This is a genomic window from Mesorhizobium sp. P2_E10 (assembly GCF_056404235.1).
In genome coordinates this window covers 1-57,671 of record NZ_JBFUEK010000018.1, presented here as the reverse complement: position 1 = coordinate 57,671, position 57,671 = coordinate 1, and the positions used below count along the sequence as shown (strand labels likewise).

At 57.9% G+C, this 57,671-nt stretch carries 45 protein-coding genes and 8 pseudogenes (1 of these 53 running past the window's edge); 19 read left to right on the top strand and 34 right to left on the bottom strand.

Annotation, left to right across the window (positions count from 1 at the left end):
• The 5 genes from AC1D0N_RS28115 to pcaF form a co-directional block, all read left to right on the top strand.
• Window positions 1-330, top strand: the end of a protein-coding gene (locus AC1D0N_RS28115; protein ID WP_477249445.1) for a CaiB/BaiF CoA transferase family protein. It extends 909 nt beyond the left edge of the window; the window shows 330 of its 1,239 coding nt (coding positions 910-1,239); its start codon lies beyond the left edge, outside the window; the stop codon is at window positions 328-330.
• Entirely contained in the window at window positions 278-1,459 is a 1,182-nt protein-coding gene (locus AC1D0N_RS28110) for an acyl-CoA dehydrogenase family protein (protein ID WP_477249444.1), read from the top strand. The genes AC1D0N_RS28115 and AC1D0N_RS28110 overlap by 53 nt, the downstream gene beginning before the upstream one ends.
• A 59-nt stretch (window positions 1,460-1,518) precedes the next feature.
• Window positions 1,519-2,487, top strand: coding sequence for an NAD(P)H-dependent flavin oxidoreductase (locus AC1D0N_RS28105; protein ID WP_477249442.1), 969 nt, complete (start codon window positions 1,519-1,521; stop codon window positions 2,485-2,487).
• A 117-nt stretch (window positions 2,488-2,604) separates the two neighbouring features.
• The gene (locus AC1D0N_RS28100; protein ID WP_477249440.1) at window positions 2,605-4,686 is read left to right on the top strand and encodes a 3-hydroxyacyl-CoA dehydrogenase NAD-binding domain-containing protein; all 2,082 of its coding nucleotides are present in this window, start codon (window positions 2,605-2,607) and stop codon (window positions 4,684-4,686) included.
• A 1-nt stretch (window position 4,687) separates the two neighbouring features.
• Window positions 4,688-5,893, top strand: a complete 1,206-nt coding sequence (gene pcaF, locus AC1D0N_RS28095; protein ID WP_477249438.1) for a 3-oxoadipyl-CoA thiolase — start codon at window positions 4,688-4,690, stop codon at window positions 5,891-5,893.
• 669 nt (window positions 5,894-6,562) lie between these two features.
• On the opposite strand, the gene AC1D0N_RS28090 is transcribed toward pcaF, so the two are convergent.
• From AC1D0N_RS28090 to AC1D0N_RS28050, 9 genes are all read right to left on the bottom strand, one after another.
• Entirely contained in the window at window positions 6,563-7,150 is a 588-nt protein-coding gene (locus tag AC1D0N_RS28090; protein ID WP_477249436.1) for a GNAT family N-acetyltransferase, read from the bottom strand.
• A gap of 165 nt (window positions 7,151-7,315) precedes the next feature.
• Entirely contained in the window at window positions 7,316-7,513 is a 198-nt protein-coding gene (locus AC1D0N_RS28085; protein ID WP_477249433.1) for a hypothetical protein, read from the bottom strand.
• Window positions 7,506-8,612, bottom strand: a complete 1,107-nt coding sequence (locus AC1D0N_RS28080; RefSeq protein ID WP_477249432.1) for an amidase family protein — start codon at window positions 8,610-8,612, stop codon at window positions 7,506-7,508. Before AC1D0N_RS28080 ends, AC1D0N_RS28085 begins: the two co-directional genes overlap by 8 nt.
• A 54-nt stretch (window positions 8,613-8,666) precedes the next feature.
• Window positions 8,667-9,065, bottom strand: a complete 399-nt coding sequence (locus tag AC1D0N_RS28075) for a RidA family protein (RefSeq protein ID WP_477249431.1) — start codon at window positions 9,063-9,065, stop codon at window positions 8,667-8,669.
• A 56-nt stretch (window positions 9,066-9,121) separates the two neighbouring features.
• A complete protein-coding gene (locus AC1D0N_RS28070; protein ID WP_477249429.1) occupies window positions 9,122-10,144 on the bottom strand; it encodes a histone deacetylase family protein in 1,023 nt (340 codons plus the stop codon).
• Window positions 10,145-10,150: 6 nt separating this feature from the next.
• A complete protein-coding gene (locus tag AC1D0N_RS28065) occupies window positions 10,151-11,695 on the bottom strand; it encodes a UxaA family hydrolase (RefSeq protein ID WP_477249469.1) in 1,545 nt (514 codons plus the stop codon).
• Between the two features lie 60 nt (window positions 11,696-11,755).
• Window positions 11,756-12,661: a fumarylacetoacetate hydrolase family protein gene (locus AC1D0N_RS28060; protein WP_477249427.1), complete on the bottom strand. Its 906-nt coding sequence runs from the start codon at window positions 12,659-12,661 to the stop codon at window positions 11,756-11,758.
• A 9-nt stretch (window positions 12,662-12,670) separates the two neighbouring features.
• A complete protein-coding gene (locus tag AC1D0N_RS28055) occupies window positions 12,671-13,348 on the bottom strand; it encodes a hypothetical protein (RefSeq protein WP_477249426.1) in 678 nt (225 codons plus the stop codon).
• The gene (locus AC1D0N_RS28050; protein ID WP_477249467.1) at window positions 13,341-14,057 is read right to left on the bottom strand and encodes a fumarylacetoacetate hydrolase family protein; all 717 of its coding nucleotides are present in this window, start codon (window positions 14,055-14,057) and stop codon (window positions 13,341-13,343) included. The genes AC1D0N_RS28055 and AC1D0N_RS28050 overlap by 8 nt, the downstream gene beginning before the upstream one ends.
• Before the next feature lie 195 nt (window positions 14,058-14,252).
• Here AC1D0N_RS28050 and AC1D0N_RS28045 point away from each other — a divergent pair, with 195 nt between their 5' ends.
• Together AC1D0N_RS28045 and AC1D0N_RS28040 are read left to right on the top strand one after the other, a co-directional pair.
• Complete coding sequence (locus AC1D0N_RS28045; protein ID WP_477249425.1) at window positions 14,253-15,743, top strand: FAD-dependent oxidoreductase; 1,491 nt, start codon at window positions 14,253-14,255, stop codon at window positions 15,741-15,743.
• A 65-nt stretch (window positions 15,744-15,808) separates the two neighbouring features.
• Entirely contained in the window at window positions 15,809-16,570 is a 762-nt protein-coding gene (locus AC1D0N_RS28040; RefSeq protein WP_477249465.1) for an IclR family transcriptional regulator, read from the top strand.
• Window positions 16,571-16,674: 104 nt separating this feature from the next.
• Here the strand turns inward: AC1D0N_RS28040 and AC1D0N_RS28035 are convergent, their stop codons facing one another.
• The 16 genes from AC1D0N_RS28035 to AC1D0N_RS27960 form a co-directional block, all read right to left on the bottom strand.
• Window positions 16,675-18,282, bottom strand: a complete 1,608-nt coding sequence (locus AC1D0N_RS28035) for a GMC family oxidoreductase (protein ID WP_477249423.1) — start codon at window positions 18,280-18,282, stop codon at window positions 16,675-16,677.
• 82 nt (window positions 18,283-18,364) lie between these two features.
• Entirely contained in the window at window positions 18,365-19,216 is an 852-nt protein-coding gene (locus AC1D0N_RS28030) for an ABC transporter ATP-binding protein (protein ID WP_477249421.1), read from the bottom strand.
• Window positions 19,213-20,013, bottom strand: coding sequence for an ABC transporter permease (locus AC1D0N_RS28025; RefSeq protein ID WP_477249420.1), 801 nt, complete (start codon window positions 20,011-20,013; stop codon window positions 19,213-19,215). Before AC1D0N_RS28025 ends, AC1D0N_RS28030 begins: the two co-directional genes overlap by 4 nt.
• Window positions 20,014-20,095: 82 nt before the next feature.
• The gene (locus AC1D0N_RS28020) at window positions 20,096-21,103 is read right to left on the bottom strand and encodes an ABC transporter substrate-binding protein (protein ID WP_477249418.1); all 1,008 of its coding nucleotides are present in this window, start codon (window positions 21,101-21,103) and stop codon (window positions 20,096-20,098) included.
• 44 nt (window positions 21,104-21,147) lie between these two features.
• Window positions 21,148-21,900 carry an ABC transporter permease gene (locus tag AC1D0N_RS28015; protein WP_477249416.1) on the bottom strand — a complete coding sequence of 251 codons (753 nt, stop codon included), beginning with the start codon at window positions 21,898-21,900 and terminating at the stop codon, window positions 21,148-21,150.
• A 611-nt stretch (window positions 21,901-22,511) separates the two neighbouring features.
• Complete coding sequence (locus AC1D0N_RS28010; protein WP_477249414.1) at window positions 22,512-23,810, bottom strand: NAD(P)/FAD-dependent oxidoreductase; 1,299 nt, start codon at window positions 23,808-23,810, stop codon at window positions 22,512-22,514.
• Between the two features lie 1,257 nt (window positions 23,811-25,067).
• Window positions 25,068-25,952 carry a formyltetrahydrofolate deformylase gene (gene purU, locus AC1D0N_RS28005; RefSeq protein ID WP_477249412.1) on the bottom strand — a complete coding sequence of 295 codons (885 nt, stop codon included), beginning with the start codon at window positions 25,950-25,952 and terminating at the stop codon, window positions 25,068-25,070.
• Window positions 25,953-26,495: 543 nt separating this feature from the next.
• Window positions 26,496-27,902 (bottom strand): aminotransferase, encoded by a 1,407-nt coding sequence (locus AC1D0N_RS28000; protein WP_477249410.1) that lies wholly within the window; start codon window positions 27,900-27,902, stop codon window positions 26,496-26,498.
• Between the two features lie 165 nt (window positions 27,903-28,067).
• On the bottom strand, window positions 28,068-28,565 hold the full coding sequence (locus AC1D0N_RS27995; protein WP_477249408.1) for an Lrp/AsnC family transcriptional regulator: 498 nt from the start codon (window positions 28,563-28,565) through the stop codon (window positions 28,068-28,070).
• A 210-nt stretch (window positions 28,566-28,775) separates the two neighbouring features.
• A complete protein-coding gene (locus tag AC1D0N_RS27990) occupies window positions 28,776-30,320 on the bottom strand; it encodes a fumarate hydratase (protein ID WP_477249407.1) in 1,545 nt (514 codons plus the stop codon).
• Between the two features lie 6 nt (window positions 30,321-30,326).
• Window positions 30,327-31,754, bottom strand: coding sequence for an NAD-dependent succinate-semialdehyde dehydrogenase (locus AC1D0N_RS27985; RefSeq protein ID WP_477249405.1), 1,428 nt, complete (start codon window positions 31,752-31,754; stop codon window positions 30,327-30,329).
• Window positions 31,755-31,955: 201 nt separating this feature from the next.
• Window positions 31,956-32,882: a LysR family transcriptional regulator gene (locus AC1D0N_RS27980; RefSeq protein ID WP_477249463.1), complete on the bottom strand. Its 927-nt coding sequence runs from the start codon at window positions 32,880-32,882 to the stop codon at window positions 31,956-31,958.
• Between the two features lie 126 nt (window positions 32,883-33,008).
• Entirely contained in the window at window positions 33,009-33,908 is a 900-nt protein-coding gene (locus tag AC1D0N_RS27975) for an HpcH/HpaI aldolase/citrate lyase family protein (protein WP_477249403.1), read from the bottom strand.
• 102 nt (window positions 33,909-34,010) lie between these two features.
• Window positions 34,011-35,162, bottom strand: coding sequence for a CaiB/BaiF CoA transferase family protein (locus tag AC1D0N_RS27970; protein WP_477249401.1), 1,152 nt, complete (start codon window positions 35,160-35,162; stop codon window positions 34,011-34,013).
• A gap of 15 nt (window positions 35,163-35,177) precedes the next feature.
• Window positions 35,178-36,431 carry a methylaspartate ammonia-lyase gene (locus AC1D0N_RS27965; protein WP_477249461.1) on the bottom strand — a complete coding sequence of 418 codons (1,254 nt, stop codon included), beginning with the start codon at window positions 36,429-36,431 and terminating at the stop codon, window positions 35,178-35,180.
• Between the two features lie 77 nt (window positions 36,432-36,508).
• Window positions 36,509-37,504: a peptidase M14 gene (locus AC1D0N_RS27960; RefSeq protein ID WP_477249399.1), complete on the bottom strand. Its 996-nt coding sequence runs from the start codon at window positions 37,502-37,504 to the stop codon at window positions 36,509-36,511.
• Window positions 37,505-37,837: 333 nt separating this feature from the next.
• Between AC1D0N_RS27960 and AC1D0N_RS27955 the strand changes: the two are divergent.
• Window positions 37,838-38,140: pseudogene (locus tag AC1D0N_RS27955) on the top strand (IS110 family transposase); the annotation flags it as partial.
• Between the two features lie 4 nt (window positions 38,141-38,144).
• Window positions 38,145-38,593 (top strand): annotated as a pseudogene (locus AC1D0N_RS27950) (transposase); the annotation flags it as partial.
• Between the two features lie 245 nt (window positions 38,594-38,838).
• Here AC1D0N_RS27950 and AC1D0N_RS27945 read toward each other — a convergent pair.
• Window positions 38,839-40,002: a M24 family metallopeptidase gene (locus AC1D0N_RS27945; protein WP_477249397.1), complete on the bottom strand. Its 1,164-nt coding sequence runs from the start codon at window positions 40,000-40,002 to the stop codon at window positions 38,839-38,841.
• A gap of 393 nt (window positions 40,003-40,395) precedes the next feature.
• On the opposite strand from AC1D0N_RS27945, the pseudogene AC1D0N_RS27940 reads away from it, so the two are divergent.
• Window positions 40,396-41,075, top strand: a pseudogene (locus tag AC1D0N_RS27940) (IS256 family transposase); the annotation flags it as partial.
• An 81-nt stretch (window positions 41,076-41,156) separates the two neighbouring features.
• Here the strand turns inward: AC1D0N_RS27940 and AC1D0N_RS27935 are convergent.
• Window positions 41,157-41,384, bottom strand: a pseudogene (locus AC1D0N_RS27935) (tyrosine-type recombinase/integrase); the annotation flags it as partial.
• 140 nt (window positions 41,385-41,524) lie between these two features.
• Between AC1D0N_RS27935 and AC1D0N_RS27930 the strand changes: the two are divergent.
• From AC1D0N_RS27930 to AC1D0N_RS27915, 4 genes and pseudogenes are all read left to right on the top strand, one after another.
• A pseudogene (locus tag AC1D0N_RS27930) lies at window positions 41,525-42,049 on the top strand (site-specific integrase); the annotation flags it as partial.
• A gap of 256 nt (window positions 42,050-42,305) precedes the next feature.
• The gene (locus AC1D0N_RS27925; protein WP_477249396.1) at window positions 42,306-42,752 is read left to right on the top strand and encodes a tyrosine-type recombinase/integrase; all 447 of its coding nucleotides are present in this window, start codon (window positions 42,306-42,308) and stop codon (window positions 42,750-42,752) included.
• Window positions 42,749-43,693 (top strand): tyrosine-type recombinase/integrase, encoded by a 945-nt coding sequence (locus AC1D0N_RS27920; RefSeq protein WP_477249394.1) that lies wholly within the window; start codon window positions 42,749-42,751, stop codon window positions 43,691-43,693. The genes AC1D0N_RS27925 and AC1D0N_RS27920 overlap by 4 nt, the downstream gene beginning before the upstream one ends.
• Window positions 43,690-44,688, top strand: a complete 999-nt coding sequence (locus AC1D0N_RS27915) for a site-specific integrase (RefSeq protein ID WP_477249392.1) — start codon at window positions 43,690-43,692, stop codon at window positions 44,686-44,688. Before AC1D0N_RS27920 ends, AC1D0N_RS27915 begins: the two co-directional genes overlap by 4 nt.
• Here AC1D0N_RS27915 and AC1D0N_RS27910 read toward each other — a convergent pair.
• From AC1D0N_RS27910 to AC1D0N_RS27900, 3 genes are read right to left on the bottom strand one after another with little or no spacing between them, the layout of a single operon-like run.
• Window positions 44,635-45,579 carry a tyrosine-type recombinase/integrase gene (locus AC1D0N_RS27910; RefSeq protein WP_477249390.1) on the bottom strand — a complete coding sequence of 315 codons (945 nt, stop codon included), beginning with the start codon at window positions 45,577-45,579 and terminating at the stop codon, window positions 44,635-44,637. The two genes, AC1D0N_RS27915 and AC1D0N_RS27910, sit on opposite strands and share 54 nt — an antisense overlap.
• Window positions 45,576-46,502, bottom strand: a complete 927-nt coding sequence (locus AC1D0N_RS27905; RefSeq protein ID WP_477249388.1) for a tyrosine-type recombinase/integrase — start codon at window positions 46,500-46,502, stop codon at window positions 45,576-45,578. Before AC1D0N_RS27905 ends, AC1D0N_RS27910 begins: the two co-directional genes overlap by 4 nt.
• Window positions 46,499-47,716 carry a site-specific integrase gene (locus AC1D0N_RS27900; protein WP_477249386.1) on the bottom strand — a complete coding sequence of 406 codons (1,218 nt, stop codon included), beginning with the start codon at window positions 47,714-47,716 and terminating at the stop codon, window positions 46,499-46,501. The genes AC1D0N_RS27905 and AC1D0N_RS27900 overlap by 4 nt, the downstream gene beginning before the upstream one ends.
• Before the next feature lie 149 nt (window positions 47,717-47,865).
• On the opposite strand from AC1D0N_RS27900, the pseudogene AC1D0N_RS27895 reads away from it, so the two are divergent.
• A pseudogene (locus AC1D0N_RS27895) lies at window positions 47,866-48,221 on the top strand (transposase); the annotation flags it as partial.
• A 126-nt stretch (window positions 48,222-48,347) separates the two neighbouring features.
• Here AC1D0N_RS27895 and AC1D0N_RS27890 read toward each other — a convergent pair.
• From AC1D0N_RS27890 to AC1D0N_RS27875, 4 genes and pseudogenes are all read right to left on the bottom strand, one after another.
• A protein-coding gene (locus tag AC1D0N_RS27890) for an IS3 family transposase (RefSeq protein WP_477249383.1) occupies window positions 48,348-49,485 on the bottom strand; the annotation gives its coding sequence in 2 pieces (ribosomal slippage) (window positions 48,348-49,227 and window positions 49,226-49,485; 1,140 coding nt in all).
• A 279-nt stretch (window positions 49,486-49,764) separates the two neighbouring features.
• A complete protein-coding gene (locus AC1D0N_RS27885; protein ID WP_477249381.1) occupies window positions 49,765-51,222 on the bottom strand; it encodes an amidase in 1,458 nt (485 codons plus the stop codon).
• Window positions 51,219-51,479, bottom strand: a complete 261-nt coding sequence (locus AC1D0N_RS27880; RefSeq protein WP_477249379.1) for a hypothetical protein — start codon at window positions 51,477-51,479, stop codon at window positions 51,219-51,221. The genes AC1D0N_RS27885 and AC1D0N_RS27880 overlap by 4 nt, the downstream gene beginning before the upstream one ends.
• A gap of 521 nt (window positions 51,480-52,000) precedes the next feature.
• Window positions 52,001-52,301: pseudogene (locus AC1D0N_RS27875) on the bottom strand (DDE-type integrase/transposase/recombinase); the annotation flags it as partial.
• A gap of 331 nt (window positions 52,302-52,632) precedes the next feature.
• Here AC1D0N_RS27875 and AC1D0N_RS27870 point away from each other — a divergent pair.
• From AC1D0N_RS27870 to AC1D0N_RS27855, 4 genes and pseudogenes are all read left to right on the top strand, one after another.
• The gene (locus AC1D0N_RS27870; RefSeq protein ID WP_477249377.1) at window positions 52,633-53,469 is read left to right on the top strand and encodes a transporter substrate-binding domain-containing protein; all 837 of its coding nucleotides are present in this window, start codon (window positions 52,633-52,635) and stop codon (window positions 53,467-53,469) included.
• A 59-nt stretch (window positions 53,470-53,528) separates the two neighbouring features.
• On the top strand, window positions 53,529-54,503 hold the full coding sequence (locus AC1D0N_RS27865) for an amino acid ABC transporter permease (protein WP_477249375.1): 975 nt from the start codon (window positions 53,529-53,531) through the stop codon (window positions 54,501-54,503).
• 163 nt (window positions 54,504-54,666) lie between these two features.
• Window positions 54,667-55,410, top strand: a complete 744-nt coding sequence (locus AC1D0N_RS27860) for an amino acid ABC transporter ATP-binding protein (protein WP_477249373.1) — start codon at window positions 54,667-54,669, stop codon at window positions 55,408-55,410.
• A 391-nt stretch (window positions 55,411-55,801) separates the two neighbouring features.
• A pseudogene (locus tag AC1D0N_RS27855) lies at window positions 55,802-56,695 on the top strand (IS110 family RNA-guided transposase); the annotation flags it as partial.
• Window positions 56,696-57,671 lie beyond the last annotated feature (976 nt).

Here is a 57,671-nt window from a genome sequence, read left to right as displayed (position 1 = left end):
CGGGCTCTTACCGCCTATGCTGAGCACGAGTTTACCAAACGCAGCACCACAGAATGGGTCACAGCGTTCGAGGCTTGTGGCGTCCCTTGCGCCCCTGTGCAGATGTCGGACGACTTGATGTTTGACCAGCAGGTCGAGGCCGGTGGCTACTTCGTCGATTTCGTCATGCCTGAGTTCGGCCGAGTTCGAACCATGGGCTTGGGCATAACCAGTGACGGTCGCCCCAAATCCCATCGGCCGCCCCCCGCATTGGGGCAGCATACCAAGGAAATTCTTGATGAACTCGCCGCCCGCCAGGCCGCAGAGACATCAGCAAACGGAGTTCGGTGACATGAATCAAGGCGTGGGTGCACTCGAAGCCAGTGAAAGCGTTGTCGACCAGGCTGATTTTGAAATGATCCAGGAGGTCGCTCAGGCCTTTGTCGCGAAGGAGCTGACCACAAGAGTCGTCCGCCAAGCGGAACGAGGTGACTGGAATGCCGCAAACGGGCTCTGGAAGGCGGTCGCCGACTTGGGTTGGATTAGCCTGCTGACTCCCGATGCGTTCGGCGCCCACGGGCTGCCCGTTGTCGCAATGATTGCAGAGGAGCTGGCAACTGCGGCGTTTCCAATGCCCTTCGCGGAAACTGCAGCCTTTGTCATACCCCTTCTGGCAAAGTTTAACGACGGATCCCTCTACGAATTGATCGAAGCTGTCACCACCGGCCAGAAGCTTATAGCGATTGCCATGCCGGCGAATGGGCTGCCAGCAAGCGCAGAAGACTGCGCAATTACACCGTTGGCAGATAATGAAAGCGGTAAGCCATGGGTCGCCGAGCACCTTGAGCGTGCCGATGCGGTCCTTATCCCCGTACAGGCGGATGTGGGTGTTGCGTTGGCGCTGGTGCAAAAGCCCACTGCCGGATGGGGCGGAGCGGCGAATCCGGATATCGCCAACAATAGCTATCGCACACTGGATTGGGTGTCGGTGGCCAACGGCGAGACCATCATCATTGGCAATGGTGATTGCCGATGGGCAGATTTGGAAGCAGCGCTGAACGTTCTGCGCACGGTCCTGGCAGCGCAGGTCGTTGGTCTTTCCCGAGGGGCACTGGACCTAGCCGTTGCCTATGCCAAGGAACGGGAGGCGTTCGGAGTGGCCATAGGCTCGTTCCAAGCCGTCCAACAGCGACTTGCGGAGGCGTATATGGAGAACTTCGCCGCACGTCTGCTCGTCGGAAACGCAGCGATCTCGCCCACTCCGGTTTATGTGGCCATGGCCTCGATCCAAGCCGGGGAGAGCAGCCGCAAATGCACTTTCACGGCGCAGCAGATTTGGGCAGGTATGGGATACACGCTGGAAACGGATGTGCAGCTTTACTTTCGGCGAGCCCGTGCTCGGCAGCTGCTTCTCGGTTCGCCCTGGCACCACCGTGAAACGGTTTGGCACGAGGCAGCTCAACAAGAGTGGGCAGTTTAGTATCAGCGGCGCGGAATTGCGCGGTTGGCGACTTCCCGAAACGTCCAAGAGGCAGGGACATGTTCCAGACCAAACTGACCAGACTTCTTGGTATCCAGCACCCCATCATCTGCGGGGGCATGTTCCGGATCGGGCGCGCCCCACTGGCCGCAGCTGTCTCCAATGCAGGTGGGCTAGGCATCATTACATCCGCAACTTTCTCTGATCTCGAGACCTTCTCGGCAGAAATCAAGATGTTACGCAAGCTTACCGACAAGCCTTTTGGCGTGAACATCAACCTCTTCCCCACGGCACGACAGTACGCCCCGGCCGATTTCCTGGAGGTTTGTATCAATGAAGGCGTACCTGTTCTTGAGACTTCCGGCCAAAATCCAGAGGCCTATATTGAACGTATTAAGAAGGCGGGCCTGAAGATCATACACAAGGTGCCTGCCGCCCAGTACGCCCTCAAGGCTCAAAGCATCGGGTGCGACGCCGTCGCCGTGGTAGGAAACGAAACGGGCGGCCATCCTGGAATGACCGACGTGAGCACTCTGATCATGGTGCGGCAGGCCGCTTCGCGGATCGCCATCCCCCTTATTGCCGGCGGAGGATTCGGCGACGGCGAAGGGTTGCTGGCTGCCTTAAGTCTTGGCGCCGACGGAATCATCATGGGGACGCGGTTCCTGGCGACGCAGGAGGCGGGTGCCCACCAGGCCGTCAAGGACTGGATGGTGGCTGCGAAAGCCGAAGATACTTTAATCGTACAGAAATCAATCGGCTCGCCGATGCGTGTAGCCAAGAACGCACTCGCAAGCAGAGTCGTGCAAATGGAAACCGCGGGCGCCGGCTTAGAGGAGCTCTTGCCCCTGATCACTGGCAGCCGAAATCCCTCAGTCTACTTTGAGGGCAAACTCGATGATGCGATATGGTCCTGCGGACAAGCTGTCGGCTTGATCAGTGACGTACCCAGCTGCGCCGAACTCATCGATCGGATCATCGCGGAAGCTTCGGCTGCGTTGGCGTCCATCAACGCCAGCGTGGTTTGACGCACAAAGTTTTGGCCCATCCTCCCGGCGCTAGTGATCCAAAAGCGCCTTGGGCAGGCCGCAGCTTTACTCGAGCATTGTTTCAACCAGCCAAAGGCCGTCAGCAAGGGTTAGTGGATGTCAGGATCAGCAACACGGCAAGCGGTGAGGCTCGAGYGGCGGGGGGATATCGGCATCATCATTATCGACAACCCGCCAATCAATGCCGGTTCACTTGAGGTTCGTCACGGGCTCCTGAAAGCAGTCCTTTCCGTGGACTCTGATGAGGAATTGACGGGTGGCCTGTTGATCGGCGCTGGCACGATGTTCATGGCCGGCTCCGACATCCGCGAATTTGGAGCGCCGCTGAAGGACCCGCAACTTCCATCGGTCGTCGCTGCCATCGAGGAGAGCACCAAGCCGTTCGTGGCTGCAATTGCCGGCGCGGCCTTAGGCGGAGGGTATGAGCTTGTACTAGCTTGTGATGGCCGCGTTGCCAGTCCCGACGCTGTGGTCGGCCTTCCGGAGACCACCCTCGGCCTTATTCCGGGGGCCGGGGGTACACAGCGCCTTCCGCGTCTGGTTGGGCGGGAAAAGGCAGTGGAGCTCATTTGCGCGGGCACCCGCGTACCTGCAATCGAAGCCGTCAAGTTAGGCATGATCGACGCGGTGGCCGAGCGAGATCTGGAATCTGAAGCCCTTGCTTTCCTGGCCGGCCTTCAGTCCGCCAAACGCAAGGTATCCGACAAGCCGGTTCCGGAATGCGAACCTTCCTCATTCGCAGACACGAAGGTTCGAGCGCTTAGTTCCGGCCGCCATCGGCCACACATCGTGGCGGCGATCAACGCCATCGAACAATGCGGACGCTTGCCTTTCAAGCAAGGCCTAGCGGACGAACGGGCGGCGTTTCAAAAGCTGAGAATGGGGCGAGAGGCTTCGGCCCTCCGCCATCTGTTCTTCGCAGAGCGCAAGGCTTTGAAAGCCGCTGAAGCAGCCGCGTCCAGAGCTAACCCGATCGATGTGGTTGCTGTGATCGGCGGGGGCACCATGGGGGCGGGGATTGCAGCTGCGCTGCTTGGTGCCGGAAAATCCGTCATTATCGTGGAATCCACTTCTGATGCCGGGGCCCGCGCACTTGACCGCGTCCAGAAAGGATTTCAGCGACGCGTCGAGCGCGGTCGACTTGATCCCGCACAATTGGGCCTTTTTCTACCCCGCCTTACAGTCACCACAGATGCTCGGCGTGTTGGCGAGGCCGATGCCGTCATCGAAGCCGTCTTTGAGGATATCCGCGCAAAGCAGCAGGTATTTGAGGCCCTTGGGAGCGCAGCGCGACCAGGCGCGGTGCTTCTGACGAATACGTCGTACCTGTCGGTCTCCGAGATCGCAGCGTTTTCCGGCCGCCCCCAGGACGTGGCGGGAATGCATTTTTTCAGCCCGGCTGATGTGATGCGCCTTATTGAGGTCGTTCGACATGAGGGTACGTCACCGCATGTGACAGGTGCGGCCTTTGACCTCGCACTCACAATGGGAAAGCTGCCTGTACTCTCCAAGGACTCGTTCGGATTTATCGGCAACCGCATCTTTGGGGCTTACCGCCGCCAGTGCGAATTCATGCTGGAGGAGGGTGCTCTACCGCACGAGATTGACTCTGCGCTGGAAGCGTTCGGATTTGCCATGGGTCCGTTCGCCGTGGCTGATTTGTCGGGCCTCGACATCAGCTGGCGCATGCGCCAGGCGACAGCGCCACTCCGCAAACAGACAGATCGCTATGTCGTAATCCCCGACCTTTTGTGCGAGGCCGGCAGGTTCGGCCGCAAGGCAGGAGCCGGTTACTATCTGTACCCGGCGGCAGGAGGGCGCGGCGAAGTTGACCCCATCGTCACCGAGCTCATCATTAAGGCGTCTAGCGATGCGGGGCGCGTTCGTCGCTCGATCCCAGCTTCAGAGATCGTCAACCGCGCAATGGCCGCCATGGCAAGCGAGGCTGCATGGGTTATTTCCGAAGGCGTAACTCATTCGCCGTCAGATATCGACCTGGTGCTGACCAATGGTTACGGGTTCCCCAAGCATGAAGGGGGAGTTCTCTTCTGGGCGCGAAATCAGGACCGCGAATCGTTGGACGTCGCTTTTACGACCCTCGCGGAAAGCCACGCACCTAACTTCAAGGTTGGACCGGTGACGGCGCTTCTGCTGGATAAAGCCGAGAGGGCTGCCTGAAATGTCCGAGGCCTATATCTGCGATTACATACGCACGCCGATCGGCCGCTATGGCGGCTCGTTATCTGCTGTGCGCGCGGACGACTTGGGTGCCGTGCCTCTGAGAGCACTTGTCGAGCGCAATCCGGGCGTTGATTGGCAGGCGGTCGACGACGTCGTCTATGGTTGCGCCAACCAGGCCGGCGAGGACAACCGCAACGTGGCGCGCATGGCGCTGCTGCTGGCCGGCCTGTCAAAGGAAATCCCCGGCTCGACCGTCAATCGCCTGTGCGGCTCGGGCATGGAGGCGCTGACCATTGCCGCGCGCGCCATCAAGGCTGGTGAAGCCGAGCTGATGATCGCAGGCGGCGTCGAATCGATGAGCCGGGCGCCCTTCGTCATGCCCAAGGCCGAGACAGCGTTCTCGCGCAATGCCGATATTTATGACACCACCATTGGCTGGCGCTTCGTCAACCCGCTGATGAAGAAGCAGTATGGCGTCGATTCCATGCCGGAAACCGGCGAAAACGTCGCCGAGGATTTTTCCGTCTCGCGCGCCGACCAGGACGCTTTTGCCGTGCGCAGCCAGAATAAGGCCGTCGCGGCGCAGGCCAATGGCCGGCTTGCCAAGGAAATCACGGCGGTGACAATCCCGCAACGCAAGGGCGATGCGGTTGTTGTCAGCAAAGATGAACATCCCCGCGCCGGCACCACGGTCGAGGCGCTGGCCAAATTGCCGGCGCCATTCCGGCAGGGCGGCACGGTCACGGCCGGCAATGCCTCCGGCGTCAATGATGGCGCAGCGGCGCTGATCGTTGCCTCGGAAGCGGCGGTGAGGAAATACGGGCTAACGCCGATCGCTCGCATTCTCGCCGGGGCAGCCGCCGGTGTTGCGCCACGCATTATGGGCATCGGTCCGGCGCCGGCGACGAACAAACTCTGTGCGCGGCTTGGGCTGACGCCAAAACAATTCGATGTCATCGAGCTCAACGAAGCCTTTGCCTCCCAAGGCATCGCCGTGCTCCGCGCCCTTAACGTCAAAGAGGACGCGGAGCACGTTAATCCCAACGGGGGTGCAATCGCGCTCGGCCACCCCTTAGGCATGTCGGGCGCCCGCATTGCGGGAACGGCAGCACTGGAGCTGCGCGAGCGTGGTGGCCGCTATGCGCTGGCCACCATGTGCATGGGAGTTGGTCAAGGCATCGCTTTGGCGATTGAGCGAGCCTAGCCGACGCTTCTGTCAAAGCGAGCCGGGCAGAAATGGCCGACCTGTTTCATGCCCCTGGCTTCGTGCGTCCTGGATAGGCCGGGCGAGGGACGCTGGACTTCACGCTCCCGCCCACCCCTTTGACGGCCTTTCGCCGCCGCAAGAGGGCCTACCCCACCAAGCGCTGCGTAAAGCGGTGCCAGAGATCGTCACCAGCTTGATGCGCGGTCACACCGGCGGCGCGAGCGATCACGTCTTTGGGCTATTCGCTCTGATCGGCAAGCGGTTCGCACCGCGACTGCAAGCGAGTTGAAAGGTGGCGCGGACTGATGGAATCCGAGAGCGTCTGTCGTATGCCACACAAGCCAGTGCGCCGAGAGGGGAGGCGAGCGAAGGACGGTATGGTCTGCCCTGGAACGCGTGCCCGGCTGCTCAGAAGAGTTCAGAGTCTCCGGTAAAATTTGATCAAAAGGATGGGGCCTGACCCACAAATGTAGAGTAGGCGTTACTGTTATTAGCTGGTCGATTAGTCCTTGATAAGTGCCAGTAAATACTAGCGGAATGACGAGTCATTACTTTCAAGCYGCGAAAAAGGATTTGCCGTTACCGGTGAAAGTCGCATAATATTAGTTATGGAACTAACAATTATGTCGCAGAATCAATAGCTTATCGCGCATAATATCCATTATGTTAAATTGATAATGATTTCCTCACGTCATCGGTCAAACCATTCCTCTTCGCCCAATCGTCGCGGCTTAGCCGAAAAAGGACTTGCTGCTTCTGGCCGCTGGCGATCGACTTCAGAGGATGCTCGAAGTTATCTGCGGCGTCATGGGTCATCCCGAGGCGTTTCATGACCTGGAGCGAGTTGGCATTGGCTACCGAAGCAGTAGCCACAATCTGAGCAAGCCCTAGGCGCTCGAAGCCGTCGGCGATGACCGCTTCCGCAGCCTCTGTCGCTAACCCCTTACCCCAAAACTCAGGTTTCAGAATCCAAGAAATTTCGACCGCCGGTGTAAAGTGGGCCTGATAGGATACGGTAGACAGGCCGCAATAACCTACAAAGGCGCCAGTCCCCCGTTCCTCAAGTATCCACACGCCGTAGCCGTGCTCTCTGTGGTGTTCAACCTGCTCATGAACCCATGCTTCCAACTGGTTTCGCTCAGTCAGCCGCGTAAGATGTTGCATGACGTTCGTATCGGCATGCATCTGGCGAGCCAGGTCAACGTCGTCGTATGACCACTTGCGGAAACTAAGCCGCGGCGTTTCCAAACACATAGAATAACCCTTTAGCTGATAGGCGTTACGGCGGCTAGCGCTTGATAAGGCCAGGTCGGAGCAGATTATTGGTATTCGGCATCATAATCGGCTGTAGTTTTTCGAAGGCCCGGCTGGCCTGAAGGACAAGGCTATCGGCATACTTGGGACCGACAATCTGGAGAGCTATGGGAAGGCCCTGATCGGAAAACCGCAAGGCATCGCCGCAGCAGGCTGATGTGTCAGATTGAACGGAAAGCAGAACGCAATCCAGTCCCACATGGACTTGAGGTGGGGAGGGTGAACAGGTCCGCCCGCCTCGAAGGCGGTGACCGAGAGCTGGGGAGTAATCAACAGGTCAAACTTCTGATGAAACTCACTCATAGTGCGGGCCAGTCTCTCTCGGGTCTGCCAAGCCGGTGAGCAATTGGGCTGCCGTCACGCCCCGACCTTTTTCCGCAATCTCACGCAGACCTGGGTCGCACATCTCCAAGTCGATTTCTGAGATGCCAACGAGGCTGCAGGCCAAGGATGCTTCATAGAATGTTAGAAAGCACGCCGAGGGGTCATCAATCGGTGGGGATACTTCTTCCACCACAGCGCCCAGCTGCTCGAACCGTTTGACAACTTGCGCAACAGTCGAAGCAACCTCGGGGTCCACATGTGCATACCCTAACGTTTCACTGTAAGCGATGCGAAGACCATCAACGCCCTTATCGAGTCTGTCCACGAACGATCGCGGGTCGTGCTCTACCGCTAACCAATCTCTTGCATCAGGCTTAGAAATCACATCCAGCATCAACGCTGCATCCGAGACGGTGCGGTTAATGGGACCATAATGGCCAAGCTGCGCCATCGAGCCCAGACCCTGTGGATACATCGGCACACGGCCAAAAGTAGGCTTCAGGCCATACACCCCGCAGAGCGCGGCGGGGATTCTGACTGAGCCACCTGCGTCGCTTCCTTGGTGGAGGGCTCCCATCCCGGCCGCAGCTGCGATCGCGGCGCCGCCGCTCGACCCTCCGCACGTTAAATTGGGATCCCACGGGTTTCGACTGGTGCCCGATAATGGGCTGTCCGTTACGGATTTCCATCCGAACTCAGGGGTCGTGGTCTTACCGAATAGGACGCCACCGCTCTCTTTCAGCCGGCCAACAACAGGCGCGTCTTCATCCCAAGGCCCATGCGCCTTTACCGTTAATGAGCCTCTTCGGGTCGGCCAGCCTTGCGTAAGCGATTGATCTTTGACCGTTACAGGCACCCCATCAATTGATCCGACAGGATTGCCCGAGAGCCACCGAGTCTCGGAAGCCCGGGCAGCGGCACGCCCTCTATCGGGATCGACAAGAACCAATGCGTTTAGAACAGGGTCAACCCTGGACACCCGGGTTAATACGGCTTCAAAAGCGTCGACGGGCGAGAATTCCCGAGTCGCATAGCCGTGAAGCAAGTCGGTTGCGCTATAATCTGCAAGATCAGTCATTTGAAGGGAGCCCCAGAGCGTGTTTGCCGCGAAAACGATGCGGCACGGTGTTGATCACGGGATTACCGCGAGGATTTCAACCTCGATGCTAACCCCGCCCATTAGGCCGGCAACGCCAATCAAAGCGGACGCAGGAGGTGTCCGAGTAGACAGAAAGCCACTTCGCACATTCCGGATGGTGGATGCCCGCTCCGCATTGAGGCCAACGACGTAATATGTGAGCCGGGCAATGTGCTCAAACCGTAAGTCTGCCGCGGCAAGTGTCCTTTGAATTTCTACAAAAACAGCGTTGACCTGTTCTTCGAATGATGAGGTGACGATATTCCCGTCGTCATCGACGGGGATAAGCACTGAGACGAAGGTGCCACTTCCCCTAATCATCATTCCGTCAGACATCAGAGTCGACGCCGGGCGTGTGTTTACTGGCGTCAGATGTGAAAGGCTTTCGGTCATTGAATTCTCCTGAAATGCTGGCAGCAGCCCTGAGTGAGGCGGCCTTTGGTCTTGGATCAGTCCTGGATGCAGCCGAGGAACGCCACGAGGTTTTGGCCAAGCTCAACGCTCGGATATCCACCCTCCTGAATGAGAGCCACGGGTCCCGAGAACTCGTTAATTGCTGCCGCGGCTTGAGCGAAGCCCTCGGTACAAACGTCTAGGACGCTCAGCGGGTCGCCTCGATAGGCATCAAGGCCCAAGGCAACGATGAGAACGTCGGGGGCGAAATTTTGAACACGAGACAGGCCTTCTCCTATTGCGGCCACGAAGGCGCGATTGTCACTGCCGTGAGGCAAAGGAAGATTGAGATTAAATCCCTCCCCCTCCCCGTGACCGGTTTCATCGCTATAACCGGAGAAGAACATGGGAAAACGATCAGGATCGGCGTGCACAGAGACCGTAAGGACGTCAGACCGCTCGTAGAAAATCTGCTGTGTGCCATTTCCATGGTGAATGTCGATGTCGAGCACGGCCACGCGTTTGGCGCCAGACAGCCGAAGCGACTCGGCGAGTACAGCTACATTGTTCAAATAGCAAAATCCTGACGCCATATCGGTGAAAGCATGATGGCCTGGTGGCCGACAAAGGCCATAGGCGCTTCGTGCACCGCTCTCGATCAGAGCGCCCACGTTCAGCGCGATATCCACGCTGCCGCGGGCTGCGCGCCAGGTCCCAGCACTGATCGGACATGACGTATCACCTTGGTGAAAGCCAGCGCGAGCCACGATGTGACTGGCATAATGAGAAGCAAAGCGGTTGGGATGAGTATTAGGGACCATTTCCGGTCCAGCGTTTGGGAGGACGGACCACTCGGCAATGCCGTTCTCGAGGAAGTCCAGGTATCTTGCAGAATGAACGAGCTCGATGGCAGCTGATGCCATTGGCACCGCTTGCACGCCCATGTGCCCAGCATCAATTGCAGCAGATAACAGGGTGTGGGCGCGCTCCGGACGTTCTGGACTTTTCACCAACCGACCACGCTGTATGAACGTCTGCGGGTCATGCACGAGGTGAAGATCTGAATGAACGATTTTCATGTTCTGTCACACAGTCGCGCCAAGGACCCAAGGCGCGAACTCGTTAGCGCCGAAATCGAAGCTTTCGCTCTTTGATCGGGTCCCTGAAGCAACGTCGAGAATGAGATCGAAGATGCGCTGTCCGCATTCTTCTACGCTTTCGGCCCCTGTGATGACCTCGCCGCAGTTGATGTCCATGTCGTCCTGCATGCGTGTGTACATAGGTGTGTTGGAAGCGAGCTTGATCGCTGGCGAGGGTTTGCACCCGAAAACACTGCCCCTCCCGGTTGTGAAGCAGATTAGGTTTGCACCTCCAGCGACTTGGCCGGTAGCAGAAACCGGATCGTATCCCGGGGTATCCATAAACACGAAGCCGGGACCTCTCACAGGCTCGGCATACCCCACGACTTCGACGAGGTTGGTAGTTCCCGCCTTTGCCATCGCCCCTAGTGATTTTTCAACGATGGTACTTATCCCTCCCGCCATGTTGCCGGGCGAACGATTGTCGTTCATCACGGCTCCTTCGCGTTGGAAATAACTCTCCCACCAGGCCATGTGCTGCAAGAGTCGCTCACCCACCTCGCGTGAGACGGCGCGGCGTGTCAGCAAATGCTCGGCTCCGAAGGTCTCAGGCGTTTCCGAAAGGATAACGGTGCCGCCATTTCGCACCAGGATATCGCTTGCCGCCCCGAGCGCCGGGTTCGCGGTCACGCCTGAAAGACCATCAGATCCACCGCATTGGAGGCCGACCACCAGTTCACTCGCTGGAATTGGTTCGCGCGTGACGCGATTGGACTCTTCAAGCACCTCACGGACGAACGAGACTGATGCCTCAACAGTCCTGCGTGCCCCGCCCATCGTCTGAATATCCATGCTGCGGACGCGACCGGCCAGCCCCTGTTCCTCAAGGAGACCGCCTACCTGGTTGACTTCGCATCCTAGGCCAAGGACCACAACATGGCTGAAATTTACATGACGGGCGTACCCTCCCATGGTCCGACGTAAAAGCCGAAGAGGCTCGCCGCTCGTCATCCCGCAGCCGGACTTGTGCGTCAGAGCTACAACGCCGTCGACGTTCGGGTAGGCTGATAGGGGATCGTCCCCCTTAAACGGGTTCTTGCGAAAGACGTCCGCAACGAGTTCAGCCACGTGGCTGCTGCAGTTCACTGTGCTCAATATGCCCACGTAATTACGAGTGGCGGCACGGCCATCTGGCCGTCGAATGCCCATAAACGTGGCGGGCGTATCCACGTATTGGGTTGGCGTGACAGCTGAGCTGAAGGCATAGTCTTTCTCAAACTCGCCCATAGCCATGTTTTGAAGGTGAACGTGGCTGCCTGGCTGGATGTCACTTGTGGCAAAGCCGATAACTTGCCCATAGCGCAGGACAGGCTCACCTTTCTGTATCAGCCGTCGCGCAACCTTGTGTCCTGCGGGCACTGCGTTCACGGTCACAAGCCCGCTGCCCAAGTCGGTACCGTGAAGCAAGGCTCTCCGAGCAATCAATACGTTATCGGCGGAGTTCAAGGTCAGAGTGGCTTCCGCGCCGAGCAAATTGGTTTCAAGCTGCATCGTCTTCTCCCAACCGGCATAGAGGGTCATCGTTAAGGCCGTCCCGGCGAATTCTGAGGCCTAAGCGTCCGGCGCAGATCCGGTTATTGTCCCGTGAACGCGCGCCTCGCTGCGAGGCCGCCTTGGAGCGGCGACGACAACTTGACGCTGGCTACCAAGGCCCGTCGCTCCCAATTCCACGACATCACCTTCGTTCAGAAACTGTGGGGGTTTTAAACCGAGCCCAACACCGTGCGGTGTGCCGGTGGTGATGACGTCGCCAGGCTCTAGGGCCATGAATTGGGAGATGTAAGATATCAAATAGGCAAACGAGAATATCATCTTCCCTGTCGTGCCGGCCTGCCGAGAGACACCGTTGACTGTTAGCCAAATGTCGAGGTTTTGAGGATCGGATACCTCATCAGGGGTGACGAGCCACGGACCCAAAGGGCCAAAGCCAGGGCGAGACTTTCCTTTCATCCACTGTCCACCTCGGTGAATCTGGTCGCGCCGCTCAGAAACATCGTGACAGAGCAGGTAACCGGCGACGATGGAGAGGGCGTCAGATTCGGGGACTTGAAAGCCATGCTCGCCAATTACGACGGCGATTTCAGCTTCCCAGTCGAGCATGTCTGAACCCGCTGGCATTGGAATGTTGTCCATCGGGCCCGAAATTGAGGACGGTGCTTTCGAGAAGACGACAGGCTCCTCGGGTATAGGCGTGCCGGTTTCCGTCGCGTGGTCAACATAGTTGAGGCCAACCGCGATAAAGTGACGAACGTCCGAAACCGGAGGGCCTAGACGAACGTCCTCGGGAATTACAGGCAGCAGTGCGACATCTAGGGAGCGAAGGTGATCCATAGTCCGTCGCGAGAGTGTCTCACGGCCGATGTCATCGATAACGCTGCTAAGATCCCGGATAGCACCTTCCGCGTCTAGTATTCCTGGCCTTTCGGCGCCGGCAGCACCGTGTCGCAACAGTTTCATGACAACCTCTCAGCCTGCCGCCGTTTCAGTCTTCAGTCGGGTGTATTCTAGCTGGTAGCGACCTATTCTCGGTCGGCTGACATAGGGATGTTGCAAGATCGACTGTGTCGGGGACCAAAGGGCTTCAATGTTGCACCCCTCGAGGACAATGAACCAAGCCGGAGGCGCATCGTAGTCACTCTCTTTGCGGGTTTCGGCCGTCTTAGTCTGCGTAGCATCATCATCAGATCGACACAGATGGGCCCCGGTTAGGAGTGGGGCTTGCGACAAAGCTTTCAGAACGTCCGTGAGCTCATTAACCGCATTCTTGGGCGCCTCAGAGGGAAGTTCGAATCGCACCGTCGCAACAGCACCGCCTGGTCCTGCACCACCGGAATACAGCACTCGGGCTAGACCGCGCGACGTGTTGAGGAAGTGGGACGTGGCTCGACGCGTCCAGGCCGTCGGTGCATTCAGACGCTTTGCATATTCGGGGCCGACTAGGACATCGAATTCATCGACTTCGTATAATGTGAAGAATTCCGGATGGGTGCATGCGTCGGCTGCCCTGTATCGGCGTCCCCGCAAGAAGCCGGGTATGTCCGTTCGTTCGGGCATGTGCTCGTGGATGTGCCATTGATAGAAATCGAGCCTTCCCTCATTGGCGATACCATTCCAGATACCCACAACGCCGTTGCCGCTAAGCATGATTCACTCCTGCTATGCGCCTGTCCCCAAATGTTACGGATACAGGCTCAAAACCTTCAAATTCTGCAGAGACCACATCACCAGGTCTGGCTGTGACTAGACCGGTGAAACTCCCGGTAGTGACGACGGTACCAGGTTGAATTTCGATCTTGCGATCGCGCAGATCTTGAACAAACCTGACAAGTAACCCGACCAGATCGCTGTCAGGGTGGCCGCCAGTTGTGCGATGGGTCACGACACCGTTCAGTCGCAGACTTACATTTAGAGACGCAAAACACGCCGAAGCCCAGTTCTCGTTAAACGGTCCGCAAACAAGCGCACCGTTGGCTAAAAGGTCTGCAACCATGGCGTTGCGTGAAGCAGGAATAGGCCCGCCCCAACGGCTGGTGACGACCTCGATCGCTGCGCAAGCCCCATCTAAGGCGTCGATCACGCCGGCTTTCGTAACGCTAACCCCTTCCCTAGGCGCGCGAGCGAATCGGAACGCGATCTCGCATTCGACGCCGCCAGTCCCATAGAGATTGGCTCCGAGGATGCACGGGCTGGAGAAGAACCGGCTAGCTACGATGGGAGCTGAAACCAGGTCTCCATCGGGGAGCGCAGTAGCTTTCCAAGCCGCAACTGGAGCCGCCAGCCCCTTTATGACACGCTGCTGGATTTCGAGTGCTGCGGGCCTGCTCACCTCTTGCAAGAGCGCTGCGTCGACCACCAATGGAGAGCCTCCGCCATGTGCGGATAGAAGCCCCTCGGCGAGATAATGAATGTGATCGCTTGCTCTGTGTGACATGATATACTAATTGGAATGGTGTTCTACATAATGCTTAGGCGGTCTTTTCACCGGGGTCAACAGGGAAGTGGAACCGACAGCGGCCACTTTGTGTCAACCCCCGATTCACCCGCCTCAATGGAGATGAAAGCCGTGGCTCGAAAAGGCGCTACATTTGACGTGATCGTAGTAGGCGGCGGAGGATCAGGTCTCTTCGCTGCCGTGGAAGCGGCCGAATTGGGTCGTCGTGTTCTGGTGTTGGAAAAAAACCCGCGCCCTGGGGGCATGACGAATTGGGCTATTGGCTCACTTTCCTCAAGCGGGTCTCCCATGCAAAAGGCGGTAGGGATTGACGACGTTCCCGACGACCACTTCGCTGATATGGCACTTTTCCATGGCGCGCTTTTATCCCGGGACAATCCTGAACTGAGGCGCGCGTTTGTCGACAACGTCCCGCAGACKCTCAAAAAGCTTCTCGACATGGGTGTCGTATTTTTCGGACCAATGCCTGAGCCTCCGCACCGGGTACCCAGGATGCATAACGTTCTGCCCAATTCCCGATCCTACGGACATGCCCTTTATCGAAGGGCAAGGCGGTTAGGCGTGACGGTCCTCCTTAATCATCAGGTGACCAGTCTTGTCCGAGAGAAAGGGCGAATAACTGGCGTGGTCGCGGAAAACGCCGGCGTCGACTGGCAGTTTCTTGCCAGTGGGGGAGTCGTGCTCGCCGGCGGCGACTTCAGCGCCAACCGAGAAATGAAGCAAGCTTATGCTGGTGAAACGGTTTCCCATGCCGATGCGCTCGTGACGACAAGTACCGGCGACGCTATCCGTCTGGGACTAGGCGCTGGAGGTGAGGTTGTAAACGGGGATCTCGTAAGCGGTCCGCAGCTTCGCTTTATCCCGCCCCAGAACAATTTGATGACAAAACTGCCGCCGAACCGGTTCCTTGCACTGGTAATGAAGTGGTCAATGACATATCTCCCCCAGGCTCTAATCCGCCCGTTCATCATGATGTTTCTCACTACTGTTCTGGAACCGCAGAAGAAACTCTACGAGAGCGGAGCGATATTGGTGAATCGGTCGGGAGAGCGGTTTACAGATGAGTGCGATAAACCTCAGTTCAGCGTACCTTTACAGCAAGGCCGTGAGGCCTTTATCGTGCTAGACGGGCGACTCGCTGAAACATTCAGTAAGTGGCCATTCTATATTTCAACAGCGCCCGGCGTGGCGTATGCATATTTGCCGGACTATCGGCGAAACCGGAAGGACATTTATTATCAAGCTGGCTCGATCCAAGGGCTGGCAGCGAAGATTGGTGTTCCAGGCCACACCCTTGAAAAGACCATTGCTGCGTACAATCAAAACCCAAGAGAAGGCACTCCGGGGCTTGTTCGCGCCCCCTACATCGCGCTAGGTCCAGTGCGGAGTTGGGTGCTTACAGAGGGTGGGTTGAGGATCAACGCATCGATGCAGGTCCTAACCCCCGAAGGCAAGGTCATTACCGGGCTATTTGCTGCCGGTGCAACCGGCCAGGGTGGAATCATACTCGAGGGACATGGACATCACCTGGGCTGGGCATTTACCTCAGGGCGGCTTGCCGGGCGGGGGGCGGCGACGATCCCTTAACAATTGACCCGGAGTTCTCAACAGAATATCATTCTTACTGGAACAGGAGATCTCCTTTGCGCGTCGTGAATTCACTTGTTGAGCGCTGCTTTGCGGTGGTCGAACTACTTGCGACGGACGCGGCCGCCATGCGGCTTGGCGAAGTAGCGGAGCGGCTGGACATCCAGAAAAGTGCTGCGCACCGAATGCTAACCGTGTTGTGCGAGATCGGATGGGTCGAACAAGACCCTGCCACCGGGTTCTACAAGCTAACTTTACGGTTAGCCATCCTTGGCCAACGCTTTCTAAGTGCGACGCGGTTGACGGACGTTTGTCAGCCGGTCCTTGAGGACCTAGCTGCTAAAAGCTCCGATTTGGTGCGCATGGCAGTCGTTCAGGGTGAAACACTCACTTGGATTGCTCAGATACAGGGCGCGCATCACGGCCTCAAATATCAACCGGAACTGGTTGCTACAGTCCGTTTGGTGGCAACTGCCAATGGCAAGGCCTACTTATCCACGCTCGGCGACGAGGAAGCCCTCCGCATTGCCCTCAACACTCCGGAGGGGAAATCTTACGCCGGCGGCGTTGAAGCGTTGATGAAGGAACTGAGCACGACGAGGGAGCGTGGTTGGGCAATATCCATTGAGGAAGCCGAATCGGGTGTCGTTGCGATCGCCGCTCCGATTGAAGCCGAAGGCCAGGTGGTTGGCACCGTCAGCGTGGCTGGACCAAGTTCTCGCCTTACCGCAAATCGTCACGCCGGTATCGCTGCGCAAGTAACCACGGCTGCTCGCCAATTGGGCGAGCTCTGGCCCCTGCGAGGACATCCAGGAGATAGGGGCTAGAAGGAGGCTACCCGATCCCGTCGCAACGCCGCACATCGGCTAGCCTCGTTGAAACCTCCCCCGAGCCTTTCTTGCGCCGGGTGCAGCGGTCGGCAGGCGATAGCCTAGGCAGCTTTTAAGAGATCTGCGGCCTTCTCGCCAATGGCAATTGCGGTGGCGTTCATGCCTCCCGATACAGGAGAAGGGATCACAGAGTTGTCAACCACCCGTAGGCCTGAGACTCCCCGCACGCGAAGATTCAGATCAGTCACTGACTTATCCTCAGGGCCCATTTGGCACGTTCCGGCATAATGAGCAGCGGACGCCCCTACCCTGCGTGCATAATCGAACAATTCTTCGTCGGATTGAACTTGACGACCCGGGACAGTCTCCTCGACGCTCCACTGACGTAGTGCGTCCATCGAATAAAGTTCGCGGGCTGTGCGCAGACCTGAGAGAAGTCGAGGCCAATCTCTCGGATCGCTCAGGTAACGGGGGTGRATCAAAGGCTTCTCATGCATGTCACCGGTTTGTGCGAAGATCGTGCCGTGACTATCAGGGCAAACGAGGAAGACCCCGATTGTCATACCCCCCGTTTTCTCCAATTTTCCTGGAGCTGTAGGAGAAAAACTTACGGGGGCAAACATCAGTTGCAAATCCGGGAATCGGGCATCAGGCGAGCTCCGGCAGTAAAGCGCCGCCATACTGGCACCCAACGTGAGTAGCCCACGATTTCGGAATACATATTTGAGGGTCTCGACCGCAATGCGGCTGAATGTATTGGTCTCATTGATAGTCTGGACACCTTTGACCCGGTGAGACATTCTCACAATGTACTGGTCTCGGAGGTTCCGCCCAACTTGAGGCGACGATTGGACGACTGGCACGCCGATCGCTGCGAGCAGATTTGGATCTCCGATGCCGCTTACTTGCAGCAGCTGGGGGGAGCGGATCGCGCCGCTAGAAATGATGACTTCCCTGTTGACCTTCACCCGGGTTTGCTGACCTGCTCGGGTAAACTCGATGCCTTCAACCTTGCGTCCATTGAAAATGATCCGGGTGCAGACGGCGTTGGTCTCGACCCGGATGGAAGGGTTTCGCCTCATGGCCGGTCTGAGATAGGCAGAAGACGTATTGTCTCTAAAGCGGCCGCGGCGATTTTGTTGGAAGAGGCTTGCGCCTTCACGCTGTGGCGAATTCATATCTGAAACGCGGTCATAACCAGCCTCGACGGCGGCCTCTACGAAATCGCCCGCGAGAGGATGAACTGTGCGAAATGGCTCTACTGAGACCGGTCCAGTCCCACCTCGATGCTGGGACTCACTTCCGGAAAACGTTTCTGCGCGTCGAAAATAGGGTAAAAGATCGGAAAACCCCCAGCCCCGGCATCCCAAGTCTTTTGACCACCTATCATATTCCGCAGCCTGCCCTCTGGCAAAGAGCATCCCATTGATCGAACTGCTACCACCCAGCCCGCGCCCGGCAAAAAGGCCAATTTTCCTAGATTTCGTTAATTCCTCAGGCTGCGTCTCATACATCCAGTTAAAGGTGGGGTTTTTCAGAAGGTAGAAGTAACCAGCTGGGATGTGAATGTGAGGATGCCAATCACGTGATCCCGCTTCCACTAGAAGCACCTTGGTGCCTTTATCCTCTGACAACCGAGCAGCCACAACGCAGCCTGCCGACCCCGCGCCGACAACGCAGAAATCCGTCTCGAAAGCCCAGTCATTCATTCCAATCCCCAATCACGCCACGGCCGATAAGAAAGTCTCGCCGTGCGGCAGTTGCCGCGCAGCCCATGCACCCGAAGTCCAGCTAGAACTTGTAAATGCCCAGGTTCTGGAAGGTCTCATGGATCTCCTCAACGTATCTATCGAACTCTGGATACCTCCCAAGATAAGCGGGTCGAGGACGCGGCAAATCGACTTTGATTTCCTTCACAATTCGCCCAGGACTATTGGACATGACGAGAATGCGATCCGAGAGCCCTATCGCCTCTTCAATCGAATGCGTGATGAATAGAACGCTCTTGCGAGTTTCCATCCACAACGTCTCGAGGTCGTGTCTGATCTGGGTGCGTGAAATTGCGTCCAAGGCACCGAATGGCTCATCCATCAGCAAGACTGACGGATCATGGACCAAGGCACGTGCTATAGAAACGCGCTGCTGCATTCCACCAGATAGTTGCCGCGGATAGCGGGACTGCGCTCCGGAAAGTCCCAGCTTTCCGAAAAGCTCATTCGCACGTTGCTGAGTTGCAGCTCGATCGAGCCGCCGAATTTCCTGTTGGAGGAGCACGTTGTCCATGGCTGTTCGAAATTCAAGAAGCAAATGATCCTGAAAAACGATTCCAACGTCAGTCATGGGGCTCGTAAGCTGTTTTCCGTTGACATCGACTGAGCCTGTCGTTGGCATAAGCAAGCCCGCCATGATCAGCATAAGCGTACTTTTGCCACATCCGGATGGACCAAGAACACTGACGAACTCACCCTCAGCTATTTCGATCCGGACAGGGCCAAGTGCACGAACTTTCCCATAATGTTTCTCAATATCTGACGCCACGATAGACCTGCGTGGCCCCGGCGTAACGGACGCCCGCACGCCTCTCGATTCATCGGAGGATCCATACTTGGACCGACCCGTTTTTAAACTCGCAATCTTGGTCACAGGCCTCTCCTCCAGGGCATCATCACAGTTTCCAGGCCAAGCAAGATGCCCGTTAACAACATAGCCAATATCGCAGTGGCAAATACTGCCGCGAACATTAACGCCATATCCATGTAACTCGACGCAGAAAGTATTAATACTTCAAGGCCTTCGTTTGCACCGATGAACTCGACCGTTATGCATGCCGACACCGCATAAACCATACCAATTTTCATCCCGGAGAAAATATACGGTAAGGCCGCGGGGAGCCGGATAAATCGAAACGTCTGCCACGGACTGGCTCCCATCGATTGTGTGATGAAATGCAGGCGCGGGTTGATCGACGAAAAGCCGGCGATGCTGTTCACCAGGATTGGAAAGACGGTCATGATGATCGTCAACCCAATGCGCGGGGTGAACCCAAAGCCAAACCACACAATAAGAAGGGGCGCAGTGATCGTCTTCGGTATGATTTCAAAAAAGACGATCAGGGGAAACAAACTACGTTTCAGTGCGGGGTACGAAGCAATCGCCAATCCCAAGGGGATAGCAATCAGAGTGGCGAAAGCAAACCCGATGGCTACGACATACCCCGTGGCCGCAAAATTGTAGGCGAGTACACCCCGATCTGAGACAAACCTTCCCATGAAGTCGCCCGGCGCCGGGAGGAGGTATACTGGAATGCCAAACCAATCACTGCTGAATTGCCAGGTCACGATAAATGCGACCAACACCAGCGCCGGAGGCAGTATCCGACCGGCCCCATTTAAAACACGTATTTTAACGGGGGTGGCGGATTCAGCGTAAACGTTTGCCATGAATTGTCCTGCACATTGCTGCTAGCTACTTTCTAAAGGTTGGTGGCGGCGCAGCCGCCGCCACCGTCCCGTCTAACCATTATTAAGGACAGGCAGGGGTCTGCGCGGGAAGATAGTCGTCGGTGTGCATGGCCTCGATACCTCCATCGCCCAGTGACCCGAAGGTCGCTGTCAGCACCTCTCCGGTAGCCTTCCACAAGGCCGCAGGCGGCTTGCCCAGGCCTGTAGCGCCAGATACGCAGAAGTCGCTCATGACGTATTTAGTCAAGTCCTCCATTAGCGCGGCCTTTGTTGCTGAGTCGGGGTTTCTCGCGCGAAGCGCATCGACGGCAGCCTCGGGGTTCTTGATAGTTGCAGCGTACCCCTTCAGCGTGGCCTCAACGAACTTTTTGTAGAGCTCAGGATTTTTCTTGAGCTTATCGTCGCGAGCAATAATGCTTAGGCCTACGATCGGGGCGCCGTTGTCCCTGTAGAACATTATCTTAGTTTTAATACCTTTTTCTCCAAGGGGTATCATCACGTCGCCTGGCGTAGCTGATACACCGTCAACTTTTTTCTCGGCGAGCAAACCGAGGTAACCAGAAGCGTCGGCTGAAAGAACATTAATCTTTGACTTGTCAACGCCATTGGCGCGCAACATCGTCTCAAAAAGTGCGATATCTGCAGAGCCTGCAGGAATGGCTATAGTTTTTCCTTCAAGATCCTTTGGTTTTAGGATGGAGGACTCCTCAAGAGAAATGATCCCCCACTCCGGCGCCTGGTAAACTGGGGCAATGATTTTGATAGGTGCGCCTTTCGCTGCTATCGCGATGGCGGAAGAACCGCTCGCCAGTCCGACATCAGTGCTGCCAGCTGCGACGAGCTGCGACGTCGTTCCAGAGCCTTTGCCAGGCTCGATCTCAAGATCGATCCCTGCCGCTTTATAAAAGCCCAGGGCCTCCGCATACTGAATACCGATATCCGAGTTACCTGGCGTCCAGTTGATAGTCAGTTTGAGCTTTTCTGCGCCCATGGCTGGCGTGATGGCAAGCGCAACCACTACCAAACCGGCTTCTGCTGAACGTAGGCAATACTTTAGGTACGTTTTCATGTCGTTCTCCTCTTTTTGATAGTATACAGCCTAAGATGTTTCTCCTAGCCTCTGTATTTACGCATAAACTTTGTTTCTAGAAGCAAGCTTAGCGAATTAAGCACGACGCCGATGAGTGCGGTAATGAGCACGACCGCGATGATTTGTTGAGTATCTCTGTTTCGAGCGCCGATCAGCGCCGCGAACCCAAGCCCGTTGTTTGATGCGAGGAACTCACTGACTACCGCGGTGGTGGTGGCTACCGCGAGGGCGATGCGGAAGGCGCTCATGAGATACGGGAGCATCGCCGGCCAGTCGATGTACCGAAACGTCTGTAGCGTACTTGCGCCCATCGTTCGCGTAACAAAATACAGACGATCCGGGGTGCTTCTTATGCCTGCCACAGCATTTACTAAGACGGGGAAAAAAACGCTGAACCCCACGAGGATCGAAGGAGCGACCACCCCATATCCAAACCAGATGATCAGAATTGGCACCAACGTTATCAGCGGCATGGCCTGCAGAAAAACGACGAAGGGGTATAGCGCTTTTTCCAGCAAGCGAACTTTTGCTAGCGCCAGTCCAGTGGGAACGGCCGCTCCAACGCCGCACCCAAAGCCTATGGCTATTACCGTCAAGGTTGATGCTGCTTGAGCTAAAAAATAGCCGAACTTGGAGCCGACGAGACCGAGCACCTGCTCTGGACTTGGGAGAATGTAATCCGGAACGTGAAGCAATCTCACTGAGACCGACCAAGCCACAGCAAGGACAAGAAGCCAAAACAAGGTGACAACCCAATCTGGCAGCGCGCCGGTCAATCGAAAAAGCCTCGTCATCCTGTCACCGATCTCACCTGGAATGCATGGACATGCGTAGCGCTCACACTTCCTGATCCGTCCATGCGAGGCCTCACTTCTGTCTGGAACACTAACTCAGATAGAACATCATTCCATTAATCACATGCTGGCGTTGTGGTCAATCATGATTCGTAAGTGGGACAAATCCGTCGATTGCTTTCGCGAAGGTGATTAAATCTGCACCTTCGGACGTGGCCTGCAATCTCGGCCTTTCGATCTTAATTCCGCTGCGCACGCTGGGTGGTTCACTTCTCGCTCAGCTTTAGAGCGCCTCAACGGCGCAAGCGCGCCGTCACCGGCAAGCGGCACATTGAAGAGACTTACATAAGGTACGCGGCCCAAGCGCTTCATCTGGAAGGCCGGAGCGCCGCGGCAAGCCGGATCGGCAAAGCCGAACAGGAGGCGATCATTTCCTGCGACGCTGCGACGGAGTAGAGCGGTGATCACGGTGGTTCCAGCCGCGTCTCGTCTGGATGACCTTATACCGAATGAAGGTACATAATCCGCCAGGAAGCCACGGTTAATCCGGCAGCAGGTCCCTGCCGCTCGCGACAGCGAACCGGAAGATTGGTTTAGGATTCGAGGCCGGCTTTCCGACTTTCCATCGCCGAAATGATATGAAAACCGATGGTGCGAAATGGATCAGGTGCCACCCAATTGGCAACGCCCATGGCCGAGGTGACTTCATCTGGATGTCCGATGCCGCGGATCATTTCACCTAAGCGGCGACCGAGCATTGTGCATTTGATGATGCCGCTGCCGTTGCACCCGGTCGAGGCATAGAGACCGTCTTCGATTTGGCCCCACCATGGAGCTGCATTGTTTGTAAACGAAATAGCGCCGCCCCAAACGTGTTCAAAGCTGACATGTCGCAAGCCGGGCCACCGCCGCACGAAGCGCTCGCGCAACTCACGCTCGACCGTTGCATTTGGAATCTCTGCGAGCGAGTGCAGCGAACGAACCATGAGTCGGTCCCGCGCGATGCGGCGCGTAGTAGTACCGGCGCGATGCGCAGGCACCATGCCCCAAGTCGGCCACTGGCCTAGAAATCCAATGTCATCGTCCCTGACTGCCTCAGTGATAGCTGCATATGTAAAGATGGTTGTCATTCGAGACTTGAGATAACCCAGCTTGTATCCGTTATTGGCCAAGACGACGGTCCGGGCGCGTACTAAACCCCCGTCAGCGAGGAGACTCCAACCGGTTCTATCGCGATGAATCTTTCGGACGGGGGTATTCTCATAAAGTGCGATTGAATCCGGGAGGGCATCGGCAAGCCCACGAATTAACATCGCTGGCTGAACTACCCAATCGTTATGCAGCAAGAGACCATATTGGTAGTAGTCGGCACCGGTTCCGTCGCGAATAGCCTCCCGCCCCAAGACAGTGTGCGGCAAGTTCCTGGCCTCCACGACTTCCTTTACTCTCCGTACGTACGCCTCTCCCGCGTCACTCGCGGCGGATCGGATCGCACCGGTCTGTTGCATTCCGCATTCTATGGAATTGTCCACAACTGTCGCTCTTAACCAAGAGAAAGCTTCTTTCATCAACTTAGTCTGGGCGAGGGATGTCTCCGCAGCCATCGAGGCGCTCTGAGCGGCGCCGTACCGCGTCAGCACGTCAGTGCTAAAGAAGCCGGAATTGCGGCCGGACGAACCTTCACCGATCGTAGTCGCCTCGATCACTGTGATGCGAGCCTGCGGATCGAGTTCGTGCAAACGTCTGGCGACTGCGAGACCGGTGTAACCTGCACCTACTATCGCATAGTCGACCTGCTGGTCCGAATTGACTGAAGGACGTGGGATGCGACCCGGCAGCATTGCATTCCAGCCGCTGCGATTCGAGTATTTTGGATATGTTAGCTTCGGCATGTTTATTGGCTCTAGAATCTAAGGTTTTCCCAGATGCAATCCTTAACGGAACATCATTCCATATGCAATGTGATTTCGCGTAGTGGACTTGACACTTTTCGAAACCGCACTGGAATCGGGTGAGAAAATCGTTGAGCCTTGCCAGCAAGACGATAAGGCGTCGCGACCGCCGGCCATCTTCTATGTGGACGAACCGCTGGCCGGCTTCATCCCAATTCGAGATTTCCGACGCTTGCGCGAAAAGCGCCTTCGACTTAGGTCCCTCCACGGATGCTCAATCTCAATTAAAGTGGGATCCGAACAAAAGACTGCGGTCCAGACCCGGGAAGTGTAGAACGCCGGCGTATATGACATATTGTCCTTTACGTCATATTCGATGCGCCTTTGGCTGGCGTCGGCAGGGTCAGTTTCGCGTCTGTTAGACGGGCGTTGGCTCGGACGCTGCACGATCGCGTTGTCCTCGGCGATGCTGACTATTCTTGCGGCGCTGGGGGTTCACAATCCATGGATGGTTCTTTGCCTTGAGCTCTTTGACCGGAGCGGGCGCCGCTTGCAATGATCCTACCTTGCACGCGTCGGTGGGCCATAACTTGCGTAAACGCGAAGTTCCAGATGCGGTCACGCTGATCTCGGTTAAGCTGTTGTCTCTCGATCGTGTCGTTAAGATTTGTTGCAAACGGGATGACTACTTCGAAATAACAAGGAATATTTCCATTTACTTATGAAAGTCGCGTAATCTATCTTATGGAACTTGCCGGCAGTTTCAGTGCAATCCCAGGCCCGCGAGCGTATCTGCGCATCGGTTTCCTTTCTTCCGGAGGAAGACTGCTTCGTCGACGTGGCAGAGCGGTTTCGTAGCTGTTGCTTCTTTCTGCTCAAACCGCCGTTCATGTAATTGTGGAGTTCCTCGATAAGAAGCGGTTTTGCGCGCGCTGCTTGTTGGGTGGAAGATGGAAGTCTTCCTTCGGTTATCAAAAGCCGGACAAGATGCCTGTCAACCTTGCTTCTCCATCTCTGCCGCCCGCGCTCGCCGGCGTGGTCGGCGTCGGCAACGTGCGCTGAATGGAGTTGCCGTATCCCTTCGCCACGCGCCCCTTGGCGCCGACAAATCTGGGGCTAGCCGGATCGTCATCGACAATCACCACCGCAAGCCCAGCTCTCACACCGTTTGTTCGCTCGAGGATCAGAAGCCGCTTGCTTCACCGCTTCAATAACGGCTGCTGCCACCTGTTTGCCGTCGATGATGTGCGCCATCGGTCAGCCCATGCGCTCAGAAGCGTAGCTTCCCGGGCTTGCCGGGAAGACCACAGTTCGGTGGCCGTTCAGGAAGACGCGGTGGTGGATATGGGCGTGGATGGCGCGTGCCAGAACCTGGCTTTCGACGTCACGGCCGATCGAGACGTAGTCCTCCACGGACTGTGCATGGGTGATGCGAGCGGTATCCTGCTCAATAATCGGACCTTCGTCTAAATCGGTTGTGACATATTGCGCGGTTGCGCCGATCAGCTTGACGCCTCGCCCGTAGGCCTGCTTGTACGGGTTGGCGCCCTTGAACGAGGGCAGGAACGAGTGGTGGATGTTGATGATGCGGCCCGACATATTCTTGCACATGGCATCGGAAAGAACCTGCATGTACCGGGCAAGCACGATCAGTTCGCTGCCGGTCTGCTCGACGATGTCGAGGATCTGGGCTTCGGCCTGCGGCTTGTTCTCCTTTGTCACCTTGATGTGGTGGAAGGGAATGTCGTGATTGACCACAACCTTCTGGTATTCGAAGTGGTTGGAAATGACGCCAACGATGTCGATCGGCAGGGCGCCGATCTTCCAGCGGTAGAGCAGGTCGTTCAGACAATGGCCGAATCGCGACACCATCAGCAGCACCTTCATGCGCTTGGTGGCATCGTGGATCTCAGCATCCATCGCAAACTTCTCGGCGATCGGCTTTAGGCCTTCCACCAAGTCGGCCTGGCCGACACCTTCCTCGGAGATGAAGGAGACACGCATGAAAAAGCTGCCCGTGTCGAGATCGTCGAGCTGCGAACTATCGACGATGTTGCAGCCCTGGCCGGCCAGGAGAGTCGCAATCGCAGCGACGATACCGCGAGTCGATTTGCATGAAACGGTGAGTACGTAGTACGTCATTTACGTCACTTTCCTGAATTGCCGGGCATATTGTCCTTCTGGCGGAGTGATCTCCTCATGGCGAAATCGGACCCCTTCCCTGCCCCGGCTACCTGTAACCCTTGGAGCACCCGTTCGCCGCCTTCGAAGCGACGGTGCCGGGCGAGCTCATCGCAAGTGGGCTTTCGGTGGCTGGAAAGCCTGCCCGTGCCCAGCCGCATGATCCGTGACGATGGATGCCGAGATAGCGATCCGGGGTCATCCACTCAATGCCCAGCCCGAGCATAATGTTGCGCCGCCGAACCCAGTCGGACCTCTAACAATGGCGGCACTAAGCGGGAATTCATGATGCTTTCGTAGCACCTGCAAAATGGGGTGACACGTCCAGCATCCCAAAAAAGGATGCCCTGCCGATCGGGAGTAAACCGGCAGGGCGCGCCGCGCGGAGCTTGGTCTATGGGAGGACCGGACGCAGCGGCAAAAACGGTAGAGCAAGGCAGTCAAGGGTTCATCGCCAACCACTTGAGTTGCCTCCTATCCCTCTTCATCAATGCGCGGCCAGGATCATATCGCTCCCTCGGCCTTCAGCGCACGGTAAGTCGTGTCGACCGATTTCGCGGTCGCGTCAACGATGATGTCAATTTCGTCCCGAGTGATGATCAGTGGCGGGGCAAAGCCGAGCGTATCGCTGTGCGGCATGGCCCGGCCAATGACCCCGTTCTCCAGCAAGGCAGCCGCGGCACGCGCGCCAACCTGCAGCTCGGGCTCAAAAGGTACGCGCGCTTTGGGGTCCCGCATCATCTCTACGCCAGACAGGATTCCAACGCCGCGAACTTCGCCGACAATGGGATGTCCCTCCAGTTCGGCTTTCATGCGCGACAACCAATAGGGCCCGACATCCTGGACATGTTCCAGGATGTTTCTTTCTTTAAGGACTTTGATGTTGGCGAGTGCGGCCGCCGCGCAAAGCGTATGACCGGAATATGTCCAGCCATGGCCCAGAGCTCCGTGCTTCTCCGTTCCTTCTTCCAGGACTTTCCAGACGCGGTCGCCGATAATCGACCCGGAGATGGGGAGGTAAGCGGAACTGACGCCCTTGGCGATGGTGACGAAATCCGGGCGCATGCCATAAAGGTGAGAACCGAATTTCTCACCGGTTCGCGCGAAGCCGCAAACCACTTCATCGGCGATCAGCAAAATATCGTACTTGTCCAGCACCTCTTGAATGGCCGTCCAGTATCCTTTTGGGGGCGGAACGATGCCGCCGGTCCCAAGTGCCGGTTCTCCGATAAAGGCTGCAACCGTATCTGGGCCTTCGGCAAGAATAAGGGCTTCAAGATCGTCGGCGCAGCGTTTGGAGAAGGCTTCCTCGGTTTCGCCCTCAAGCGCCTGGCGATAGTAATGTGGCGTCGTTGTATGGCGCACCAGGTTCAAAGGCAGGTCGAAAAACTTGTGGAAGAAAGGAAGGCCAGTCAGGCTACCAGTGACCAGCCCGGAACCGTGATAACCGCGCTGTCGCGAGATGATCTTCTTCTTTTCAGGACGCCCAAGGATGTTGTTGTAGTACCAGACGAGCTTGATGTTGGTTTCGTTGGCATCCGAACCGGACAGGCCAAAATAGACCCTTCGCATGTTCTGTCCGAAATATTCCACGATTTCCTCCGCCAAACGGGCGACGGGTTCCGTGCCCTGGCTGGCATAGACATGCGCGAACGGCAGATCGTGCGCTTGCTTGGCAATGGCGTCGGCGATCTCCGTGCAGCCATATCCCATATTGACGCAGTAGAGCCCGCCGAAACCGTCGAGGCTCTTTCGGCCTTCAGTATCCCAGATGTAGACGCCTTCAGCGCCGGCCATAATCCGGTTTGGCGTCTCGCCGCGGCTGTGTTTTGCCAAGTGCGTGGACGGATGAAAGACGAAGCTCCGATCCTTTTCCTGAATTTGCTTGGTTCCCAGATTGGTCAGGCTCATTGCCGCTCTCCCTTTGATCGCCCGGCGGAGAACACTTAGTCAGCCGCTCGTCAAGGAGTGATCATACCGCCGGACGCGCCTCGCGTTCCACGGCAATGCGCGGCCGCGACCGACGAATCCACGGAACTTGCGCCAATCTCCGTGGAAAGCACGGGCTGCGGAAACTCACCGCTCTCTTAGTGCAGATAACGGTATCGGCGAATTGGATTTGACGGATTTCGTCACGACCAGGCTATAATATTGGTCGATCCCGAGACCCAGCTGCAGCAACCCCTCCATGAATTCCTGATAGGCAGCCATAGAGGGAACTGCAATGCGCATCAGGTAATCGACGCGGCCCCCGATAGCCCAGCAGTCCATAATTTCGGGGATGCCCTGAATCGCGGTCTCAAAGTGTCGTTGATCTTCGAGGCGGTGCCGATCGAGCACCACCTCCACCATCACGAAAATCACGCCCCCAGTCAGGGACGGACTGAGCCGCGCGTAATAGCCTTCAATAGCTCCTGCTGCTTCGAGTATACGAAGCCGCTCCGAGCAAGCAGACGCCGAGAGATGAACGCGCTTGGCAAGCTCGCTTTTCGATATCCGACCGTCTGCTTGCAGCTCGGACAGAATCCGAAGGTCCCAAGCGTCCAGGCGTACGGTGTTGAGTTTCGACTTCATGGCCTGCCGGAGCTGAATCACGGCCTTACGTTTAGGCCGCTTTTGGGTCCGCGCCAATTGCATCTACGGTGCCGAGCGCCAACTAAACGTTGCGTTCGTTGCCGGTGGCTGGGGGCGTGGGCTCATTCGCAGCTTGCCCAAACCAAGCGCCTGGCTTCCCGTTGCTGGAACCTATGACAGGCGAGGCAGGGTAATTGTTTGACGGGAACATCAAACGCCGATATTGCGCGCGATGCTGTCGGCAGCCATGCGCTTGCGCCATTCAATCGGCCCGGAATTATGAATCGAGTTTCCCTCGACATCGACAGCCATGATCACCGGCATGTCTTGGACCTCGAATTCATACATCGCTTCCATTCCCAGGTCTTCAAAGGCAATGAGCCGTGCCGCCTTGATCGATTTTGATATCAGGTAGGCAGCGCCACCCACTGCGACCAGATAGGGCGTCTTGTGTCTGGCAATCGATGCAATAGCCGTGGGCCCCCTCTCCGCCTTGCCGACCATCGCAAAAAGCCCGGTCTGCGCGAGCAATTTTTCCGTAAAATCGTCCATGCGGTTGGAGGTTGTTGGGCCAGCCGGCCCCACGACTTCATTCCTTACCGCGCGGACAGGACCGACATAGTAGATCACACGTCCCCGGAGATCGACCGGGAGCGGCTCACCGGCATCGATCAGGTCGACCATTCTCTTGTGGGCGGCGTCACGACCCGTGAGCATCTTTCCGGATAGGAGTAGAGTTTCCCCGCAGCGCCACGACGCTGTTTCTTCCCTCGTCAGCAGATCCAAGTTGACCCGGCGGATCCCGGTGGTCTGCAAGTCCTCGGGACCGATCTGGGGCCATTGGGAAAGGTCGGGCGGTTGGAGTTGCGCTGGTCCTTTGCCGTCCAATGTGAACGTCAGGTGGCGGTTGGCGGCGCATTGGGGGATCAGTGCCACGGGCTTGGACGCAGCATGGGTCGGATAGGTCGCGACCTTGACATCAACGACAGTCGTCAGGCCCCCGAGGCCTTGGGCTCCGATCCCGAGAGCGTTAATGCGTTCATAAAGCTCGATGCGGAGCGCCTCCTCAACGTTTGATGGCCCCTTGGCGATGAGATCGGTCATGTCGATAGGCTCGTTCATGGCCTCCTTGGCGAGCAGCATCGCCTTTTCGGCACTCCCACCGATGCCGACCGAGATCAGTCCGGGCGGGCACCACCCACTGCCAAGGGTCGAAACGGTGTCGACCACCCAGTCGGCAACAGACGTGCTGGGGTTAAGAGTGGTGAAACGGGCCTTGTTTTCCGACCCGCCGCCCTTTGCGGCGATGGTGATCTCAATCTGGTTGCCTTGCACAAGGTCGACGTGGACGACTGCCGGTGTGTTGTCGCGGGTGTTCAATCGTCGGCCAAGCGGATCCGAGACGATCGATGGCCGAAGAGGATTGTCGGAGTCGAGGTATGCCCGACGGACGCCTTCATTCACGAGGTCTGCGAAACTGGCCGCGGACTTGATACGAACGCCCATCCCGACCTTGGCGAAAACCACCACGAGACCGGTGTCCTGGCAGATCGGTCGACGCCCAAAGGCGGCCATGCGCGAATTCAGCAGGATCTGCCCTATGGCGTTTTTTGCCGACGGGCTCTGCTCGCGCTCGTATGCCTGCGAGAGGTACTGGATATAGTCTGGAGGATGGTAATACGAGATGTACTGAAGCGCATCCGCGACGCTCGTCGCGATGTCTTCACCGGCAATGATGCGTGTCCTTTTACTCACCAGCTCTTATCCGAATGACCCGAGGCCGTTGACCAGTTTCAGGCTTTGAAAGCTCCGCAGGCCCTGCTCGCCACCTTCATACCCATAGCCGCTCTGTTTGACGCCTCCATAGGGTGCATCCGCGGACACCCCTTTCAGATAGTTTACGCTGACAGCGCCTGCCGAAACACCGCCAATCAGCGCCCGTTTCGCATCGGTGGCGCCAGTGAAGAAATAGGCGGCCAGACCATATTCGGTGGCATTGGCGTCTTCGATAGCCCCCTCGATCGTGTCGAACGGTGCCACGGTCAGGATCGGCCCGAACGGCTCGTCATGAAGCACTTTCGCATCCTTGGGGACCCCTGTCAGGATGGTTGGCGGCCAGTAAAAGCCCGGCTGATCCAGGCGGGCGCCACCGGTCTCGACGCGGGCGCCACGATCGACCGCGTCCTTTACCAGAAGCTGCATGGCCTCGATTCGCCGCGCGTTTGCCATCGGTCCCATCTCGGTCGAAGGGTCGTCGGGCGGGCCGATCTTGATTTTGCGGGCGACGTCGGTCATCCGCGATAGAAACTCCTCATAGAGTGGCCGCGCGACGAGGATTCTGCTGGGCGCATTACAACTCTGGCCCGCGCACTCGAACTTGTATTCTGAAATTGCCGGAACGGCCGTTGCAAGATCCGCATCCGCGCAGACAACGACCGGGGAGTGTCCACCGAGTTCAAGGACACACCGTTGTAAGTTATTCGCGGCGAGCTTGGCCAGGTGTTTTCCAACAGCGGTGGAGCCCGTAAAGGTCAATACTTTCACGATCCGCGAATTGAGCAAGTGCTCAGAAATTTGCGCCGGCACGCCAAAGACAAGATTGACCACGCCGTCAGGGATACCCGCCTGGCGCAGGGCTTCGACCATGTGGATGGCCGCACTCGGTGTCTCTTCAGCCCCTTTGAGGATCACCGGACAGCCTGCCGCCAACGCGGGGGCAAGCTTGCGGGCGATAAGCACTGCAGGATAGTTCCACGGCGTGAAGGCAGCGACGACACCGAGCGGCTCGGGGACGATCATGCGGTTCGGGCCATGTGGAATTGGGGCCGACAATTCTTCGGCGTGTGTGCCGTACCACTCCAGCGTTTCGACGGCGCGCGCGTATTCGCCCGTTGCTTCGGCGATCGTCTTGCCCTGTTCCCTCGACAAATCCTTCGCTGCATCTCCCACCTTCGTGGCCAGGATCCTGGCGGCTGTAACAAGGATGTCGCCGCGATCCTTCGGCGGTCGCGAGGACCAGCCCCGGCGGCTTGCCTCTGCGCAAGCAAGGGCCTCGTCCAGATCCGAAGCCGACGCCGCGGCGACCGAGCCAAATACCGTCCCTGTCGCCGGGTTGGTCACCGTCAGGGTTCCACTACCGTCTCGCCAAGTGCCGTTTATGAAAAGCTGATAGGTGGTGGCGTTGGACATCGCATGCTCCGCTTTAGTGAATTTGCCAGGTAAGCGAACGGCCGACATCCGAACCGTGTCTCGCTGCTCTGCGATTTCACCGCGATAGTTGCATGCGGTCAAATATCGAATGTCGCCCAAAACCATCTCAAATCCAGATCGATACCGCTGACGCAGCCGCGAAGAGCGATAGTACTGGAAGAAAACTCGCTTGAGGACTTGCTAAACCCGGTCCGGAACCGTGGCTGACCAGTGCTTGCCCTCGATCAAAGTCTTTACGACCTTGGGGATCAGCTTGCGGACCGCGGATACGGCTGGAGAGCGCTCATCTTTCGGGTTCACGGCAAGCACAACGGAACGGGTGATCACCGGATCGATAATTTTGACCGTCCGGACCAGGCCTTGAAACGCCTCTTTTTGAATGGCCGACGGGGTAAGGATGGAATACGCCTTTCCTTCCATGACCATATTGATGATCGTGGAAAGGGAGTCGACTTCGAACCTGACGTCCAGAACACAACCGTGCTGGGCAACGACATCCGCCACCGAACGCCTGACATTGTTGTTGCGCATGGGAACCGCCAGTGGAAATGCGTGCAGGTCGGCGAGCGCTATTGAATCTTCGAAGGGCGGTTGACCCGGCGGCACCACAAGGCAAAATTCTTCGCGGGCCAGCACCGCCATTTGCCCAACGCTCTCGGCCGTGCGGTAGAGGACAGCCAGATTGAAACGGCCAGCAGCCATCCACTCCTCCAGCGGTCCGGTCATGCCCTCGATCATCTTAAGTGAGATCCTCGGCAATTCGCTTCGTACCGTTTCAAGCAGGGGACCGCTAAGGACGCGAGCAGCTCCGGACGGAATGCCAATGGTCACCTCTCCGGAAGGAGCAGCCACCGAGTTGGTCAGTTCGGCCTCAGTAAGCTGAATTTCCTTCAGGATGATCCGGGCTCGCTCAAGCAGCTTGTCTCCCGACGCCGTGAGGCTGACGCCGGTCCTGTCGCGAACCAGCAGTTGGGTGCCGAATCCTTCCTCCAGCTGACGTACATGCAGGCTTAGAGCGCTTTGAGCAACGTTGAGGGTCGCTGCTGCCTTCGTGAAGCTGCCGGCTTCGACGACGCCGACGAAGTATCTTAACTGCCTGATGTCCACGATGAACAAATCCAACCGAGGCATGATCCCCAGTGCTTTCATATCTATCTCGAAACGAGATGGCAGGCAAGTAACAAACCGCCGGACAATGGCTCGAACCGGCGCCTTTTCGCCTATTACAACGAGTCAGTTCCCAGCCAGAGCCAGGATCTCGTGGGCGCGGCGCACCACTGGCGGATCAATCATCTTACCATTCAACGAGAATGCGGACAGTCCACGCGTGGTGGCATCGTTTTCCGCCGCGACGACACAACGGGCCCAGTCGAGTTCCTGTGCGCTTGGCGAGAAAGCCTCGTTGAATATGGCCACCTGTGTCGGATGGATCGCCAATGCTCCGGCAAAGCCAAGCCGCCGGGCATGCACCGCGGCTTCACGAAGTTTATGATTGTCGGAGAACTCGCCGATGCTTCCGATGAAGCCTAGCGGGATCAACCCGGCCGCACGGGCGGCAAAAAGCACAGAAAGGTTCGGCGTCAAGAGAAGGTCGAATTCCGGGGCGCCGCCAACAGAGGCACTGAAGTCTTCAGGACCAAGCGCCATTGCAATCATCCTGGGATGGGCCGACGCAATGGCGGCAAGCCTTTGCAAGGCGCCCGGGGTCTCGATCTGGGCAAGAAACCGGATGCGTCCCAGCGGAAGATTTCTTTCACGTTCAAGTTCCGAAACCGTATTCGCGATCTCTAATACCCACTCTGCCGAATCCGTCTTTGGAAGAACCAGTGCGTCAACACCCGCCATCACAGCTGCATCGAGATCGCCCGCCAGGGCGCGCAAACCACGATTTACGCGTACCAAAACAGATGCGCCTTTCCGACCCACCTTTGCCACGCATTCAGGAAGCTGCTTGCGTGCCTCGCCCTTCTGATCCTGGGGAACGGAGTCCTCGAGGTCGAGTATGATGCCATCTGCCCCGCGCTCGTGGGCAGCCTCTACAAAGCGCGGAACGTGAGCGGGAACGAAGAGCAGGGATCTCCAGCGGGGTACAGACATCGCGCTTTCAACGTTCGAAACGTTATCCTTGATCATCGAGCCTACTCTGAGCTTGCTGGGCCGCCGGTGCGCTTAGATGAGCCGAAGACGAAGGCTCCGTGTAAATCGCAAGCGCACTCACCTTACCGAGACGCGCACTCACGCTGACGCGGCTCTTTCACGCAAAAGTCCCCGAACCTCATCGCGGATAGCCTCGGTATGAGCGCCAAGAGCTGGCACTGGGCGCAGCGAGGGGCGCTCCGAGTTGAAAATTGCCGCCGGCGCTATCGTCTCGACCGTTCCTTCAGGTGTGCCAACCTCAACCCTGCGAACGTGTGGATGCCTTGAAACATCCACCACCTCGTTCAGTCGCCCATATGCTAAGCCCGCCGCCTCGAGCTCGTGCATTGCTTCATGGCAGGAGAGTTCAGAAAACCGTCGTTCAACGATCTCATCGAGTTGCGCGCGATGACTTAGACGCTCCATGTTGTCGGCAAAACCAGGTGCGCGTGTGAGCTCCGGCTGCTTCAAGAAACTTCCGCAGAAGTTTACCCATTCGCGGTCATTCTGAACCGAAAAGATGACCTCTTTGCCATCGGCACAACGATAGGCGCCATACGGCGCCAGCGACGGGTGTTTCACGCCCGCGCGTACAGTGTGATAGCCGCTGTAGTCATGTTGTAGAACCGGAACATTCATCCAGTCGGCGACGGCATCGAATAGTGATACCTGAATGCCTGTCCCTTCGCCGGTGACCTCGCGGTGATACAGTGCCTGAAGAATGGCGCTATGCGCTGTCATGCCCGCTGAGATATCGCACACCGAGACCCCAACACGCGCGGGCCCTTGTTGGTTGCCGGTGATCGCGCATAGACCTGTTTCCGCCTGCACGATGAGATCATAAGCCTTCAAATGGGAATACGGCCCTGTCTCCCCGAAACCAGAGATGTCGCAGGTGATCAGCCGTGGAGTACGTCGGCGGAGATCCGCAGACCCGAAACCCAGTTTTTCTATACTGCCCGGCTTTAGGTTTTGGATGAAGACGTCAGCACCGGCGATGAGCGTGTCCAGGACGGCGCGATCCGCCTCCAACCTCAGGTCCAGACAGACCGACTCCTTACCCCGGTTGAGCCAGACGAAGTAAGCGCTCTGTCCCCGCACCAACTTGTCGTAGTTGCGGGCAAAGTCTCCTTCGGGCCTTTCGACCTTGATAACACGTGCGCCGGCGTCAGCAAGACGAGACGATGCGTAAGGCGCGGCCACAGCCTGCTCCACGGCTACGACAGTGATCCCCTCAAGAGAGTTCTGCATGCGACACCGTGCTTTTCATCCAATTTTTTCGTCTTGTGCCCGACGACGGTTCAGCATCGCCAGCAACCGGTTTTGTTCATTCCCCACAATTGAGAATGCCTCGTCGACACCCATTCCGGGCTTTGCAAGCATCATGTCGGCCTGGGTTGCAACCGATACGTGGACAGAAGCTTGGGCGGAGAGATCCGTCTCAGTACAGCTCCCTCCGACATACGCGCCGACCTTGTTCGCTTTGCAGAGAAGAACGGCCCGCGCTGTGTCGGCAATTGAGCCAACATCGGGGGTTTTGATTTGGACGAGATGCGCGGCCTTCGCTTCGGCAAAGAGCCGGATATCCTCGAGCGTATTGCATCTCTCATCCACGACAATGCGAGCGCTGGAACTCCGATCATCCAACATCGAGACAATTTGGGCGTAGTTCTCAATTTGAGCTTGCGTCGAGCCAAAATCCGCTGGGGATTCGATATTGAGTGTGAAATCCGGAACGGTTTCTGCGACCTTGCAGATAAAGTCGGCAATCCGTTGTGGCTCCATTCCAATTTCCTGGCCGATCCAGCCATACAAGTCGAAATGTAGCACCGGATGATACCCCGGGCGGCCGATTTCGCGCGTTCGTGCCGCAACCCGCTTCACGAACTCCATGAAGGTCTGGCCGCCTTGGCCGAATTTCTGCCGTGAGTTGATTAGGCCGTGGGGAAGCACATCCACCGCCTTCAGGATCATTTTGTCGACATTGATTTCGCGAGCGTCACCGCTTTGGCAGTAAATCGGGACCTTACGTATTGGCAGCGGTAGGTTAAATTCACTGCATAAGATCTCCGCCATCGTCGTACGTTGAAGATGAGCTGCTGCGCGAAGCAGCGCCTGACTGACGCCATACTCAATCGCGAGAGGTAACCGCTTGTGTTCGAAAGGCTCGAGAACCGTCGCGCAGGAATCCAGGTAAAGAGAAGCATTGGCGTCAAGGAGCCGTGGCGTCACAACGCGCGACGTCAAATCCGAGATTTGAGCAGTTTCAAACACAGGATCGCGTCCCCCGGCACCAGAGTACTGGACGTTCATCATGTCGCCCCAAACTACGGTTTCGTCGGCAAGGACCAGCCCAACGCTGAGCGAAGATGCTGGAATGCGAATCGAATTGAACCCAGGCGTTTTCGGTTCACCGACATAGATGAAGCCGTCCTGGGTCGCGCCCGACCTAATGGCAGCCTGATCGTCATAGAAGAATGCGCCGTTGCCGGGCGCAAGGAGGACGTCTTTGATCTGCAATTCGGTCACTCGATTCATCCTGACGGGATTAAATTCGTTCCGCTACTGGCACGCGAGGCGCTAGCTGCACCTGATACTTAAATCTTTAGCGGCCGCGCAAGGAACGCTACCACTTTGTTGGCGTCGACATGCGCCCCCGATGCCACGGCCAAGACGATGGACGTTTCAGGCGCGCGGATATCAATGGACTCAGCGGACAGCGAAGCTATCGAATGCAGGATACCTATGAGATCTCCCTGCTTCACTTCATCCAGCACCGAGCAGCGAGGTTCGAAGATGCCCGGCGCAGGCGATTTCAGCTCATCGGATGGACGCGTTTCGAGCGTTTGGCCGAACTTCTGTTGACGGAAAGTTGGATACTCGGCTTTTCCCTCGACCAGCCCGAGCGCGATGAGCGCGTTGCGCACTCCAGTCTCGTAGATCGCGAGATTGTCCGCGCCGACCGTGCCCCCACCGAATTCAGTGCAAACAAATACCTTACCCTGGTTTTGGGCCGTGATATCAAACATTCCAGCCGTGTCGTTGTGTTGCCAGACCAACGTCAAGGGCAATTTGAACGCTTCCGCCATTCTCACCGTCCTGGCCATGAGATCGGGATCGGCAATGGGGTGCGTCGTGGCCGCTGGTGGAAACTCCCACGTTGGTCYGAAGCTGTGCAGATCAAATACGGTGTCGGCCATTGGCAACAATACGCGCGAAACCGCATCCGCGATTCGTTCGGTCACTGACCCGTCGGCGCGGCCCGGAAAGACGCGATTGAGATTCAACCCGTCGAGCGGAGTATTGCGGCTCCAGGCTTGCACGGCCAATGGATTGAGCACCGGTAGGACGATGACCCTTCCACAGGTTTGCGCGTCTGGCAGCCACTTAATAAGCCGTCGCGCGACAATTGGCCCCTCCAATTCGTTGCCATGATTTCCACCGGTGATAAGAAGACGCGGTCCCTCTCCTTTATTGAGACTGAAGACCGGGAGCGAAAGCTCCCCATGGTCGGCACCTCCCGGGACAACAAGATGACCCCAGCTCACGCCGGGCGTATCAAGATCGAACGTAAGATGTGGTGCTTTGCTCATGGTTCAACCTATTTGTGAGTATCGGGCGACCTTGGCGCCGGGATTGCGTTTCTCCGCTCTGCAAGTATGCGCCAAGCTATCGTCAATTCGCCAATATAATGTCCCGGACGGTACCATCGCGTTCTTAGATGGCCGCCGCCCGGCTTGGTCGAACTACCGCTACTCGATTTTCCCTAGGAAGAACTGGAACCGTGGCGAGGCCGGCCTCCTCACAACTGTAGCGCGACATCGATCTGGGAGAGAAGCCGTATTGCCTTACGCAACGATGCTCCCGAGGAGCGTTGCCTCATCCATTTTGCTCCCGTGGGGCAAAGGAGGCCGAGCGCGTAGATGGCCAGGGCGGCCGCAGTTGAGACACTTCGGGTTCACCGGCAGCATGTTAGCGCCTTCATGCTCAAGCATGGACGTATCTATCCTCGCAAGAAGGGTTGGACGATGCGCCGTCTCTGCTGGCTGCAGGCGCAGCAGTTCGATCATCCCACGCATCAGATCGCGCTCCAGGAGATGGTCGAAGCGGTTCGTATCTCGAAAGAGCGGGTCGAGCGGCTTGAGCGTGTGATCGAGGAGTCCGTTCCAGTCTGGTCGCTGGCGCCGATCGTGCGGGCGCTGCAGACATTACGTGGTGTGGATCTGATCGGCCAAGACAGCCAATGTCCTGAACAAGGTGCCGCTCTCGGTGCAGGCCAACATGAAGACGGATTTGCGCGAGATTTATGGCGCGCCGACATGCTCAGCAGGCGAAACGGCGATCGATGTGTTCACCGAGAAATACAGCGCGAAGTACGACAAGGCGGTCGACTGCCTGACAAAGGATCGCGAGACGTTGCTGGCGTTCTACGACTTCCCCGCCGAACACTGGGATCATCTGCGAACCCGATCGAGAGCGTCTTTGCCACCGTTCGCCACCGAACGGTGTGCACGAAGGGCTCCCTGTCGTCGAAAAGCGCCAGGCTGATGGTCTTCAAGCCCGTCATGGCCGCCGCCAAATCCTGGCGTCGATTGAAGGGACAAAATCAGTTGCCGAAACTGCTCGCAGGTGCCAAGTTCCAGGACGGGATCGAGCTCCGGTTCCTGCAACGGCAGCGCTAGACTAGATAAACCGACTTCAATCCACCTCTCACTCTTCAGGCGATCCTCGGACACCCCAATCTCATCACGACAGCGATTCATCTACGCGTTCTGTCACAGATCTGACCTGGCGGCATAAGGATGATCGATGCCGAACGAAGCCAGCCTTCGGTCGCAAATCGCACGATCTTGCGGAATTGGCGGCGCCATTTGATGCCGCACTCTGCAAAATCCCAGGAACTATTCAGTAAAGCTCCGTCCTCCAACTACGCACGATACAGCGTGTGAGGTGTGCGGCTGAGGATTTCCGCGCCCTGCTCTGTCACCACGACGTGCTCGCTGGTTCCAACCAGGTAACCACTTTCTCCGCACAGGATGATTGGCATATGCAATGTCATGTTTGGTTTAAGTATATCCGTAGCGCCAGGCTGAAGGCTGATGTTGCCGCGCTCCAACCAGTTGATGCCGGTTTGGTAGCCGACCCGGTGATTAAGCAACTCAGGACGTCCATGGCGCTTGAGCACCTCTCGCCCGGCGGCATCAACTTCGCCGGCGATCGCGCCAGGCTTGATCGCAGAAATAACCGCCTCCAGAACTTCAATTGAGAGGTCGTGCAGATTTTCAGTTTCGGCATGTCGGCCAAGGACAGCGCTCCGGACCAGGCCACAGGGGTATCCGTCCTTCACACCACCAAGTTCCATGAAAGCTGGCTCATTGTTACCAATCGGATGCGGCTTCGGACCGCCGTGCGAAAGTTTCGTCCGCTCCCCAAACAGCAGGGTCATGGAACTCGACCGCAATACACCCCCTGCCTTCTCAACCTCCCGCTCAATGTTCTCGGCCACTTCCGATTCCGTAATGCCCTCCCGCAATGATTGCTGGAATGTACTGACGGCCACATCCGTCAGTTCGATTGCAAAGCGCATGGCTTTGAGTTCCAACTCCGTCTTTACGGCTGCCACCGTCGCCACCAGAGAGGTTGCGTCAGCGAATTTCGTATCGGGAAGTTGCGCCTGAAGCGCACTAACGTCTGCTGGCGCAAGATTCCAGCAGCCAAGCTCAAGCCCAATTCTGCGCCCGTTCAAACCGAACCGGCGAATAACATCGGCGCATACCGGGGCAAACCCATCCTGGTCCCTGTAGGTGAGTATTTCCTGGACGCAGCTGCTTGGACGAACGCCGCCTAATTCATACTCCCGGACGACGAAGGTCGGCTTTTTCCCCGGTACGAGGATCAATGGGAACGGCATAAAGTATGCGCCGCGCCCGTCATATCCGCTAAGATACTGAAGGTGGCCATGAGCGGTTACCAAGAGGGCGTCGAGGTTGGCTCGTTCCATAGCCTCGAAGACTTCCTGCTGACGCCGTTCATACTCGTCATTAGGGAATGGAAGGTCCGTCAGTGGAACTGCTGATGATGTAGTGGTCACAGATTACCTCAATTGCTAACTTGCTGTTTGGACGGGGCGCCATCAGTTTAACGTAGGTTCGGCGGCAATCGGAATGCACGGCTGCTTCGAATTTTCGTCTTACCGGACGTTCACTCGCAACAGCGGCTTGCGTCAAATGCTGTTTCCATATTGTGGTCATCTAGCTACGCGATGGATGTTCAGGATACATGCTGGCAAGCCTCACCCCTCGCCCGGCTGGGAACGTTACCGACAAACACGGGCCAAACACAGACGATAGCGTTGGCCGGCAGAGGTCCGACTTCATGGGTGGTAATTCTGTTGGCGACCGGTGCGTTCGTAAGATCGAGAAACCCCATGCATTGGTTTGGCATTGCCCATCAGTGATTCATCATGTCGGAACTGTCCGGGACGTTTCTTGCCGAGATGCGGGATCTCAAGCTTGCCGATGGCCGTGACCGGATTGTCCGGCATGGCCACGGCCCGGAGCGGAGCATCCAGACGGGGATCGGGCCGGTGCCAGTCAGCCGGGTGAAGATCCGGGATCGCGGCGCGAATGGCGAGGTTGATCAGGTCCGGTTCTCCTCATCGAGCCTGCCGAAATGGGCGCGTCGGACGCGAAGTCTGGATGGGCTGCTTCCCGTTCTCTACCTGCGCGGCGTTTCGACAGGGGATTTCCAGGAAGCGCTGAGCGCTTGTGGGCAAGGACGCGCCGAACCTTTCACCCTCGGTGAGTCACGCGGCTGACGGCGGAGTGGAACGCCGATTACGAGCGTTGGCAAAAGCGCGATCTTTCGGCGCGGCGCTATGTCTATGTGTGGGCGGACGGGGTCTACCTGCAGGCGCGGATGGAAGACCAAGCCGAATGCATGCTGGTCCTGATCGGCGCCACGCCCGAGGGCAGGAAAGAACTCGTCGGTTTCCAGACCGGCGTTCGCGAGAGCGCGCAGAGCTGGCGCGAGTTGCTGGTCGACGTGAAGCGGCGTGGCCTGAAGATCGCGCCCGATATTGCCGTCGGCGATGGCGCGCTCGGCTTCTGGAGGGCGCTCGACGAGGTCTTTCCCGGCACCAGGCACCAACGCTGCTGGGCGCATTATGCCGACTTCCGGATTATGCCGACTTGGAGTTGGAATTCGGTCTTGGGGGCGGCGACCGCTGCGACGGGGTCGGCATAATCAGAGCGCCTCGAGGAAAGCGAGAAGCTTGTCGGGCGGCCGGTAGCGTCCTGGCGCCGTGTTGGCCGGCGTGGTTTTCGCCAGGGTGCGCTCTTTAAGCTCTAGATCGGCGTGCAAATAGACGTGGGTGGTCTCGATCTGTTCGTGGCCAAGCCACAGCGCGATCACCGATGTGTCGACACCGGCACGCAGCAACCGCATTGCCGCGGTATGCCGGCTATGTCTTGGTCGACATAGCCGGCACTATCTACCCCGCCCGACTATGTCGAGTAGCTAGAGTTCTGCCCACGATTCCAAGGGTTTATGCGATAACATGTAGAGATAGTTTGTAGCCCTTCCGGCAATCCAGCTTGGAAAGGGAGCAAACAATGAAGTGTTTCATCAATGATGATTTGGCGTTGTCGCGGCCACCAGAGGGCCCGGTGGCGAGTTATATCGTTCCGTTTGCCGAATGGCTCGGTGATCGAGGCTACGGTCTTTCCATGAGGAACCAGGTGCTGCTGGCCGCAGGCTTCAGCAAGTGGCTCGGGCAAAAGGGGATTGAGCTCAGCGACATAAGTGGAGACCATCCTGGGCGTTATTTGCTGGACCGAGCGCAGCGGCCAAAGCTTGGAGATACCGCCGCTCTTCGACATCTACTGGCTTTTCTGCGAAGCCAGAACGCAATCGCCGAAGAGATTGAGGCCGAGTACAACCCATCACCGGTAGAACAACATGTGCAGGCATATGAGCGGTATTTGCATCACGCGCGGGCGCTGTCTGGTCAAACAATCATAAATTACCGGCCAGTTGTCCGGGATTTTCTCAACTTCCGCTTCGGCGGGGGTGAGGTCTCGCTCGCACAGTTGCGTGCCGTCGACGTGACCGATTTCGTGCAACGGAAGGTTTCGCGTCTCAACATGCGACGCGCGAAGATCATTACCACCGCACTGCGGTCGTTTCTCTCCTATGTGCGCTATCGTGGAGATGTCACGTCAGACCTGGCGGCAGCGGTCCCGATCGTAGCCAACTGGTCGCTCTCGTCTATTCCTCGTGCGATCGGCCGCGACGAGGTCACTCGTTTGCTCGCCAGCATTAACCGCGATACGCCCGTCGGGTGCCGCGACTACGCGATGATCCTCGCATTGGCGCGATTGGGATTGCGATCGAGTGAGGTCGTCGCTCGAACTCGACGATATCGATTGGGTCGCCGGGCAGATCCGTGTGCGTGGCAAGAACGGTCAACGCAACGACCTTCCGTTGCCAGCGGATGTTGGCGAGGCGATTGCCGACTACCTGCGGAAGGCGCGCCCACGCAATGCCGACCGTCGCGTCTTCTTGCGCGACAAGGCCCCGATCCGCGGTTTCAAGGGGCCGAGTGGGTTCGGGTCGGTCATCCGACGCTCACTCAGGAGGGCTGGCATCGAATCTCCCACAAAGGGAACGCACCAGTTCCGACACGGCCTTGCCTCAGAGATGCTGCGTGGCGGTGCCTCGCTGGGTGAGATCGGTGAAGTTCTGGGACACCGTCATGTGCAGACAACGGCGATCTACGCCAAGGTCGATCTCGACGCTTTGCGAACACTGGCTTTGCCATGGCCGGGAGAAGCCCAATGAGCATGCTCCGACAGGCTGTTCAGGAGTACATCGAGATGCGGCGAGGGCTGGGGTTCAAGCTGCGAGAGACAGAACGGGGATTGATCGATTTCGTCGCCTTCCTGGAGGCCAACGATACGCCACACATCACGACGGAACTGGCCCTTGCCTGGGCTCAGCGACCGTCGCGCGCGCAGCCTTCGCATTGGGCGAGACGGCTGGGGTATGTCCGCGTATTCGCCCGTCATCGAGCTGCCGCTGATCCGCGAACCCAGATTCCCCCAGACGGTTTGCTACCCTTTCGCCCGAAGCGAGCTCGGCCTTATCTCTATTCAACGGAAGACATCCAGCGCCTCTTGTCCGCAGCGCTTGAGATGCCGTGCCGATATACTCGCTGCAAGCTCAGGCCATGGACATATTATTGCCTGTTCGGATTGCTGAGCGTTTCCGGCCTGCGCCTCGGCGAAGCCCGTAACCTCAAACTTTCGGACATCGATTTCGATACCGCCGTGCTGACGATCCGCGGCACGAAGTTCGGAAAGTCCCGTCTCGTGCCGATGCACGCATCAACGTGCGCAGTGCTCCAGGATTATCTCAAACGCCGCCGACAGCATTGCGCGGCCCAGGCGGCGTCTCCTTATTTGTTCACTTCCCAGTCGGGCAACCGCCTTGATGTGGGAGACATTCATCGAACGTTCTATGCTCTGTCTCGCCAGATTGGCCTGCGAGGCGCAACTGACAGCCACGGCCCGCGCCTGCATGACATGAGACATGTGTTCGCGACAAACACACTGGTGCGTTGGTACGAAGCCGAGCAAGAACCCGAGCGGCTCCTGCCCATTTTGTCCACCTATCTCGGTCATGTCCACGTGGCCGATACCCAATGGTACCTCACCGGTTCACCCGAGCTGATGCAAGAAGCAATGCGCCGCCTTGAGCGCCGCTGGGAGGATCGGACATGACCAAGCATGCCAGCCTGGCGCCACTTTTGGAGCGCTTTTTCATCCAACGCCTGATGCAACAGCGCCAGGCAAGCCCCCACACAATCAGTTCCTATCGCGACACATTTCGGCAGTTGCTGAAGTTCGCTGCACGAACACTGCATAAGCCGCCGTCTCGCTTGAACTTCGAGGAGGTCGACGCGCCGTTGATCGTTGCCTTCCTTGATGACCTGGAGAACCAGCAGGGTATCAGCGTCCGCAGCCGCAACTTGCGCCTCACGGCGATTCATTCCTTCTTTCGCTATGCGGCTTTCGAAGCACCCGAGCATTCCGCCCAAATTCAACGCGTGCTCGCGATCCCCAGCAAGCGCTTCACTCGAACCCTGGTCAATTTCCTAACCCGCCCAGAGGTCGATGCCTTGCTGGCCGCACCGGATCAATCGACCTGGTCCGGCCGACGCGATCACGCGTTCCTGCTGGTCGCCGTGCAGACCGGATTGCGGCTATCGGAGATCACCGGTCTCAAGCGGGATGATCTGTTCTTCGGCACGGGGGCCCATCTGCGCGTCATTGGTAAAGGGCGCAAGGAACGCTGCACCCCGTTCGCCAAGTCTACGACCGCAGTCTTGAGAAACTGGCTGAAAGAGCCTCAGCGCGGAGGCCAAGGTATCCTGTTTCCCAGCGCCAGAGGTGAGCGGCTGAGCGTTCATGGCGTTCAGTATATGCTGAACAAACACCGCCAGAGCGCTTCTGCCATTTGCCCGTCGCTGAATGGAAAGCGCGTCACTGTTCATCGTCTGAGACACACGATGGCCATGGACCTCCTGCAGGCGGGCGTCGACCGTGCCGTCATCGCTCTGTGGCTCGGCCATGAATCGGTCGAGACCACACAGATCTATCTCGAAGCGACTTTGGCGATGAAGGAGGCGGCGTTGGCAAAGACGCCCCCTTATTCCGGTAAGTCATCCCGCTTCCGGCCCGACGACAATCTGCTGGAGTTCTTGAACAGCCTGTAGATCGCGCTGACTATGTCGGGTGGCCCGGGTGTTTCTGCGGGAAATTTCCTTATTCCTCAGAGATTTACCATCACAGTCAGGGCTACTCGACATAGTCGGGCGGGGTAGATAGTGACGCAAGATGTGCAGTGTGACCTTTTTCCGCTTCAGCGACGGACAGCCTTTGGCAGCGATGTCGAGATATTTCGCGAGCTGGCGCTCGAGAGCGTCGCGGCTGAGCATCTTGCCGGTCTGTGTGGGGAAGAGAGGCTCCGTCGGCTGCCCGGCACGTTCGGCCAGCCAGACGCGCAGCACGGCGGCCATGTTGGAGGTGATGGGTGTGATCCGCAGCTTTCGTCCCTTTCCCATACAGCTAACGTGAGCGCCGGAACCGAGATGGATATCGGCGCAGTGAAGGCCGATCAGTTCGGATGCCCGCAGGCCGGTTTGCGCGGCGAGCCGCAGCAAGGCATGGTCGCGCCGCCCGGTCCAGGTCGACCGCGTGGGGGCAGACAGCAATGCGTCGAGCTCCTCCTCCGTCAGGAACGTCACAAGCCTTCGTTCAAAGCGCTTCGGCGGAATCGCAAGCACCCGTTCGATCGTCGCGGCAAACTCGGGGTGACGAAGCGCGGCGAATCGGAACAACGACCGGATTGCGGCAAGCCGCGCATTCCGCGTCCGCGCGCTGTTGCCCCGATGACGCTCGAGGTGATCGAGGAAATCGCCGACACACGCAGCGTCGAGATCGTTGAACTCCAGCCTGGAAGGCTCTGTGCCATATCGCGTGGCGGCGAAGATCAACATCAGCCGCAGGGTATCCCGATAGGCCGCGAGCGTATGCGGACTGGCTTGCCGCTGCCGGATCAGGCGATCGGTGAAGAACGCCTGCAAGGTGGCCCTGAGGGCGGTCATGCGCCGCCTCCAATCTGTCGCTCGAGACGATCACCGGCCAGTTGCAGCAATTCCGGCGCCGCCGAGAGATACCAGTATGTCTTGGCTGGATCGACGTGTCCGAGATAGGTCGACAACAGGGCGAGCTGCCGTCCCGGGTCGCTGCCGTCGCGATAGGCATGAAGAAGAGTGCGGACAGCGAATGCGTGGCGAAGGTCGTGGAGCCGCGGTCGGCAAGCCGCCGAGCGCGGCGTGATGCCGACGCGACGGACAAGCTTCTGGAACGTGTTTTGCACGTTGGTATAGAGCAGCCTGGTGCCAGTCGGTGAGACGAACAAGGCGGGCATGTCAGGCCGCTGGCGGGGCCGATCGCGCCGGCGCAGATAATTGCCGAGGGCTGCAACAGTGCTGGGATGCAACGGCAACTCGCGGGATTTTCCGGACTTTCCGAGCCGGATGGTCAGAACATCACCGCCCGCATCGAAGTCGCCGCGGTCAAGGCTGATCGCTTCTCCAATCCGCATCCCGGTCACTGCCAGCAAGCCGATCAGTGTCCGGTAGGTCGCTTCCCGATGTGGCGTGCGCAATGCTGCGGTCGCGGTCATCAACGCGATGACGTCCTCCTCGGAATAGAGATAAGGCGTCGCTCGGTGAGACCGCCCTGGCAGCAGGTCACGGGGCGGCACCTCGGTTGCCGGGTCGAGCCCGCGCAAGTGGGTCGCAAAGGCGCGAACCACGGAAAGCCGGGAGGACATCCAGTCTCGATCGGCGCCTGCCGGCAGCGTCGCCCAGGCGAGGGCCGTCTTTGTGGTCAGGTGCTCTTCGCCCTGTGCCTCGAGATAGGTGAGGAACTGGTCAAGGAGCTTCTCAGACCGAGCAAGCGTGTATCCGAGGGCGCGACGCATGGCCAGGTAGTCGGCCAGGGCTTGACGAAGCGCGCTCATGCCGCCTCTCCTGGCCAGGGGCGGGCGATCGTTCGCAGTGCTCCGCGGTCAACCTTGGCATAGATCGCCGTTGTCAGGGCGCGGCGATGGCGCAGGACCTGCCCAACTTCCGGCAGCGACGCACCGGCGCGCAGCATCGCCGATGCAGCCGTATGGCGCAGGCGATGGGCGCATATCTGGCCGAGGCCGGCGCGGCGACCGGCGGCAGCCACGATTTGCGACACGCCACTGCTGGAGAGGGCACCATGGGGCGCCTTGACGCGCACAAATATCGTACGGCCCTGAGCAGTCCGGGGACGGCCGTGGCGCAGATAAGCCGCCACCGCTTCGCCGACGTCGGCCGGCAAGGGAAGGTGTTCGATGCAGCTTCCTTTGCCTTGCACGAGGATCTCGCCGGCCCGCCAGTCCACGTCATCGAGCTTGAGCCTGGCGACTTCCCCCGCCCGCAAGCCGAGACGCACCAGCACGGTCAGCACCGCGAAGTCGCGGCAACCGAGCGATGTGCCGCAGTCGCAGGATGCCAGGAGGCGCTCAACCTGATCGGAATCCAGCCCCCTTGGCAGCCCGGACAATCGGCGGCCGGCGACCGAGGGCACACAAGCGGCAAGAGAATGCCCGATGAGGCCCTCGACATGAAGGGATCCGAGCAGCGAACGCAGTGCCGTCACGGTCAGGCTTGCCGTGCCGCGGCCCAGCCGAGGGCAATGCGCCACGACAAAGGCGACGATGTCGGTGGTGGCCAAGCCCGCAAGCTCCAGGGCAAGCCCATCGGGCGACAGCCGTTGGCGCAGAAAGGGGCGCACGCAGTCGGCATAGCCGATCGCGGTCGCTTTCCCCAAACCGCGCTCAACCGTCAGATAGCGTCGGTATCGTTGCAGCAGGTCATCTACCGGATTGTCCGGCGCGCGGCGCGATGGCTGCTGCACCACGCCGAGCGCGCGCAAATGGCTTAGTATGGGCTGCAATGCTTTGATCGAGCGGAGCTGCCGGCAAGCGGCACGACGAGTGCGAACAAATCGATCGAGATCGCTCGCACCCAGGTCCTTCAGGTCTATCCCCTCCAATGCAAGCCAGCGGCTCAATCGCGCCAGCTGCCGCATCTGGCCGAGAGCGGAGATTTGCGTATAGCCCTGTCGGGTGAGTTCGCGGGCAAACCCAGCCGCAAATGGGGCAAGTGGGCCCTGGACGCGAACACGAAACGGATCGATCGACATGAAACATCCCCTTCCTTTGAAAGAAGAGGAGTTTGCACGATCCTCAGGCCGCCGTGATTATGCCGACCCCATCGCAGCGGTCGCCGTCCCCAAGACCGAATTCCAACCCCAAGTCGGCATAATGCGCCTTATGCCGATGTCGGCATAACGTGCACAAGACGGCCAATGTCCTGAACAAGGTGCCGCTCTCGGTGCAGGCCAACATGAAGACGGATTTGCGCGAGATTTACGGCGCGCCGACACGGTCAGCCGCCGAAATGGCGATCGATGTGTTCACCGAGAAATACGGCGTGAAGTACGACAAGGCGGTCGACTGCTTGACTAAGGATCGCGAAACGCGTTCTACGACTTTCCCGCCGAACACTGGGATCATCTGCGAACGTCGAATCCGATCGAGAGCGCCTTGGCCACCGTTCGCCACCGAACGGTGCGCACGAAGGGCTCCCTGTCGTCGAAAACCGCCAGGCTGATGGTCTTCAAGCTCGTCATGGCCGCCGCCAAATCCCCGGATTCATCGCACGCTTGACTTCGCCTGAACAAAATCCAAGCATCCACAACGACCCAGGGTTCAGAGCTGGTTCGGTTTGTTTGAACAGTTTCGGGACTATCTCTAAGTGGATTCCTGCCTCGGTTAAGCCGCCATCGGGATTGATGGCAGCCCTTTGAAGTAGGCCTCATCCGGCGTCTGCCGGTCAAGGCTCGAATGAGGTCGGCGAGTATTGTAGAAGCCGTCGATATATCGGCCGATCGATGCCCGCGCTTCCGAGACGCTGGCATAGGCCCGCAGGTAGACCTCCTCGTATTTGATCGTCCGCCAAAGCCGTTCAACGAAGACATTATCCCGCCAGGCGCCCTTGCCGTCCATGCTGATGGCGATTTCGTGCTTCTTCAGCACGTCAGTGAAGGCCACGCTGGTAAATTGGCTCCCTTGATCCGAGTTGAAGATCTCGGGCATGCCGTATCTTGCCAGCGCCTCCTCGACAGCTTCGATACAGAACGCTGCGTCCATGGTGATGGAGAGCCGCCAAGCCAGCACCTTGCGGCTGAACCAGTCGACCACGGCCGCGAGATAGACGAAGCCGCGCGTCATCGGGACATAGGTGATGTCGATCGCCCAGACCTGGTTGGACCACGTGATCGGCAGCTTGCGCAGCAGATACGGGTAGATTTTGTGGCCCGGAGCCGGTTTCGATGTGTTCGGCCGCCGATAGATCGCCGTGATGCCCATCCGCTTCATCAGCGTCGCAATATGCAGCCGGCCGACATCGAAGCCCTCGCGAACGAGGAAGTCGCGCATCATTCGACTGCCCGCGAAGGGATAGTCCAGATGCAACTTGTCGATCCGAAGCATCAACGCCAGATCGGCAGTTGGAACCGGACGCGGCAGATAATAGACGCTCCCCCGGCTGATGCCGAGGGCTGCCGCCTGCTTCCTGAGGGGTAAAGGGTGCTGACGGTCAATCATCGTTTTGCGCTCAGCAATCCCGCCTTGGTGAGCGCGCCGGCTAAAAATCGTTCGTGAGCGTCAACTCACCGATCTTCGCGTGGAGTTCCTTCACATCGATCGGTGGCGGAGCTTCAGCTTTGCTGTCGCCGCCGAAGACCCCGGCAGCCCCTTCCAGAAGCTGCGTGCGCCACGACGTAATCTGATTGGCGTGGACGTCATACTGCTCAGCCAATTCGGCCAGCGTCTTCTCGCCCTTGATAGCGGCAAGCGCCACTTTCGCTTTGAAGGCCGGACTGTGGTTCCGGCGCGGTCGTCTTGTCATGGTCTCTCCTTTTCACGGCATCAAGCCGAGTTCAGGCAGAAATTCCACTTGTCCCGGCTGTGCAGATTCCCCGAGCCACCTCTCTTCGCGGGAATCAGGTGACGTTGAACATCACCAGCCTGCCATGACCACCCCTCTCTCAGCGAATTTGCAGAACTCTCAGCACACTACCCGCACTTGCATAAACCCGCGCCAGTCAGCTACAAGCGCCGTCACTGCTCACCTCAGATCATCGCAAGTAGAGCAAGACAGCACGGGCCACAATTTCGATCGATTTCTTTACCGCTCAATCAATGTGGCACCACCCTTACTCGATATCATATCTTGAGCCGGCAACATTGGACGACGCTTATGCCAATCGGTCTCCTGTTGATAAGCGTCCGCCAATTTGAGAATATCTGCCTCACCGAATGGGCGCCCTGTAAAGGAGATACCAATCGGCAGACCGTTTGGATCGAAACCGCAACTCACGCTTACGGTTGGAAGGCCGAGGTAGTTGAAAATCCCGGTATTGGCCCAAAGCTTAGCCGCCTTACCTTCACCGACGACTGACCCATGCTCTATATTGGTTTCCGCCAATGTCGGAATGCAGGTAGGGATGGTCGGCGTCGCAAGCACGTCAACTCTGCTGAAAACTGCTTTTGAAAACTCCCTCAGAATAGGTCCGCGCCGAGACAGGGCCTCCAAATAGTAAGTTGCAGGAATAGCATAGCCCGCGTAGAGCCACGAAATATCCGCGGGCAAATCCTGCGGACGCCCGCGCATCCATTCGGCATGAATGGAGGCCGCTTCAACAAGATCAACGACCCCACCGTATGCCAAGATCGCATCAATGAAGGGCACGGGAACGCACTCCACTTTGACGCCACCTCTGGCTAGCAACCCGACGGCGTTGTCAAACGCGATGCCAACCGGATGATCCACGTTGTCCAAGAAATATGTCTCAGGCACGCCGATCTTAATGCCGTCGGCCTTGCCTTTCAGTGCCTCCTCATAAATCGGCACACCCTCAGTGGAACTGGTTGGATCTAAGGGATCATGTCCTGCGATGACAGAAAGAATGCGGGCACAATCCCGCGCGGTGCGGGCAAGAGGACCGACATTGTCAAGAGAGAAGGATAACGGCATCACGCCATAGCGGCTAACGCGTGTTTGTGTCGGCTTGATGCCCGTGACGCCACAGGCTGCCGCCGGTAGCCGAATCGAGCCGCCCGTGTCGGATCCAAGTGCCGCATAGGTCATACGCGCGGCTACGGCGGCACCTGATCCCGAGGAAGAGCCGCCAGGGAGATAGGCCGGATTCCAAGGATTGTGACAGTCGCCGAATTCCCTGTTGTGACCAGTTCCGCCCCCTGCAAACTCGGCCATGTTGAGACCGCCGAAGCTATAGGCACCCGCCGCGTCCATGCGGGCAAGCACAGTAGCTGTGACGGCGGGCACAAAATCCTTACGGATTCTCGAGCCGCAAGTGCAAGGCTTTCCTTCGCGGTAGAACATGTCCTTATGAGCCAAAGGGATTCCATGCAAGGGACCTAGCCAGTTACCCTTCGCGAGTGCTTCGTCTGCCTTGCGCGCGCATTWTCGAGCGCCCTCATAGTCAAGCCAGATGAAAGCGTTAAGTTCTTCCCCAAGCTGGATTTGAGCGAAGCACGCATCAAGGAGCTCAAGTGAAGAAACCTTTCGGTCACGAATAGCGTCGACAGCCTCGGTTAAACTGAAATCAGCCAGATCGCTCATCGCGCCTGTTCCTTCGCCTCTATAAGCGCTGCGTTGAAGCTCGCCGGCTCGTCCTCGAAGCGCAAGGTGCCGCGCATGCTTTCGATCTCGTGGATCATTTTCTCAAGCCGGGCGGCGGCACGCCTTGCATTCTCGTTAGGCGCCGAAATGGCGTGCCATGTGGCGATCCACAATTCAACGCGGTCAAGAAATTCGCTAGGTTCCTCCCCCCCAACGCCGGCCGGGGTTCCGGCCGGCGGAAGAATTCCATTGGACATCGGCAGTTCCTCTCGGTTTCCGGATTATGTGGCTGTCGCGCGAATGGCGGGATGACGCTGTTTCATCTCGGCAACTTTCTTTCGATCAACATCGCGCATCCCACCTAGCCCAGTTTCCGCAAGCCTCGGGGATATACGACCAATACCGGAGGCCGCGGCGGAGACGATAGCTCGGCGACCAGAGATGGAGAGGCATGGGGTCATGGTGTTGCTCTTAAATTTCTTGAGGTCCGAGACACGGTCTCTGCGAGCGTCGCTAGAGTCAAATGTTGTTTATAGATTCAAGCCATCGCGAATTCAGATACTCTACGGCGCCGACGTCACACGGTGCATGCGGAGTTCAACAACTCTTATCGGGCGCGCGTTTATTGCCGACAGTCGCTGGTTTCGCGACTTATCAGGGCCGCGCGGACCGGCTAGTTTAACTCAGGTCCTATCGGGGGCAGGCCGACGACGTTGTCGCCTTGTTTGAAACGTGGTCGCGTGAGGCCGACACCGCGCTTTTCAGGCAGGCCGTGCACTTACTGCTTCCGCGCGGCCATGAAGTGGCGTCGATGGATTCGAACTTGTGCTGCGGAGCGGTTGGTCTGGGATGGGACGAAGAAATTTCGGACGGCGGAGAAGATCGTCGACCGACCGGAGACCCTGTCGCGTACGTTCCCGTTTTCGGAACGGCGGTGAGAATTCTCCGCCTCGGGTTGTTCAAGCATTTATGCGAGCGGTGTTCCACGTTCCGGTGATCTGGCGTTTGGCCACACCGTAGGAGCGCAATTTCTCGGTGATCATACGCTTTGGCGGCAGACCCTGCTTCTTCAGCAGCCGCCTGGCGGCGCCCGCGCTGCCACGATGTCCATGCTTCCAGAACAATTGTTTTGACACAGTCGTACTAACGAGTACTCGATAATAAAATGTTCGCCGGATCTGGGAAAAGGCGGCGACGCACAGCGGACAACCCCACTTGCGCCGGCTGAGCAATGCCGCGTTGAGGCGCTACGCCGATAGCCATCTAAGGTCAAGATGGGCATCATATCGATAATGTTCTGTCACCTACTGGCCGGTGAAATTAGGTTGGAATGGATCGATCGGCGCGCCTGTTGCTCAGGCATGGAGAACCGGTCGGGTCGATTTTGCAAAAAATGAAGGGAACATTCGCATGAACAAGCTTATGACAATGATAGCCGCTACAGCCTCGCTCGCAATTGCCTCCGTGGCTTGCTCGGCTACGGCCAATGCCGGCGCCGTACTCGATAAAGTGCTCAAGACAAAGACGCTGACAGTGGCGGTCGGGACGGACTGGGGGGTGATGTCGGCCCTGGACGACAACAAACAACTCGTTGGATACGACATCGACGTCGCGAAGGGAATCGCGGAATACCTGGGGGTGCAGGTCAAGTTCATAACGCCGGGTTGGGACCTTATCGCTGCAGGCGGTTGGAACGAACGTTGGGATATGGCCATGGGTCAAATGAGCCCCATGAAGTCGCGCACCGAAAAATTTGCCTTCCCGGCTATGTATGTTTACTCGGCGGTGATCGCGGTCGTCCACAAGGATAGCAAGGCTACCAAGCTGTCGGACCTCAACGGCAAAGTAGTGGGCGTCGGCGCAGGCGACAACTCCGCGCAATATGCCGATAACACCTTGGTAGCCGACTGGCCCGGCGCTAAACCTATGGATTTCAAATTCAAGGCAGGCAAGATAAAGGAATACTCAGGCGTTGCGTTTGAGGACCTTCGCATGGGCGATGGCGTTCGCCTCGATGCGGTCCTTTATGAGGAAATCCTTGCGCGCAACGCGATCAAGGCCGGCTATCCATTCAAGGTGCTTGGCGAGCCGCTGTACTCCTCTCCGGGGGCTGTGGCGATTATGCGCGGCGACAAGGAATTTAACGACAAGATTGCGGCCGCCATCCAGAGCATGAGGGATAATGGTACTCTCTCCAAGCTGTCGATGAAGTGGTACGATGGACTGGATCGCTCCGTCGAAAAATAAGGTTCGCGAAACTTTAGCGGCCCCGGCCGGGCCGGGGCCGCTGTTTTGGGAGGCTGCACATGCTCTATCAGGATACCGTTGAATCCGAAGTACTCGTCCACAAGCCGTTGTTTATAGCCTCGGTCTTTGCCGTTGTGCTCACAGTTTTTCTTATGGTTGACCTCAGGGGCACCATTATGGGCGAAATCATGCGCCCTGTCATCGGCGAGCCGTTGGAGAGCGGCTTTTACGGGCGCTTCGCGATTGCCTTTGTGATTGCGGTCGTGTTCTGCTTTAACCTGGTACTGATCGGTTTTGCATCGCTGAAAGTGCAAATCGGCATTGTGTGGCTCGAACTGCTCGTTCTGTTTATCGCTTTCGTTAAAGTATTCGATCTAAATCTGCCTTTTATTTGGGATAAGATACCCTTCCTAATCACGCAGGGAGTGGTGACGACACTATATGTTTCGGTGATCTCACTGGTTTGCGCATCGACTATCGGAATAGTTGCCGCCATAGCGAAACTGTCAAGCAATGGCTTCGCTTACGGGGTTGCCAGCTTCTATACGTCCTTCTTCCGCGGATTGCCGCTTCTGATGCAGATTTACCTGATCTATCTCGGCCTGCCCCAACTGGGCATTGTGCTTGATGCCGTGCCATCAGGCATATTGGCGCTTTCACTATGCATCGGTGCGTATATGACGGAAATCTTCCGGTCCGGTATTGCGAGCATCGACCGCGGTCAGTGGGAGGCATCCCGATCCATGAGTTTCGGCTTTGGCCTCACGATGCGCAAGATCATTTTGCCGCAGGCGCTTCCCGTAATCATTCCGCCAATGGGAAACATGTTCATCGGGATGCTGAAGGACAGCTCGCTCGTCTCGGTCCTCGGCGTGTGGGAACTGACATTCCTTGCTCGCACGCTTGGCCAGCCGACCTTTCATTACTTGGAGATGCTGATCACCGCGGCGGTAATCTATTGGATTATGTCCATTTGCCTCGAGGTGATTCAATCCAGGATCGAGCGCTATTTCGCGCGGAGCAAGGTAAGATGAGCGTCATCAACGTAAGCGACGGGAGCAACCTGCGATGACGACTAGGAGGATACATCAACTGAAAAACGTCCCCAATAGGGGCAAGGCTTCGGAGGCTTCTGCCAAGATGTCGCGCATACAACCAGCGTCGTATCGAGAGTCACCAGGACATGAGCAGGCGACAATGAGTGGGGAAAAGATTATCGAAGCGAAGAACGTTTCGAAGTGGTACGGCGCCTTCAGAGCATTGACTAGCGTCAGCCTCACCGTCCGCAAAGGCGAACGCATTGTTATCTGCGGCCCCTCCGGATCGGGAAAGTCGACGCTGATCCGTTGTTTCAATCGGCTCGAGGCGCATCAGGAGGGCGAGATTACCGTCAACGGGATCAGGTTGCACAGCAAAATGCGCGACGTGGCTGAAGTTCGCAAGAACGTCGGCATGGTGTTCCAGCACTTCAATCTGTTCCCGCACATGACGGTGCTGATGAACTGCATGGCCGCCCCGATGTGGATCAAGGGCGTGCCAGAGCCCGAGGCAAGGAAGCTCGCGCTGAAATTCCTCGAGCGCGTGCGTATTCCGGAGCAGGCCAACAAATATCCTGCCCAGCTCTCCGGCGGACAGCAGCAACGTGTTGCCATTGCCCGTTCGCTCTGTATGGAACCCACGGTCATGCTGTTCGACGAGCCGACCTCGTCGCTCGATCCAGAAATGGTCGCTGAAGTGCTCGAGACGATGACCAGTCTCGCGCGCGACGGCATGACCATGGCTTGCGTTACGCACGAGATGGGCTTCGCGCGTGCCGTCGCGGACCGAGTGATCTTCATGGATGCAGGCCAGATCGTCGAAGAGGGCAAGCCGAACGACTTCTTCACCAAGCCACAACACGAAAGAACAAAGCTATTCCTCAGCCAAATACTGTCGCACTGACTGTTGTCCCGTTCGGCGGAGAGTGGGGGTTCTAGGGGCGTGCTTCCGAGGTTGGTGGGGAAAAATGAGTCCAGAGGTGCTGTCACATTGATTGAGCGGTAGGGAAATTGAGGTATAAGCGCGTCCCACTACCATGAGTGCACCGACCTACAAAAGCCACCCTATTCGATCGAAGTCGTGGCCCGTGCTGTCTGGCTCAACTTCCGCTTCAGTCTGAGCTTGTGCCATGGCGAAGAAATGCTGTTCGATTGGGGGACGTCGTGTCCTATGAGACCATCCGCCGATGGTGCCGAAGGCATAKCCCTGACTATGCGCTCGGCATACGCCGCAAGACATCATCGAAAGACGATCTCTGCACCTGCATGAAGTCAGATGCTGGTTGTGGAGAGCGGTTGTCGGGCTTGAGGCTTGCGGCGGTTCGCATTACTGTGCGCGCGAGATCGCCGCACTCGGTCACGAGGTGCGATTGATCCCGCCGGCCTATGTCAAGCCATTCGTCAAGCGGGGCAAGACGGACGCCGCCGAGGCGATCAGCGATGCCGTCATCCGCAAGACGATGCGSTTTGTKCCGGTMAARWCGGCCGAGCAGCAGGCGGCGGCGATGATGCTCAAGACGCGCGGGCTTCTGGTTCGTCGGCGGACTCAGGTGATCAATGCACTGCGTGCTCATTTATCAAAAATGGGCATCATCGCTGGCGTCAGCTCAGCGAAAGTTGCGGGGCTGATCGAGATCGTACGGGATGAGACCGATGCTCGCTTGCCGAATGCTGCGCGCTTCGCTCTGGCGGCCATCGCCGATCAGATCGAAGCGTTGATGCGACAGATCGATGATCTCGAAAGGGAGATTGTTCGCGAGGCAAAACGTGACGAGGATATGACGCGGATGGCTGCGATACCAGGCGTCGGAGCGATCACCGCGCCCTCGATCAAGGCGCTTCTTCCAGATCCCGGCGGGTTCAAATCCGGCCGCGACTTCGCCGCTTGGCTGAGGTTGACGCCGAAGTCCCATTCGAGCGGAGGCAAAGAGCGGCTAGGAGGAATATCGAAGATGGGCAATCCGGAGCTTCGCTCCCTGCTGGTGCTCGGTGCGACTTCTGTTTTGCGGCACGCGCGGAGCAACGCCAAAGCGCCGAAGGGGCTAAGTGCGCTTCTGGCACGCCGGCCTTTCAAGGTCATGGCCGTCGCGTTGGCCAACAAGATGGCGCGGATCATCTGGGCGCTTCTGACCAAAGGCGGGAGCGGGCTCTTGAGCCGAAAGACGACCCGAACGATACCGGCGCGGTAGCCGGAAGAGGCGAGGTGCACAAAGCAGACGATGATTCCATGGACGAAATCCCGAGGCGAGAGAGGCCGCGTGACTCAATGCGCTCATAGCGCGTTCGTTTGATCAGCCCCTCACATCGCGAACTTCATCGAGGCCAGCGGTTCTGAACCGCGCTGAAAGGCCGACATATGACCGCACCGTTCCCGTGTGATGAGCCGTCTGAAGAAAGCACTTGCCTGAAGGGCCGTCCCACATATGAGTCACGCGGCCATCAGCATGGGAGCTTGGCGCGGCTCATGCAGCGTAAACAGGAATTGGCGGTCCGCTCGGGATCGTCAGCCCCCCGGGTCATACGTCAAAGCTTCAGAGTTCCCCCCAGGCTTTCGCGTCGATGTATCGAGGATTGGGCCCCGGCCATCCTCACGGCAAGGGGGCTCGAGGGCGGTGCGCACCATGCCCAAACTGCTCAAAAGCATTTGCGCGTTAGCCGCGGGATGACTGCCGTTCCCAAAGGAAGGACATCCAGCTCCTGCTCAGCGAAGAGGGCCGTTTTTACCGGCATGGGGCTGAGCCCGCACTCCCAGGTGGTACGTTGCGTCCGTCACCCTACAAAGGCGATGGGCAAAGTGAAAAGCCGTTGCGGCTCGTTCTTCCGATATAGTGGTCGGGTTCGATAGAGGAGGCGGCTCCCATACTCAAGCGCTGCCACATCGACCTCATCCGTCAGGAACGAAGCGAACTGCAGGACCCGCTCAACAATAGGCGTTGCTCCGGCTCGCTCACCTGCGTATTCCAATGATTCCGGACAGTGATTCCGTGACGAAACCGGACACCTATTCCGATAGAATACCGGACACGATTCCGAGGCGAAGCCGGACAGCTTAGAGCGCCTCTGGGTCTTTTCGATATTTGTCGACGAACTCGTTTTCGGTCAAGCGGGAGTTGCGTCTGGGACTGGCAGGACCTTGTGTTTGCGCATGCTTTCGCCGGAAAGTTC

Bases quoted from the DNA above. Each gene is read 5' to 3' on its own strand.
- AC1D0N_RS27970 (WP_477249401.1), bottom strand. From the start codon at position 35,162: ATGCAGAACTCTCTTGAGGGGATCACTGTCGTAGCCGTGGAGCAGGCT.
- purU (WP_477249412.1), bottom strand. From the start codon at position 25,952: ATGACGTACTACGTACTCACCGTTTCATGCAAATCGACTCGCGGTATC.
- AC1D0N_RS28060 (WP_477249427.1), bottom strand. From the start codon at position 12,661: ATGAAACTGTTGCGACACGGTGCTGCCGGCGCCGAAAGGCCAGGAATA.
- pcaF (WP_477249438.1), top strand. From the start codon at position 4,688: ATGTCCGAGGCCTATATCTGCGATTACATACGCACGCCGATCGGCCGC.
- AC1D0N_RS28055 (WP_477249426.1), bottom strand. From the start codon at position 13,348: ATGCTTAGCGGCAACGGCGTTGTGGGTATCTGGAATGGTATCGCCAAT.
- AC1D0N_RS28085 (WP_477249433.1), bottom strand. From the start codon at position 7,513: ATGAGTGAGTTTCATCAGAAGTTTGACCTGTTGATTACTCCCCAGCTC.
- AC1D0N_RS28020 (WP_477249418.1), bottom strand. From the start codon at position 21,103: ATGAAAACGTACCTAAAGTATTGCCTACGTTCAGCAGAAGCCGGTTTG.
- AC1D0N_RS28065 (WP_477249469.1), bottom strand. From the start codon at position 11,695: ATGCAGCTTGAAACCAATTTGCTCGGCGCGGAAGCCACTCTGACCTTG.
- AC1D0N_RS27905 (WP_477249388.1), bottom strand. From the start codon at position 46,502: ATGAGCGCGCTTCGTCAAGCCCTGGCCGACTACCTGGCCATGCGTCGC.
- AC1D0N_RS27870 (WP_477249377.1), top strand. From the start codon at position 52,633: ATGAACAAGCTTATGACAATGATAGCCGCTACAGCCTCGCTCGCAATT.
- AC1D0N_RS28075 (WP_477249431.1), bottom strand. From the start codon at position 9,065: ATGACCGAAAGCCTTTCACATCTGACGCCAGTAAACACACGCCCGGCG.
- AC1D0N_RS28090 (WP_477249436.1), bottom strand. From the start codon at position 7,150: ATGTGTTTGGAAACGCCGCGGCTTAGTTTCCGCAAGTGGTCATACGAC.
- AC1D0N_RS27915 (WP_477249392.1), top strand. From the start codon at position 43,690: ATGACCAAGCATGCCAGCCTGGCGCCACTTTTGGAGCGCTTTTTCATC.
- AC1D0N_RS27900 (WP_477249386.1), bottom strand. From the start codon at position 47,716: ATGTCGATCGATCCGTTTCGTGTTCGCGTCCAGGGCCCACTTGCCCCA.
- AC1D0N_RS28010 (WP_477249414.1), bottom strand. From the start codon at position 23,810: ATGCCGAAGCTAACATATCCAAAATACTCGAATCGCAGCGGCTGGAAT.
- AC1D0N_RS28110 (WP_477249444.1), top strand. From the start codon at position 278: ATGAACTCGCCGCCCGCCAGGCCGCAGAGACATCAGCAAACGGAGTTC.
- AC1D0N_RS28000 (WP_477249410.1), bottom strand. From the start codon at position 27,902: ATGAGCCTGACCAATCTGGGAACCAAGCAAATTCAGGAAAAGGATCGG.
- AC1D0N_RS28025 (WP_477249420.1), bottom strand. From the start codon at position 20,013: ATGGCAAACGTTTACGCTGAATCCGCCACCCCCGTTAAAATACGTGTT.
- AC1D0N_RS28105 (WP_477249442.1), top strand. From the start codon at position 1,519: ATGTTCCAGACCAAACTGACCAGACTTCTTGGTATCCAGCACCCCATC.
- AC1D0N_RS27995 (WP_477249408.1), bottom strand. From the start codon at position 28,565: ATGAAGTCGAAACTCAACACCGTACGCCTGGACGCTTGGGACCTTCGG.
- AC1D0N_RS27865 (WP_477249375.1), top strand. From the start codon at position 53,529: ATGCTCTATCAGGATACCGTTGAATCCGAAGTACTCGTCCACAAGCCG.
- AC1D0N_RS27860 (WP_477249373.1), top strand. From the start codon at position 54,667: ATGAGTGGGGAAAAGATTATCGAAGCGAAGAACGTTTCGAAGTGGTAC.
- AC1D0N_RS27975 (WP_477249403.1), bottom strand. From the start codon at position 33,908: ATGATCAAGGATAACGTTTCGAACGTTGAAAGCGCGATGTCTGTACCC.
- AC1D0N_RS27880 (WP_477249379.1), bottom strand. From the start codon at position 51,479: ATGTCCAATGGAATTCTTCCGCCGGCCGGAACCCCGGCCGGCGTTGGG.
- AC1D0N_RS27910 (WP_477249390.1), bottom strand. From the start codon at position 45,579: ATGACCGCCCTCAGGGCCACCTTGCAGGCGTTCTTCACCGATCGCCTG.
- AC1D0N_RS27985 (WP_477249405.1), bottom strand. From the start codon at position 31,754: ATGTCCAACGCCACCACCTATCAGCTTTTCATAAACGGCACTTGGCGA.
- AC1D0N_RS28070 (WP_477249429.1), bottom strand. From the start codon at position 10,144: ATGAAAATCGTTCATTCAGATCTTCACCTCGTGCATGACCCGCAGACG.
- AC1D0N_RS27920 (WP_477249394.1), top strand. From the start codon at position 42,749: ATGAGCATGCTCCGACAGGCTGTTCAGGAGTACATCGAGATGCGGCGA.
- AC1D0N_RS28080 (WP_477249432.1), bottom strand. From the start codon at position 8,612: ATGACTGATCTTGCAGATTATAGCGCAACCGACTTGCTTCACGGCTAT.